A 54,835-nucleotide genomic window follows, 5' to 3' on the forward strand; every position below is an offset into this window, starting at 1 on the left:
CGAAAAGCCTTCGAGGCGCACCCATCAGCTTACGCAGTTGGAATCTATGACGATCCACCCTCACGCGGTGAAATCGAAAGGGTTCTGTCCGAGGCCGGAGTCCAGAACATCCCCCGCGATTCAATGTCTGCGATCACTGAGTTAGCCACCGGAATCAGCCCCGGAGATTTCGCGCAAACGATTGAAAAATTGTCTCTTTACAAGCGCGGAGACGATTCTGATCTGACAATTGAGGACATCGAAGCCTGCGCGCCGCGCTCAACCGAGGCTGCGCTGGACGACGTCTTGAATGTCGTCGCTGAAGGTCGCGCCGGAGAGATCGGTCCGCTGATCCGGCGATTACAATCACAAGGTACCAACGCAGTCACTCTGTGTATCGGCGCAACTCGGCATTTCCGGACGCTTTATGGCTGCGCCTCGGACCCCGGCGGAGCGGCGCAGGGAATCGGAAAACTGCGACCACCGATCTATGGCAAACGCCGCGACCGGGTATTGCGGCAGGCGCAAGGTTGGGGCGCACCCAAATTACAAACAGCATTGACCGTTCTAACTGACACCGACCTTTCACTGCGTTCGGCTGGACAAACGGCGCCTGCAATGGCGCTGGTTGAGCGTGCGATGATCCGTCTGGCGATGCTGGCGCGGTCTCGTTAATTCGCCTGCAACCATTTCACCGCAGAACGTCCAGCCCACCTGCCTGTCGCCAAGCAGGCCGTCAGAAGGTACCCCCCCGTAGGGGCTTCCCAATCCAGCATCTCTCCGGCGCAATAAACACTAGGCAACGCAGTCAGCATCAATCCGCCGTTCAGCGTAGCACGCTTGACACCACCAGCCGTAGAAATGGCTTCGTCCATTGGACGCAAGCCAGCGTGCCGGATCGGTAGGCGTTTAAGAGCGCCGGACCAGTGTTCATGTGACAACGCATTGCCTTTGACCATTTCATGAAACAGCGCCACTTTCTGCGGTGGCAGGCGCAGCGATTTCTTCAACCACTGCGACAGTGTAGTTTTGGATTTCTTTCCCTTTAACCGAGACTGAATTGCAGCGTTGTCCAGATCAGGCACCAGATCAACGTAAAGTGATGCGCCGTCTCTCAAGGCTGGCGTCAGAGTGTACAGCCCGCCGCCTTCCAGCCCGGTCGCCGAAATTGTGGCCTCGCCACGGCTTTGCAAAGCTCCAGCTGTCCAACACACCGATTTCAGTGCTGCGCCGAAATGCGGCTGCATGTGAGAACTCCACTCAACGGACAGCGCCGAATTCGCCGGGGCAAAGGGCGCAACTTCGACACCTTTGTCCCGCAGATATTCCACCCATTGCCCATCTGACCCTAACCGAGCCCAGCTAGCTCCGCCCATGGCCAATATGGTGACATCCGGCGTGACCCTTTGCGGGCCATCTGCTGTGTCGAAAAGCAACGCATCATCGTCCCACCCTAACCAACGCCAGCGTGTTTTGATCTCAACGCCCGCAGCGTCTAACCGCGCCAGCCAAGCGCGCAACAAGGGCGAGGCTTTCATCACCTTAGGAAAAACCCGCCCAGTCGAGCCGGTGAACATCTCTTGCCCTAACTCTTGCGCCCAAATCTGCACTGCGGCGGCATCAAATTCAGCGATCATAGGGTACAGCCAGTCGGTCGCCTCACCATAGGCCTGCATCACGGTCTCAAGCGGTTCGTCTTTGGTCAGGTTCAGGCCCGACTTTCCCGCCATCAGAAATTTACGCGCGACCGACGGTTTTGCTTCGGCCACCAGCACCTCATGACCGGCAACAGCCAACTCCTCAGCCGCTATCAGGCCAGCGGGGCCAGCCCCTATTACAACCGCCTGCGCCATTTCAGCCCTCTTGCCTTCTACGCCGTCGGGCGCGAATTTGTCCCTGTCATGTCAAACAACGATCCGATTTGCCCGCTGTGCGACCGCCCCATCCCTGATGGGGGTGGCAGCGTGCACCATCTGACCCCAAAACTCAAAGGGGGCAAGGGCGGACCGACGGTTTTGCTGCATGTGATTTGCCACAAAGAGGTCCACGCCACACTGACCGAAGGTGAATTGGCGCGTGAGTTCAACACAGTCGAAGCGCTGCGCACCCATCCCCGACTGGAGAAATTCCTGAACTGGGTTCGAAAGCGCCCGCCGGGATTCCGATCGAAAGTACCAGGAAAACGACGCGGGCGCTGATCAGCCGGGTCGCACAGGATCACCGAAAGCATCGTGCAGAGAATCCTTTAGGCCCTGAACCTCTAGCCCCCGGTAATCCGGTGCAGGTGCAAACTGCGCCCCGGCGAGGTGTTGGAACTCTAGCGTGGTATATGGACGTTTCCACAACCATTCACGGTTTTCGACTGACCAAAGGTCCGCATTCGGCGGCTCCTCATCTGTGAAGGCATAAAAATGCAGGTCGAACCCATATTGGGCGACATCCTGAATTGAAAGCAATCGCATACCCTGCGCGCGGCAGAAGGCATCTTCGGCGCCTATATCCCCTGTGCGCAAAGTGAATTGACCGACACAGGCATTGGCAAAAGGGTTGGCAGGATCAGCGGCATTTTCAGGGCGGTTGCCTTCGAAATCGTGTTGCAACAGTTCTATGACAAAGCCTTCGGGGTCTTTCAGATGGCACATATAGCCTATGTCGAGGAATTGCTTCGGGTTCGAAACCTGCACCCCTTTGCGCCGCAGATACGCGGCCGCAAGATCAACATCCGGCACGGTGATACCGATCTTCCAGTATCGTTGCCCGCCATCTTGAATGTACCCGCCTCCGCCCGGCATGAGCAGCAGGTCTGCATCTTGACCGGCATATCCGAGACGCTGGTTCGGTCCCTGAGTGCGCGCCACCATGTCAAACGTATCCGTATAAAACCCGGCCAAGCGGTCTGGATCAGCGACGCGTAGCAGCACAGCGGACAATCTCATCGGCACATCCTTGCAATTCCCTCAGCTATTTGGGGATCGGCTGACAGACTGTCTGATACCAGTTCGTGTGCCACGGCCATCAGTTGGTCGGGCTCAACCACGCGGTCGATCAGTCCAAATTCATAAGCCTCGCTTGCGGTAATCTTCTGCCCAGCCATCAATATCATCTTGGTGCGCGCTGGCCCGATTAAGGCGGCCATGCGCACAGGATCAGAAGGTTGCGGCAGAAAACCCAGTTTCATTACCGGGTAAAAGACCTTGGACTGCGGCACCGCAATGCGCAAATCGCAAGCCAAGACCATGCCGTTAGCACCACCTGCCAGCGTTCCGTTCAATGCCGCAATTGTCAGGCAACGCAAGGCGGCGATGGCACCTGACAACCTCTCCCACAGGTCGGAAGTTGCAAGACCGGCACGCGCTTCTTCAAGGTCGGCCCCGGCGCTGAACACCTTGCCCACACCGGTCAGGATAAGCGCACGCGCTTCTGTCGCGGCTTCGGCAATTCCGACCAATTCCGCCAACATCGCGCCTGTCAAAGCGTTAGCTTTTTCTGGATTGTTCAGCGTGACTGTCCAAAGCCCATTCTCTTTGGTCAGTTCGATCACGTCAGGCCAACCCTTTGACGGATATCTTCACGGCGCAGTGAAATCTCAGAACCAAGGAATTCGTCCGCATCCGCCGAGCACATCCAAAGCAGCGCCCTTGCGGGCCAGTCGGCGGGAATGTGATCGCTCCAGTCCAGCTGGCTGACAGGATTGATGCCACTGGCCTTGATAACGCGCTGCATTTCCGTAGCCACTGTTCCAGGCGAAAGGCCCATGGCACGAATACCATGAGATGATTCCTCAAGATGCAAACATTCGGTCAGCATCTTGGCCCCGGCCTTGGAGGCGCAATAATGACTCCACGCCTCAATAGCATTCGAAGCCGCACCTGAAGAGACCGTGATCACCGTGCCCCCACCTGCGGCACGCATGATAGGCAGAGCAGCCCGCATCCCGTAGAAGACACCTTTGAGATTGATGTCGATTGCGCTGCTCCACGCTGCAACATCTGCGTTGGATAGATGAAAGATTGGATCAATGACGCCCGCGTTCCCGATCAGAACGTCCAACCCGCCGAACCGGTCGACGCAATCCGCAACGGCTTGTTCGACCTGCGAAAAATCGCTGACATCACATTGAAGTGCGATAGCATTGTCGCCCAGCGCGTCGGCCAGCGCCCCGATTTGATCGCGGTTTCGCGCCACCAGTGCTACATTCGCCCCTGCTGCGGCAAATACGCGCCCCGCCTCGGCCCCGATGCCGCGGCTAGCCCCTGTTATCAGTACGGTTTTCCCCTGCATTTGACCCCAGTACCTCCATTGTTTTGAAATTGTGTGAATCTCTACCGCGCCAAGGGGGAAAGCGTCCAGCCCTTGCCCCTTGACGCCCGCCGCCGCAAGCACGACGATGCCCACAAAATTGATCACGAAGGGTTCTCAGATGTCCGTTTTTCTTCGCCGCACCAGTGGCGCAGTGCTGGCCTATGCCATTGTCACCCAAGGCGCGTTCGCCGATATCACCGCACAGCAGGTCTGGGACGACTGGCAGTCTTATCTGACCCAGATGGGCTATACGGTAACGGCCGAGCAAGCCACTTCGGGTGATGTGACCACGATCACCGATATGACCATCGTCGCAGCCATGGAGGACACGAACGGGTCATTCAAAACGACCCTGCCGCAGATGACCCTGACTGAAAACGGCGATGGTACAGTCAGTATAGACGTACCCGAAAGCTTCCCCATGACCGTGTCCGGCGAGGAAGAAGGAGAGGTTTTCTCAGTCGATATCGAGTATTACCACACTGGGCTGGAAATGGTTGTTTCGGGTGCTCCCTACGACATGACCTATGCGTATTCCGCACCCACCCTTGGCTTTAAGCTGGACGGGCTGCAGGTCGATGACGAAACCGTGCCCGATGATATCGTGGCCATGGATGTCAAGATGACCGATCTATCCGGCAGTTCGCAGATGAAGGTCGGCGAGACCCGCTCGGTCGATCAGAGCATGACGGCCGCCGGTCTGACCTATGATCTGGCGTTCAACGATCCCGAAGGCTCGGATGATGGCAAAATTAGCGGAAGCCTGAACCAGGTGAACTTTGAAGGCACAAGTGTAATCCCCGAAGACTTCGACGGTTCTGATCCGCAGACCTTCTTCATGGGTGGATTCTCGTTTTCGGGCTTGTTCAACTATGCCTCGGGCCAGACCTCAATCGCGGGCACAAGCGAAGGTCAGGCATTTTCGATGGGGAGCGAATCCGAAGGTGGACGATTCGGCATCAGCCTCGACGAACAGCGTCTGGCCTATGATGTCGAGCAAAACAGCGCGAAGCTAGCGGTGACGACGGCCGATCTGCCCTTCCCGATCGAAATTGCCATGGCCAATGCCGGGCTGAAATTCGAGTTTCCCGTGCAGCAATCGGAAGAAATCCAACCCTTTGGCTTTGCAGTCAATCTGACGGATTTCACCATGTCGGATGTGCTTTGGAGCATCTTCGACCCGGCTGGCGCCCTACCTCGTGATCCCGCGACGATCGCATTGGATGCCACCGGTACAGCCAAAGTCCTGACGAATTTCTTCGACCCTGCCTCCATTGATGCACTCGAGACATCGGGTGAAGCACCCGGAGAGCTGCATTCATTGAAAATCAATGAACTTTTGGTGTCGCTGGTGGGTGCCAAGCTGACCGGTGACGGCAATTTCACATTCGACAATTCGGGCGCGACCGAGATTGGCAACCTGCCGTCTCCGTCAGGCGTGGCGAATCTACAACTTGTGGGTGCCAACGCGCTGATCGACAAACTGATTGGCATGGGTCTGGTGCAAGAGAACCAAGCCGTCGGCGCGCGTATGATGATGGGCATGATGGCCGTTCCCGGCGAAGAGCCCGACACGTTGAATTCGAAAATCGAATTCACAGAAGACGGGCAAATACTGGCGAACGGCCAACGCATAAAATGATGCGAGGCGGGCGAAGCTCAGCCAGAATTGAGCTTCGCCCCGTCTACCCTAAGTTTACAGGATTAGCCTCTGGGTTAGCAGCTAGGGCGGTACGCAAAGCGGCATTTTGGGCCCTGAGCGATTAAGAACCGAACTACAACAAGCCCGACGATAGTGCTTCAATTGCGAATGCAAGGCGCGGTCTGTTTTGATCTCAAACGTGCAGATTTCCAAAGGACTTCACCCAATCGAAGTTCAAACTGAAATGTAAATCCTTTCCCGATCCAGTCTGCGTTTGGCCAATTTTAGAGGGTCTGGCATGGATTCTGTCCGCCCTGAGGTCTTGCGGGACAGGCGGTCCAAGGCTAGGTCCAAAGCAATGAAACCGGAGGCCGCATGACCCGTACACCTGAAGATATCAGCCAATCCCTGCTGGACGCAGCACGCATAGCCGGGGCCGATGCGGCGGATGCCATTGTGATAGACGGCTCTTCGGTTTCTGTTGAAGTACGCAGTGCGGCATTGGAACATGCTGAGCGATCCGAGGGTACTGATCTTGGCCTTAGAGTTTTCATAGGCAAACGACAAGCCATCGTATCCAGTTCGGACAGTCGACCGGAAACCCTGACTGCGATGGCCGAACGTGCCGTTGCCATGGCCCGCGAAGCGCCCGAAGATCCGTTCACCGGTCTGGCCGATGCGGATCAATTGGCCAAGAGCTGGAATCTGGATGCACTGGAACTGTTCGATTCGTCGCCGGAACCTGCCGCAGAAGATCTGTTGCGCGACGCGTTAGCTGCCGAAGCCGCAGCGCTGGCCGTTGAAGGGGTCTCGCAAGTGTCGGACGCAGCCGCGGCTTATGGCACTCACCGAGTGCACCTGGCAGCAACCAACGGCTTTACCGGCGGTTATGCCCGCAGCAGTCGCTCGACCTCTTGTGTTGCCATCTCGGGCGAAGGCACGGGTATGGAGCGTGATTATGACGGCGACAGCCGCACTTTCCAAAGCGATCTGCGTAACCCGGAAGACATCGGCCGTACTGCTGGCGAACGCGCTGTCGCTTTGCGTGGTGCGCAAAAGCCCGCGACAGGCACCTTTCCGGTACTATTTGACGAACGCATCTCATCCTCGCTGATCGGTCACCTGCTTGGAGCAAGCAATGGTGCAGCGATTGCGAGAGGGGCGTCTTGGTTAAAGGATTGTCTCGGTGAGCAGGTCCTACCGGAACACCTGTCTCTGATCGAAGATCCACACCGCCCACGCATCGCGGGATCTCGTCCCTTCGATGCCGAGGGGTTGGCGACGCAGCGCCGAGCCATTATCGATAACGGCGTTCTGACCGGATGGACACTGGACCTGTCCAGTGCGCGCAAACTGGACATGACTTCGACGGGCAATGCCGCCCGCGGTGTTTCAGGTCCACCATCGCCAAGCAATTGGAACCTGAGCTTGACACAGGGCACACACAGTCGCCAAGATTTGCTGCGCGACATGGGCACCGGGCTGTTGGTGACATCCATGATCGGGTCAACCATCAATCCAAACACGGGCGACTATTCGCGCGGCGCTTCGGGTTTCTGGGTTGAAAACGGCGAAATAACCCACCCGGTCAACGAATGCACCATAGCAGGCAACCTGCGCGATATGCTGAAGCGGATCGTCCCGGCCAATGATGCACGGCCCTACCTGTCGCGGGTGGTCCCGTCGGTGCTGATCGAAGGAATGACACTTGCCGGCAGCTGACCTGCACCTTCTGATTGACGCCGCACTTGAGGCTGGAAAGATCGCAACCCGTTACTCGGGCGGAACTGCGCAACGTTGGGATAAACCTGATGGCGCGGGGCCAGTTACCGAAGCCGACCTGGCCGTCAACGAGATGCTGGAACAACGCCTGCCAGCCCTCCGTCCTGGCTATGGCTGGCTGAGTGAAGAGACTGAAGATACTGGTGATCGCCTGGAAAAAGAGCAGGTGTTCATTATTGACCCGATCGACGGCACTCGGAGCTTTGCCGAGGGGTCACGCACGTGGGCACATTCGCTGGCCGTCGCCGAGCGGGGCGAGATCACAGCGGCGGTGATTTACCTGCCACTTCGCGATCTGCTGTATGCTGCTGCCAAAGGACAAGGTGCAACACTGAACGGAGAACCAATCCAAGTATCCGGAATCTCGGAATTGCAATCGGCGGAAGTGTTGGCTGCCAAACCCAATCTGGACCCACGCCATTGGCAGAGTGGTCTGGCACCCGATTTCAAACGGGTTTATCGCCCCTCACTGGCCTATCGCATGGCTCTTGTTGGTCAAGGGCGTTTTGACGGGATGCTGACGCTGCGCCCCAGTTGGGAGTGGGATATCGCAGCCGGAGACCTGATCATTCGCGAGGCAGGCGGCATCTGCTCAAACCGGTTGGGCCAGCCCTTGCGCTTCAACAACGTGCATCCACGCCTTAACGGTGTGATTGCAGCAGGCGCACCTGTTTACCAGGCCTTGCACGCGCAACTCGATCCGAACAGCGCCGGTATTAGCCCATGAGCAAACCGCGTTCCCTTAGCTTGGCCGCTTATCGGGTTTTATCCTGGGGCGTGTCCAGCTCGGCCAATCAATCTGATCTTCCACGTCTCGAGGGTGAGTTGATATGGGTGCACATCAGTTCACAAAACCGCCAGCGTGCAGTTGTCGATTTCTGCCGCAGACTGCAGCAGGCCAGACCCACGTTGAATGTACTGTTGACGGCACCTCCGGAAACCGATCTGCGGCGCTGGGATCAGGTAGACTATCCTCTTATCAATCTACCCCAGGACCAAAGCGGCACGGCGCGTGTATTTCTGGATTACTGGCATCCTGATGTTGGCCTGTGGGTTGGTGGTGGGCTGATGCCCAACTTGATCACTCGCGCTGAGGAACGCGGTATCCCCTTGATTCTGATCGAAGCCCAAATCGACATTAAGGTTGCACGCGGAGCCAAGTGGCTGCCGGATATCACACGCTTTACGCTTGACTGTTTTCAGTCGGTTCTCGCCACAACAACCGTAACAGCCAGGACAATCCGGCGCTTTGGCATCTCCTCGGAAAAGGTCAAAGAAGCCCCACCCTTGCAGGTTAGCGCGAATCCAAAGCCCTGGCCCGAAGATGAACTGATTGAAACAAATCACGCTCTTGCCGGTCGTCCTGTATGGCTGGCAGCGTATGTTCTAGACAAAGAATTCATCTCAGTTCTGACCGCACACCGTCAGGCTATGCGGATGATGCCGCGGCTTACGCTTGTGCTACACGTTGCGGACATGGCTGAGGCGGAACCGTTGCGCAGGCGACTAGAGGCCATGGATTTGCGGTGCACCAACTGGGATGACGTTGGGCAAATCGAAGATACAACGCAGGTCGTCTTAACATCTGAACCGGAAGACCTTGGATTATGGCTTAGGGTGTCACCTGCGACCTTCATGGGCAGCTCTTTAGAGCGTGGCTCAGGCGGGGAAGACCCGCTTGCTGCCGTCGCTTTAGGCTCTGCATTGATTCATGGTCCGTTTGTACATCGGCACCAGCAAATATACGATCAGTTGGACTTGGCTGGGGCTGCGCGCACTGTACGAACGGCGACTGAACTGGGTGACACTGTGGTCGAGCTGCTTTCGCCTGACCGAGCCGCTGATATGGCGCTGGCCGGGTGGCAAATCGTATCCGATGGCGCACCGCAGGCAGACCGGCTGATTGACATGGTACAAGACTGTCTGGACCAACGGAGTGCAGATTGATGCGAGCACCTGAGTTCTGGAACACGGCACCTGACCAGTTGGATTTACGCGCGCGCTTGCTGGCACCGCTGGGTCGAGTATACGCGGCTGCAACAGCGCGACGTGTCGCATCCGACACAGGTATCAAGCCGGGTGTCCCGGTCATCTGCATCGGAAACCTGAACGCCGGTGGAACAGGTAAGACCCCGACCGTTACCTGGGTGATCGAACGGCTACGTGACGCCTATCACAAAACGCACGTTGTCACGCGCGGCCACGGAGGTTCCTTAGACGGGCCAGTGCGGGTTGATCCCAGCAAACATTCTGCCGCGCAAGTTGGGGACGAACCGCTTTTGTTGGCCGCCTTTGCAGAAGTTTGGGTTGCCAAGGATCGCGCCGCAGGTGCACGTGCTGCGGCCGAAGCCGGAGCGACAGCGATTGTCTTGGATGACGGGTTTCAAAACCCCTCGGTCGACAAGGATTTCTCTGTTGTTGTTGTCGATGCAGCCCACGGTTTTGGCAACGGTCTGTGCCTGCCAGCCGGGCCACTGCGAGAACCCGTGGACGTTGGATTGAAACGCGCCGATCTGGTACTGTCCTTAGGCGATGACGCGGCACAAAACGAATTTCGTGACCGCTGGGGGCACGCCCTGAGCGTGCCTCACGCCACCGGCGCAGTCGAGCCTCTTCAGACCGGCATGGACTGGAACGAAACACCTGTTCTAGCCTTTGCAGGCATCGGCCACCCCGAGAAATTCTTTAACACTCTTCGCCAGCAAGGGGCGACGTTGCTACGGGCCGAAGCGTTGGACGATCACCAACCTCTGACCCCGGCCCTGATGACCAGACTGGAAAACGACGCCCGCCTGCTGGGCGCGCAGATGGTCACCACGGAAAAAGACGCCGTGCGCCTTCCTGCCGCGTTCCGCAGCAAGGTCATCACTCTGCCTGTACGTCTAAAAGTGGATGAGGCCGACAAGGTCCGGCAGATGTTGCTGCAGATTGCCCCCTCGCCCTAAATGGCGACCGGCCCAAAAGCCGGTCGCAGAAGGCAATTAGCTGCCCAGTTCGTCTTCGATCAGCTTCTTGAAATCGGCATAAGACTGGTTGTCGACTTTCTTGCCGTTCACAAGGAAAGATGGGGTCGCCTGAATGCCGTCACGCTCAGCGTTTTCTTGATACCAGGCAACCAGCGTCTGAGCGCGCGTGCCGTCCTGCAGGCAAGCCTCAAGTTGGTCATTGTCGATCCCGGCCAGTCGTCCGATCTTGCGCAGTTCGTCCACGATCTCGGCCGGACCACCGGCTTTTGTCCATTCGGACTGACCTTCATAGATCAGGTCGGAAATGCCAAAGAACTTTTCGGGGCCACCGCAGCGTGCAACCATTGAAGCCCACAGACCATAGCGGTCAAAGTACACTTCACGGTAGATGAACTTGACCTTGTCGGTATCGATGAAGTCTTTCTTAAGCTCTTTAAACGCGCCGTTGTGGAAATTCGCACAATGCGGGCAGGTATAAGAAGCATATTCGATGATCTCGACCGGCGCGTCTTCGGCGCCCAGCGTCATCTCGACAATGGTCGAGGTATCCAGATCTGCTTCTTGCGCCTCGGCGCTGCCGACCAGCGGATAGGTGGGAGCGGAATTCGACTGCGACAGCCAGTAGCCGCCTGCGACGATAGCGACCGCCGCACAAATTCCGGTTGCAATACGGCTCATTTCTCAGCCCTTTCTCAGCGTTTTTGTTTGGATAAAACGTTACGACCCAGACGTTCAAGGGCCGCGCGCAGATCACCGTCGTGAACGTCGCGTGCGGTCCGGTCAGCCTCGGCTGCGATTTCTTGGTCTATCTTGGGTTTTGTCACTTTCGGTTTGTGGCCGAAACTGACCTGCCCCTCGGCAAAACCGGTCGGTGCGGTCTGGGTAATGCGCACCCGGCTGATGGCATTATAGCCATACACCGCGTTCACTTTTTCCCGCATGTGTTCCTTTTGCATTTCCAGCATCGGAGCTTGCGGCCCTGTGGTCAAAACGGTCAACGTCGCGCCCATCCCACCCTTGCCATACCCCACATTCACCGGCTGCGCGATGGCAGCAAGGTCTTGACCCACAATCTCGGCCCAATGAGTAAGCAGTCGCGAAACGGCAAAGCCCCGGCTTTCGCCGGCGCGCCTGATCTGGCCGTTCAGCAATGTCGCGGTGCGTTTGAACCCGCGGGTCGAAGAACGTCTGCGCTGCATCTGGTTTCCAACTCCTGCGCCGCTATTGTAAAGGGCATAACACCGGGCGCCAGCGAAACCCGACATGGAGATAGATAAAACTTGCGTGACAGCGTTCAACAAGCCCTGAGTGGTACATTACTCGACTGGTATGACCGTCACGCCCGCGAGATGCCCTGGCGCGTTGGTCCTTCGGACCGGGCGGCTGGCGTCACGCCCGACCCTTATCGCGTCTGGCTGTCCGAAGTGATGCTGCAACAGACCACGGTTGCCGCAGTACGCGACTATTTCACTCGGTTTACGCTGCGCTGGCCGACGATTCAGGCGCTGGCCGCTGCGCCTGACGAACAGGTCATGGGCGAATGGGCCGGACTAGGCTATTACGCCCGCGCCCGAAACCTGCTGAAATGTGCTCGCGCGGTGGCAGAAGATCACCGAGGAGACTTTCCCGATACCTATGACGCTTTGTTGAAGTTGCCCGGCATCGGCCCCTATACCGCGGCCGCCATTGCAGCCATCGCTTTCGACAGACCAGAGACGGTGCTGGATGGAAACGTAGAAAGGGTCATGGCACGACTTCATGATATTCACGAACCTCTGCCCGGCTCGAAACCTCTGCTCAAAGAAAAAGCAGCAGCGTTGACGCCCAAAAAACGGCCTGGCGACTATGCACAGGCTGTGATGGATTTGGGTGCCACTATATGCACCCCGAAATCTCCTGCCTGCGGCATTTGCCCCTTGCGCGATCCCTGTCAGGCCCGTGCAGCCAGAACACAGTCCGAGCTACCGCGCAAAACACCCAAAAAACCCAAACCCACGCGGTACGGTCATATCTATATTGCTCAGCGCGAGGACGAAGCGCTGCTGCTAGAGCGCCGCCCGGATAAAGGGCTGCTGGGTGGAATGTTGGGCTGGCCAGGGTCTGACTGGTCGGAAGCACCGGCTGAAACTCCACCATTTGAAGCGGATTGGCAGGAATTGGCGGGCGAGGTGCGCCACACTTTTACCCATTTCCATCTGATCCTGCGGATTTGGTCCGCGCGCACCCCAGACGACCCACCCCCCGAAGGGCTAATCGCAATTGAAAAACACGTCTTTCGCCCAAGCGATCTGCCAACCGTGATGCGCAAGGCGCACGACCTCTGGCGCAATCGTTGACCCGTTGTGCCACCCGCTGGACTAACGATAGTGTGTACGCAGTATCCGGAGCCACCTCATGACCGCATCTGCAACTCTGTCCAATTGGCAATCGGCATTGCCCTTCTGGATCTCGTTCCTGCTTATCCCATTGATTTGGTTCACCGCTTTTGCCGGTGGCTGGTGGGTGCTTTTAGTGCCGCTCTCGACTTGGTGGGCTTTTGCGGTCCTAGACCGGCTAACCGGGTTGGACTTGAAAAATGCTGATCCAGACACACCCGACCCTGCACTACGCTGGCATATCTTGCTGACGAAAGCTTGGGTCCCGGTGCAATTCCTAACCCTCTACGGTCTGATCTGGTTCGCTACGCATACCGACCAGCTATCGACGCTGGCCAAGGTCGGACTCTTCTTCGGCATGGGCGTGATCTCGGGCACGATCGGGATCAACTACAGCCACGAGTTGATGCATCAGAAAGGGCGATTGGAACGCTGGCTAGGCGATATACTTCTGGCAATGGTGCTTTATTCGCATTTCCGCTCAGAACATCTGCTGGTCCATCACCGCTATGTCGGCACCCCCCGAGACCCGGTCACAGCGCGTTATAACGAGGGGTTCCACCGCTTTTACCCACGAGTGTTGAAGCAATGCCTCGTCTCTTCGTTCCAGGCCGAGCGTGACAAACTAGCCCGTAAAGACCGCCCATGGACCGACTTGGCCAACCCCTTTTGGCGCTACTTGGCTCTGCAAGGTGCAATGTTGGCCTTGGCTTTTCTAATCGGAGGGCTGTCGGGTCTGGCCCTGTTTTTGATCCAAGCGGGCGTTGCCATCTGGCAGCTGGAATTGGTCAATTATGTCGAGCACTACGGCCTGACCCGAAAACACCTGGGCGAAGGTAAATACGAGCATGTCCAGCCACGTCATTCGTGGAATGCATCGCAAAAGGCTTCGAACTGGTTACTGATCAATCTGCAGCGACATTCGGATCATCACTACAAGCCGAACCGCCGTTTTCCTCTGCTGCAGCACCACTCTGAAGACGAGGCTCCACAACTGCCATACGGCTACCCGGTAATGACAATTGCGGCTATGATCCCACCGCTTTGGCGCCGGGTCATGAACCCGCGTGTCCGCGCCTGGCGTCGCCAATACTACCCCGAAGTCACAGACTGGCAGCCCTACAATAATTCGCTGAATCCCCAACCACGTACTTGACCGCTGCGCGCGCTAGCGTGCAGCCTGACCCAACGATCCGCTTTGCATCTACGATGTATGGTGGATCGGCGGGAGCTTTCTCAGAACCCACACATCCATCGGCGCCTCTACTCCGCGAACCGCGCAGTTTTCGAATTTCTCAAACCTCTCCATCAACGCGGGCGTTTGGTGGCTCTCCATTTCCAATCGGCTACGAACCGCATCGCTTAGGATCGTTTTTGCCTTAAATTCGCGGGTCAGTGCTTCCAATTTGGCTGCCACGTTCACTGCATCGCCAATCACCGCGAACTCCAACCGATTGGCCCCGATATCGCCCAGAACGACCGAACCATAGTGCACCCCAATCCCGACTTGAATTTCGGGCTCTGCGGACCGGCGGCGTTCAGCATTCCAACGATCCATCACTGCAACCATATCGCGGGCGCAGGCAACAGCATTACTGGCATCCTGCGGCGTAGGAACCGGAGTTCCAAACGTAGCCATCAACCCATCGCCCAAGTATTTGTCCAGCGTTCCGTGGTGACGAAATACCTCAGCTTCCATTCGGGCATGGAAGCCCCGCAAAACCTCGATCACTTCGTATGGGTCCCGCCCGGCGGCAAATTTCGTGAACCCGACGATATCAATGAACAGAACGGCGATATCTTCTTTGCGCACTTGTTTAAGTGGCTCGTCATTATGGCTCAGTTGCTCCACCACGTTCGGTGAAAAATACCGCGACAGGTTCGCCCTCTCTCGCTCCAATCCCGCATTGGTCATCAGCAACCGATTAAGCCGCCGCATCGACACACCCAAAGTCACCGCCACCATCATGAAAACGACCACCTGCTGAATGCGTAACTCGTACCGGAAACTGTTGGGATCCAGAATCTCGGCCAAATCCGGATACGCCGCCAAAGCCTCGGTTACACGCTCGCTGAGACCGGGCATAGGAGTCGCAACCCACCATGCGATGATCCAACCAGCGGTCCATATTCCCGCTGTCCATGACCCTATTGCAATCACCGTCCGCCAAGAATAGGCCAGCGTGCCGGCCGCCAGAATGATGAAAAAATACTGAAAGTTTTCGAACCGGTACTGCATGGCCAAAGGTCGAACATCGTCGCTAAACGGGTTGGGCACAACCATCGCCAAAGTCAAAATCAGCAAATCCACGAAAATCAACAGCAATTCCTTTCGGGACTGTCCCACTCGACCTGCTCGCTGGATCAACCAACCGTTTGCGCAAATCAACAGCAACACGAAGTGATACCAAAGCACCTCCCACTGCGGATTGAGAAAAACCAGCAGAACTCCGGTCAGCGCCATCGTGATCCAGCGGGCGCGGACGGCAAGTTCCAAACCTTCACGCTTGTGCCGCTCCAGCGCAGCTTCGGTGTATTTGTTCTCAGTGTCGTAAGAGTCCGGTCGGGTCACAATGAACCGGCTGAAAGGGGATTCACTGGCTGCGGTATCCGACATGGCGCATGCTCCTTTACTGTAACGCAGGATACAGAAGGCACAGATTGAAGCCAGTTATTGAGAAAACAAAAGACCCCGCCGAATTCGGCGGGGCAAGGCGTAGTGCCTAGTGTCAGGCCACAGGCACCGGCGGTGTTGGTGAAATCAGTTCATCTCGGCCCGGATCTGCTGGCGCAGAACGTCGATCGGCACTGTCTTGCCGTCACGCTTAAAGCACCAGTACGTCCAACCATTACAGGATGGCGCATTTTCCAAATGTGCGCCTACTTGATGGATTGAACCTTTAACATTGTCGCCGACCAGCGTGCCATCGGCACGGACCTTGGCCTTGTGGCGCTGGTTCATGGAATAGAGTTCCTCACCCGGGCGCAACATGCCACGCTCAACCAGCTGGCCAAAAGGTACACGCGGCTCGGCGCGTTTGCTGGCGCTGACCTCCAAGGCCTCGCGGTCGAACTTGCGGACTTTGGCAATGCGTTTTTCGGCCACTTTGCGATAGCTTTCCTCGCGCTCGATGCCGATGAACTCTCGGCCCAGCATTTTGGCGACCGCACCGGTGGTTCCAGTGCCGAAGAAGGGATCAAGGATCACATCACCAGGATTGGTCGAGCCGATAAGAACTCGATGCAGCAGCGATTCGGGCTTTTGGGTCGGGTGAGCCTTGTCACCGTTTTCGTCCTTCAGGCGCTCATGCCCGGTGCAGATCGGCAGCACCCAATCACTGCGCATCTGTACGCCTTCGTTCAGTGCCTTCAGGGCTTCGTAGTTGAATGTGTACTTCGCCCCTTCGCGTTTAGACGCCCAGATCATGGTCTCATGCGCATTGGTGAAACGTTTGCCGCGGAAATTTGGCATCGGGTTCGACTTGCGCCAGATGACGTCGTTCAGAATCCAGTACCCCGCGTCCTGCAGGGCCGAGCCTACGCGGAAAATATTGTGATAGGACCCAATCACCCAGATCGCGCCATTGGGTTTCAGCAGACGGTGCGCCGCCTTCAACCACTCACGGGTGAACTGGTCATAAGCACCGAAGCTGGAAAACTGATCCCAGTGATCGTCAACCGCGTCTACTTGGCTGTTATCGGGGCGGTGCAGTTGGCCTTTCAACTGCAAATTATATGGCGGATCCGCGAAAATCAGATCGACCGACGCCTCCGGCAGACTGTTCATCACATCGATGCAGTCCCCAGATAAAATCGTGTTTAAAGGGAGCGCTTTTGCGCCCTTTTTGGTCGTTGTTGTCATTTTACTGCCTCAAGTATCCACGGCGCTTTTGCGCTCATTTGGTTGAGACAAGGATGAGTCAAAGTCGATTCGCCGTCAATTTCTTTTTTGAATCAGCAACTTACGATTTACTCTTGATACAAGATATTGTGCACAGGCTTGAACGAACGTCTATGGTGTGGGGTCACACCAAGATTTCGCAGTGCCTCTCTGTGTTGTTTCGATGGATATCCGGCGTTTGTCTCCCAGCCATAGCCCGGATGCTGTTGCGCCAAATCCACCATCAATTGATCGCGCCAGTTTTTGGCTATGATCGAAGCAGCCGCGATCGAGACCGAATGCGCGTCGCCTTTCACCACCGCCTGCGATGGGATCGTCAGTCCGCGTGGAATCATGTTTCCGTCGATCAGCAGGTAGTCTGGCGGCGGATCCAGCGCGGCCACCGCGCGCTCCATCGCCAAATGCGACGCCCTCAAGATATTGTATTCATCAATCTCGGCCACTGAGGCCTGAGAAATAGCGACCTCGGCCCTTTCGCGCAAAGCTTCCTCCAGCGAGGCCCTACGTTTCGCGCTGAGCTTTTTCGAGTCGTTGAGCCCCTCAGGAAAATCCTCGGGGTTCAAAACAACGGCGGCTGCGACAACGGGCCCGGCCAGCGGTCCGCGACCCACCTCATCCACACCGGCGATCCGAAGGTAACCTTGCTTCGCGGCGTCTTTCTCAATTTCATAGTTCGGAGTCGTCATATCCTTTGGCAAATCGCGTTTTGCCGGCCACCGCAAGAAAAAAGAGAGGGCAGCTTGCGCCACCCTCTCCCGCGTGGCGCTTCTGTGGCACCACTCCTGCTCGAAACCTGATACTAGTAACTTACGCGGTATCCTTTCTGGCGCAGACATGCGGGTTCGTATGCCCGCTTAACCTCTTTGCCATTCCAGAACCCAACCTTGCATTGGTGCGGCAGGCTATTGCTGTGTTTGTAGTGCTTGCTCAGGCACTGCGTCCCCAGCAACGGCCGCTTAGAGGAATACCCTTTGAAGGAACGCATGCATCGTTGCGGCAGGTCATAGCGCGCCACGCGTTTCGGTAGCGGACGCACGTGGGGCGGCCTATACTTTGGCTTCTTTTGCACGTGTTTCTTGGGCGCCTTATATATGTGATTGTAGTTATGCGTCACGGTGTTCTTTTTTCTTTCGTCGTCGAAATGCTTTACTGCGGCGCCAATAAGGGCAATTGCTGCCAACCCACCGAGAATTTTCCCTGCATCGGCAGCCCGTGCCTGCGAAACCGAAATGCCTGTAATGGCAACAGCCGACGCGACGATCAGGGCGATAAATTTCTTATGCATGGTGCTTGTCCTTCAATAGTCTTTGTTTGACCCTGATGCGGGTCGTGTGCTCGATAAGCCGACACTGACCGCCCCCACTTCAGACAAGCAATAACGGGCCGATGTTATCTGATATCAGCATCCCGAAACCCCTTATGTTATTGAATATCTCGCCGAGCCATGCGCAGGATGCGGCCTATGAAACACATCCTATCTTCTCTGGCCGTTCTGGCCCTGATATCGCTTGGCACCACCGCATCGGCTGCTGACTGCTATGCCGATTACAAGGCCAAGCAGGACAATCCGCTGCGCCTGCACTATGGCGTCATGCAAGTGTCTTCCTGCGGCAAGGGTAAGGCCAAGAAAGAGGTCGCGCAGCGCCTGAAAGGTTCTGGCTGGACTTTGCTGAACGTCATGTCCGTTTTCGGACCGGAAGGGTTGGATAAAAGGAAGGCTAATGCCGGAAAATTCTATCTCCGTTACTGAGGCCCGCCGATCCGGTGTCAGACTGGTCGGCGCAGGCATCGCGGCGATCGTGGTGATTCTGGTGACGGCGGCGATCTTCCTGTTCTGGACCCTGCCCGATGCCAACGCGTTCAACGCGCGGGTCGAGCGGCTGTTCATCGAAAGCGATCTGACTTCACAAACCGAAATCCGGCTGCTCGAGATTCTGGCCCAATCCGGCACCGCCTTTGCGGACACATTGTCCAGTTACCGGATGGTGATATTCGTGCTGCTGGTTTTCGCCACAGCCATGCTTGTGACGGCTTTGGTGTTTCTAGTAATGCTGGTGACCTTGAACCGGCGCATGGCACAAATCGAACGCACCGGTATCCAGGTAACTTCACTGTTGATCAGCCGCGAAGAAAATACGGTTTACCTGAACAACATGGACTTCAAACTAACCCCTGCCGCCATGGAAACCCTGTCGGTACTAGCCGAGTCTAGGCTAGATGACGAAGTTTTGTCTGGTGTTCAGATTGAGGCGATGATCTCTGGCAAAGATGCTGCGGACTGCGACGAAGCTGCTGGGGCCACCCGTATAAAGCGGCTTCGTGATGCATTAGGCAATCAGATGGTTAGCGAGTTACTGGTCAAGAATATCGCCAAAAAGGGCTACATGCTGTCGATCGAAAAAGACGTCATTCAGATGGTCTGACCCTGCTGCTTTGCACATGGGCTGTGTAATAAATTGACAGTGAAGCCCCTTGGAATGGTCGAATTGAACGCCCATCCTATATAGAGTCGCGTCAGGGAGTCTGATGATGAACGTCTATTCCACACCCAAAACCAAAGGCTATGGAATCTCGGTCGAGCCACTGGACGGCCGGATCGCGATATACCGCGATGACATCCTTCTGGCCGAAAGTTCGAATGCCAAGGTCATGTACGAGACACGGCTGCCCGCCACGATCTACATCCCGCGCGCGGATGTTCGCGTAGACCTCGGCGAAGAAACCGACTTACAGACCTTTTGCCCTTTCAAAGGAACGGCGACCTATCACGACGTTGTCTTAGACGGTCAGCGACTAACCAATTCCGTCTGGGCCTACGAAGAAGCCCTGCCAGAAGGCGCTGCCATTCAAGGGCATGTCAGCTTCATGCCCGATACCTACACAAGGTTGGATCTGGGTGAGAACCGCTTGCGAGACCCTGATGACGGTAATATCAGCGGCCCTTTGATTGATTGGTTGATGCGCGGTGCGTCCCAGAGCGAAACGCCCGAAGCATTCACCAAAGCTCTGGCCGAGAAGATGCTGGAACATGGGATCGCCATTCAACGGCTAAGTATCCTGGCATGGTCACTGCACCCGCTGATTGCGGGCAAGCATTACATCTGGGAAAAGGGCGAGGCGGAAATTTCGACCAATGTACCGACCTACGAAATTCACGATCATCCCGCCTATATCAACAGCCCCCTCCGCCACGTCTCGAACGGGTTAGGCGGCGTGCGACAGCGTTTAAACGATGAAAATCCCCATAATAGCTTTCCGATTATGGAAGACTTGCGCGCCAAGGGCGCGACCGACTACGTCGCGATGCCACTTCCGTTCTCGGATGGCAGGACCAATGTGCTAACATTGACGTGTGACCACCCAGATGGATTTACCACGGAAAACCTTGGGCTAGTGTTTGAATGTTCATCGGTCATCGCCCGGTTTTATGAGGTCTTCATGCAGCGCGAAAACGCGCAGGTTTTGCTGGAAACCTATGTCGGCAAGCGTTCTGGGGCGCGCGTTTTGGGTGGTGAGATCCGACGCGGCGACGGGGATGAGATCGACGCAGCCATCATGTTCTGCGATCTGCGTAATTCCACCAGTTTGGAAGAGCAGCTTGGCCGCACAGCCTATATCAGCCTGTTGAACGACTTTTTCGAAACCGTATCGGGAATTGTGCATGACAACGGTGGCGAAGTCCTGAAGTTTATCGGTGATGCTGTGTTGGCAGTCTTTCCCGAAGGTGAAGACTCAATTGTGGCACGAGGGAACGCCCAACGCTCTGCCGTTGAAATTGTCGAAAAGCTGGGTGAGCTGCGTCTTAACGGCTCTGATACTCAATGCGATTGCTCGATCGGTGTTGCTTACGGACGGGTTACATACGGCAACGTGGGGTCGCGCGAACGGTTGGATTTCACTGTCATTGGACAAGCCGCAAATGTTGCCGCTCGACTAGGGGAATACGGTAAAACCGTGGGACATCGGATTGTCGTCTCAGCCGACATTCAGCCTGCATGCGCAGATGCTGTACCATTGGGCGAAGTCACGTTACACAACGTTTCCCAACCCGTTAGGTCTTATGCGCTCAGAACATCGGCAGACGCCGTTTTGAATGCCTAGATTTCCAACGCCACGGCTCGGCCAAACCGCGTGCGCAGCTATGCCCCCAGCAAAATCAATGCGGTTTGAGCAGGGGAAATCAAGGTTTGCAACTGAGCGATTTGGCTGCGTGCGAGATATTGATCGGTAAATTTACCCACTGCTTCCTCGTCGGTAAATTGCGCCAAATCATCGGATCCCGTCAGACCCGAAAGCCTCTCTTTAAAAACTTCTAACTGCTTATCAATGTCCAATTGCGCAAAGTTCGACGGTAGACCAAGTGCTGTTTCTATCATACTGCGCAAAGGCGGTTGGCCCATCAGATCGAACCACTTGGTGTCTACACTACTGTCCTGGGCCGCCAAATCGGCCAAAGTATGCTGTGCATAAAGCGCGATGCGCATCGTTTCATCAGATTCTCCGACGGCGATTTCAAATTGGGACACCACATTGTCCTTCGCTATCGCCTCCATATTCGTGACGAGGCCCGTTTTGCGAAACTCACCCGGACCCAATCCGAAAGCTTGAGAAAATTCTCGATAACGCTTGTCGGCCAGCCGGTTAGACAAAGCATCGTCGGCGCTGGTGCCATCGGACAATATTTTTTGGATGAAATAGCGATTGTCGATGTCGCTCTCCAAGCCGAAGGCTCCTAATGCCACCTCCAGCAGTCGTCGATCAGAAACAAGATCCTCTGCCGTCCGCACCTTGCTGATATTGTCCAGAAAGTAGTTGGCCTCCCTCTCGTTGACTGAGGAGGACGAAAAACTTTCCAATTGCGCGTCATAGGTCCGCTGCAAAAAACGCCAACCTACGATACCGTCGGTGGGGACAACAGGCTGAAAGGTCATTGTTTATACGCCATCAACCGTTCTTCGCGGGGCAGTAAAGCCCGCAGAGCTTTTAAACATTTGTAATACTGTTCCGCCAACAAAGCTTCGGTTGCCTCAGAAAGCACGCGGCGACTGTCCGTATCAGTGAAGACCTGACTTAGCTCTTCAACCCGTCGCAAAAGCTGTTGTCGCGCGCGCTCGGGCTCCGTATCGCCGGACAGTACAAGCTGAGCAGCATAACACACCCGTCGAACCGGAGTGTTCACTTCATCGGGATGTATTGCGTCACGCAGGCGCAGCACATTCGCATCCGGCGTCATAATCGAGAACCGGCTACGGCGGTCGCCATTCTCCACAACGACGCCGTTGATCAACACACGCTCTTTCGGAGCGAGTTTCAGTACAAGCCCTCCCATCAAGCCGCACCCATTTGCCGCAATCCGCGCAGGACGGCCATGTTGATCTCAAGCAGAGGCTCCACGCTTGCCTTGTTGCCCAACACCTGGCTGCTGTGTTGTTCCGTAAACTCTGCCAGATAAAATATCCGCGCGCGCAGATCGTTGGGTAATGCGTTGTCAGAGTCAGATACACCGGTTGCAAGAACGGACCATAATCGCCGGTTTTCATGCAGCGCTTGAACGAACCCGCCATAGTCTACTTTCCGTCGGAAGGCCGCGGCTTTGAGCCGATGCGTGATCTTTGAAATCGCGTCGTATTCGGTATCACGCGGGGTACGCGTCGGCGCGGCGGTCTTCGCGTAGGCACGTTGTGCAAGAGTTTGCGGTGTCACTTGGAATCCTTCCGATAGGCCATCTTTAGGCGATCAAGGTCGGGGCGCGGTTCCACGCCCCGACCATTTTCCGAAGCTTAGCGGAACAGAGACAGAATCGACTGCGGAGCCTGGTTGGCGATCGACAGCGACTGAGTCGCCAGCTGTTGCTGCACCTGCAGCGCCTGCAGACGGGCCGATGTTTCTTCCATATCTGCGTCAACCATCGAACCGATACCGGATTTGAAGGCGTCGGTCAGTTTGGACACAAATTCCTGCTGGGTTTCGATCCGCCCTTGCGCCGAACCAAAGGCCGCAGCGGCATCAATAGACGTGTCGATCAGCGTTTCGATGGTACCCAACGCGGCTGACGCGCCAACGGCAGTTGAGACGTCAATCGAACTCAAAGCGCCAAACCCACCAGAACCTGCATTGGTAAATTGCGCCGAAACTGATATGTCACGATCTGCAGCAGCGGCACCTGAGCCAGTTACAAAAGATAAAGTACCTTCTGCACTTGGATCATAGTCGATCGAAAGGCCCTAAATACCCAAGGCGTCGATCTGGTTCTTCAAGCCGATTGCGACGTTAGCGTCAGTGTTAGCTGCGTCATACGTACCGGATGGATCAAGGTCGGAATCCTGCACCGTATATGACACACTCTGATCACCCACGGTGATCGAAATTTTGTCACCCACTGCGAAATTGTCAGTCGAACTGTCGATGACAATCGTTCCCGTGCCACTGTCCTTGTCCATTGTGAAACCGGCCGCATCATTGTCGGCTGCCGTATTGTCAGAACCAGCTAAGACAGCTTTCGCGGCATAGCCACCAACAGACAGGTCTTGGCTTGCAACCGAGATTGAAGCCGAAGTCACGGCACCCGTATTGTCACGGTCAAGCGAGGACAGGATCGAAGCCGTACCTGCCGAACCGTCCACAAGGTTCAGACCATTGAACTGGGCCGCCCCAACCACCGAAGCGATCTGATCGCGCAAAGCGGAAACATCCGTGTTGATCTTGTCGCGGTCAACATTGTCTTCCTGAGCAGCGACGATCTTTTCTTTCATCTGAGACAGCAGATCGGTCACGGTTTCCGCGGCGTTTCGCGCAACAGCAACGGTCGACTCACCTAACGCCAGACTGTCTTTGATCGCGTTGAAGCCCTGAACGTCCGATTCCATGACTTTGGAAATCGCCCAGACGGCAGAGTTGTCCTTGGCGGTCGCGACATCCTTACCGGTCGAGATCGCGTTCTGGGTCGACTCAAGGTTCTTGTTGACCGATTTCAGGGTTTGCAGCGCGACCATTGCGCCATTGTTTGTCAGAATGCTGGACATAGCTTTCTTCCTTTTCCGTTCGGGCCCTTTGCGCCCATACTTACCCCGCAGCGCCTGCGGGCTTTGACGTCTTTCTGATCAATGCGATTCACCGTCGGCTGTTCGCGCCACCTGCTGTTTCAGATGCCCGACCACCATTGCCCCCGATCTCCTAACGGAGTGCTAAAGTCTTCACGTCAGAAAACTCGGATTTGATTCAAAACCGTCGCTATGCCCGTTTTTCCAGCTTTGCGGTGCGGCGCACCGTAAACCCGCTGCGCTGCCCATCAGCACCATAGGTGCTGAATTCCTGACGAACACGGCGCATTTCGGCTACACGGCTCGCCACGGAACGAATTCCTTCGGCGGCACTGTTGAGAAGAGTTTGATTTCGCTCGACTTTTTTCTGCAACCGAACCAACTCGGCGCTTTCAAAAACCTGAAGGTCATTGATTGCTCCGATCAGTTTTTCTTTTTCTGGCGCCACATGCGTCAGATGTTCCAGATCGCCATCGACTAACGCGGACCGCTCAAGGTCCAAAACTTTTTCAAGCGACTTAATCAGATCGGGTTCAGATTTGTTCGGCATTTGCTTTCTCCATCATCGACCGGAACAGAATTTCAGACAGGCCGATGCCACCGGATTCGGCCAGCACGCGTGCCTGTTGCTGCACAAGGAATGATGAAAACTGGTCTTCACCCACACCGCCGGCGAAAGACTGACGCGCCTCACTCAAACCCGAAGATTTCAGCATTTCGGCCAAAAACACGGCCTCCAATTCAACAGCTGCGACTTGCAATTTCTCGGTGGTTGTAGGGGGAGGCGCGGCTGGCGCGGGCGCGGATACTTTCATCGCTTTCTCCGAAATTTGCTTCGAACTTTTTCGATCAAAGGCCAATGCGGTTAAAATAAACGTAACTTCCTGCGGGCAGGCTTCCGCTCAGACAAACGGAGTCGCAGCAAAATGCCCAATCCTCTTTCACAAATGCTGTCCACACCAAGCACAGCCGCGAAGCCGAAAGCTGTTCAGCAGGAGGTGAACGAGGCCAAAGAATCCGTGCCCTTTCACACATTCGTGGATTCGGAAGCTAGCGTAAAATCCCACGCAACAGAGGAAGCTGATTTAGTGGCTCAAGACATTGATGCGGAGGCTGAGTTGGAAGCTGAACCAGAGGGTGGCGATACGACGATTAATTCCGCTACTTCAGATGACAAACCACAGCCTAAGGTTCGCAAATTTGCGCCGGAAATTGTTCAAGGAACAGCCGCTGCCCCTCAGTCCACGACACCGCCCGGTTTACCTATAGCTATAAAACCAGTCGATAAAATGGTTCGGGAAGATCATTCGGAAACTCGGCAAATCGAAACTTTGCAATCGCTGAACAAGCAGGTTCGGCGCGATGTTCTACCTGCTTTTGAAGCTTTAGTGATGGGCTCAGAACAACCGAGCACAACACCCGAAGCCACCACCAAATCTACGACTAGTCTGATGGTATCGGGAAATGTGATTTCGCTTCCAAAAGAACTCTCTGAACCGTCGACCTTCGCCCGGCGGGTTTCTGAAGAACCGCAAGCACCGCTTGTGCAAAACACTTCATCAAGGTCCCCAACAACGATTGATCACGCGCCAACCGTTGTTCAAATGCGGCTGTCGGTCTCTGAAAAACTCTCTCTTGAAACAGGTACACCGCTGGTTCCCGAGGTCGAAGATATCCAGGGAGTTAAAGAATCCTCTGTGTTGAACGCAACACGTGATTCAGGGTCGCCTGTTCAGACGACGACGGCAGTGGCCCGAGCGGAAACGACCCGCGCAATCGCGACTCAGATGGTCACCGCTATCTCAACACGCCCAGCCTCGGGTGCTGTCGAAGTGGCGCTGAACCCCGAAGAGTTAGGGCGAGTTTCGATTATTTTAAATGGCCGTGACGACGGTCTGCATTTGACGATTACGGCTGAACGCCCGGAAACGTTGGACATGATGCGCCGCAATCTCGCGATTCTAGAAGCAGAGTTCAAAAACTTGGGTCTAGGAGACCTGTCGGTTGATTTAGGCACCTCAACAGATGCGCAGCATGACGAAACCGCTGAGAATGACGACACTCAGCTTGCATCACCTAACCCAGAGCATACAATAGATGCTGATCCTGCCCCGCCGCGAATGCGACCTGATGGGCGGATCGATATGAGGCTTTGACTATGATGTCCGCAACTCAGTCGACGACCCAGACCAACACGCAGTCCCAGTCTTCGTCGCAGCAAACTGCAGCCTCGATCGCTTCGGACTTTGACACATTTTTGCTTTTGATGACCACTCAGGCGCAAAACCAAGACCCGTTAGAGCCGATGGATTCGAGCGAATACGCCTCACAATTAGCGCAGTTCTCAATGGTGGAGCAGCAGGTACAGGCCAATGACCTGCTGTCCCAACTTATCTTGTCCCTGAGTGGTATGGAATTGGCAGAACTTGCCAATTGGGTCGGCATGGATGTGCAAACGACCGCAGCGTTTCATTTCGACGGCGAACCCGTAACTCTGTCCACGCAAGCCGATCCTTCGTCCGACAAGGCCGTCGTGGTGATCCGAGACAGCGACGGCGAAGTGATCGAAAAGTTCAATGTCCTGCCATCTGAAACCGAGTTCGTCTGGGCCGGCACGGCAAGCGATGGCAGCCCGCTATCATCGGGCACTTATTCAGCCACTTTGGAAAGTTATGATGGCGAGAAGCTGCTGTCGGCTCAGCCAGTTGCGTCCTACAACCGGGTGGTTGAAGCGCAAGTCGACAACGCCTCTGTCCTACTGACATTGGAAAGTGGCGAAGTCGTTCCGGCTGAGATGGTTATGGCGGTCCGCACCGGAGCTTGATCTGGAAGTCGCGACAGGCCACACCTGTGCAACCTGCGATTCGCTTATTGTACCGGTGATCCCTCTGCTTGAACTGACCTGCCCTCCCTCAGACCTCGTTGATGACCTGCGCCGTCAAAACTTGATTGCCGGGGATGCGCGGTTTCAAAACCTGTATGGTGGGCGCACCAATCAGGTCTGGACAGTGCGGGAGGAAGGCGGCGGCAAGGTTTTGAAACTCTACCGCTCTGGACTGCGCAATCCAATGTTCCGCAATGACGCCACGTTAGAGGCGGAATGCTTAAAAGCATTGGAACATTCAGGTTTTGCACCACGCCTTCGCGCAACCGGTCGGCATGAGAATGGCCATTGGGTTTTCTATGACCATGCGCCAGGCTCGCCCTGGCGCGAGGGGGTGGCTCAGGTGGCGCAACTGCTGCATCAGCTTCATTCTCTTGATTTGCCCATCAATGCGCCCAAAGGATGCAATGGTAGCGTGGATCTGATCCGTCACGGGCAGAATATTCTTGTAGGGTGCACGTCGGCTGCCCGGCACCGTCTGGACCGAATGCGGCCAGTCGAACAGGTCGCACCCACGTCCCGAACCTGCTTGATTCACGGTGATCCTGTGGCCGGGAATATTCTGGTCGCAGGGTCTGGGCTGACCCTCATCGATTGGCAATGCCCGGCACAGGGTGACCCTTGTGAGGACCTCGCCCTGTTTTTGTCGCCCGCCATGCAGCACTTGTACCGAGGGACAGTTTTAACCCAAGCGGAAGAACAGCAGTTTCTGTCTGCCTATAGCGACCCGGAATTGGTGGCTCGATACCAATCCCTACGCCGTTTGTATGCGTGGCGGATGGCGGCCTATTGCCTATGGCGTGCCGAGAGCGGCGCGGCTGATTACACGGTGGGGTTCGAGTTAGAAACCGCGAGGCTGTAACATTCACATGTCCAAAAGCGCCATGACTGCATAAGCAGGTGGCATCAATGCGCGCCGCCATTGTCCAAGGGGAAATCGCCCAGGGGGACGCGCAATCGGAGCTGGAAGCTCGGTCTCTTGCCCCAATACAATACGGGCCAGGGCGCGCCCGCAATAAGTGCCCATCGCCACGCCGTTTCCGTGATAGGCAAACCCAGCGAACATACCAGGTTGATCTACGACCGGCCCGGCATACGGAGTCAGACTCCGTGCAAGACAGACCATGCCCGACCACATGTGGGTGATCTCAACCTCGGACCAGTGCGGAAACATCTGCCTGAAATCCCGCACGGCCTTCTGTCGAATGGCAGCTTCGGCCCGTGGCGACGACCGCAACCCTCCGCGCGTGCCGAACAGAAACCGCTTGTCAGGCATCAGTCGGAAATAGTGCAGCAGGTTGCGGGTATCATAGGCCATCTGATCGGTCGTCCAGCCTTGCGCCTGCATCTCGGAATCGGACAGAGGGCGAGTCACCAGAACCGTGGACTGGGCGGGCATGTACCGCCCCGACATCCAGGGCGGCAGGTCCTCGCTGGAATAGCCGTTGGTGCAGATCAGCACGTTCGCGGCAGTGATCCTGCCTGAACGCACCTTTAGGTCAAAGCCTGTCCGGGTTTTCCCAATGTGTTCGACGGTGCTTTTCTGAAACAATTTCGCGCCCTGAATTTGGGCTGCTTGAGCAATTCCGAACAGGTATTTCCTAGGGTTCAGGGCAAACCCAACCGGGTTAGTATACCCGCCATGAAAGCCGCCGCCGAAACCAAGCGACGGCAAGTCGTCGGGTTCGTGCAAGGTGCCAGGTGCTTCGGCCTCACGACGCAGTTTCTCCATCGCGCGGACCGTATGAGCCAGCTGGGTCTCACCTTGTGAATGCACGTCGGCATCAATGTTGTGAGAGCGTAGCAGATCAGAAACCAGCTGAACCGCTTCTCCCTCGGCGCGCACAAAATCGCGCGCAGCGGCCTCGCCAAACTGGCGTTCCATCGCGCCATGGCTCAGCTTTGAACCGCCCAAGCAGCAAAACCCACCATTGCGTCCCGAAGCGCCCCAACCAGGTGTCTCTGCTTCAAGCACGGCAACCGACGCGCCGGACTCAGCCAGATGCAGAGCCGCGGAAACCCCAGTAAACCCACCGCCAATTATCGCAACGTCAACGCTCAGGTCACCCTGCAGGACAGGCCAATCCGGGCTGGCGATTGTCTCATCCCACCAACAATTGGTTCGTGGGCCGGCCCCATAGGTGTAATCTGGGAACAGCCGTTTCATTCGGTACGCGCAGCGGCCATTTCATCTTGTCTTTGCCGAACCATCGCGCGCTTGGTAACCAACGAGGCGGTGATGACACCCACTGTCACAATCGCGATCATGATCGTGGACAGCGCGTTAATCTCAGGACTGACACCCAGTCGAACGGCGGAGAATATCCGCATCGGCAAAGTCGTCGCTGACGGGCCCGAGGTAAACGAGGCGATCACCAGATCATCCAGCGACAGGGTGAAGGCCAACAACCAACCCGAAATCACCGCAGGCGCAATAATCGGCAGAGTTACCAAACGAAACGCCTGCATCGGAGAGCATCCGAGATCCAGCGCGGCCTCTTCCAGCGACTGATCAAAGGTCACAAGGCGCGAGGAGACCACAACCGAAACGAAGCACATCGAAAAGGTCGTATGGGCCAGAACGATGGTCAGGATGCCTCTATCCAATCCGATACCGATAAATAGCAACAACAGCGACAGGCCTGTGATGACTTCGGGCATGACCAGCGGCGCATAGATCATGCCAGAGAAAAGGGTACGACCAAAGAAACGCCCACCCCGCACCAGCACATAGGCCGCAGCCGTGCCCAGAACAGTTGCGATTGTTGACGAGAAAACGGCAACGCGCACAGTTACCCAAGCCGCATCCAGAAGCTGCTGATTCTGGAAAAGCTCACCATACCATTTGGTCGAGAACCCTGCCCAAACAGTGACTAGCTTACTTTCGTTGAAGCTGAAGATGATCAGGATGATCATCGGGATATAAAGGAACGCGAACCCCAGTGTTAGCGACACAGCGTTGAACCAGCTTAGCCTGCTCATTGCTCAGCCTCCGCCTGTTTCTGTTGGTTGCGCTGGAACAGAACGATGGGCACAACAAGGATCAACAGCAAGACCACGGCCACGGCACTGGCCACCGGCCAATCGCGGTTCGAGAAGAACTCTTCCCAAAGCACTTTACCAATCATCAGCGTTCCCGAGCCGCCCAGCAGTGAGGGGATCACAAACTCACCGATTACCGGGATCATGACCAAGAAACAGCCTGCGATGATGCCCGGGCGCGACAGCGGGACCGTTACCAGCCAGAAGGCATGCATGCGTGAACAGCCCAGGTCCTCTGCGGCCTCGATCAGGGATTCGTCCATCCGCTCCAGTGACGAGTAAATCGGCAGGATCATGAAAGGCAGATAGGTATAGACGATACCGATATAGACCGCTGTATTGGTATTCAGAATAGTCAGCGGCGTCGAGATTATACCCGTCCACAGCAAAATCTGGTTCAAATACCCTTCGTTGGACAGTATCCCCATCCATGCATAGACCCGGATCAGAAACGAGGTCCAGAAGGGCAGGATCACCAGCATCATCAACGTCGGTCGCCATTCGACGGGCGCGCGTGCCATGCCATAGGCGATCGGATACCCCACCAGCAACGTCAGAAAAGTCGAGATCACTGCAATCTTGACGCTGGACAGGTAAGCCTTCCAATAAAGGTCATCCTCGGTCAACCAGACGAAGTTCTCAAAATCCAACTGGCTAAAGAACTCTTTGATCCCCACCCAGCCCTGCGACACGTCAAGCGTGGGGGTATAGGGCGGAATCGCAAGATCAGTGTCCGACAGCGAAATCTTCAATACGATGAAGAACGGCACCAGAAACAGTGCCAACAGCCAGACATATGGGACTGCAATAAGGAACGCGCGGCGCATCAGTTCGCCAACAAAACCGCAGCTGTGGCCGTCCAAGACAGCCAAACCGGGTCTTCCCAAGTATATGAACGGCGCGAGATTCGGCGCGTGTTGGCCGTCTGCGCCTTGATGATCGTGCCGTTCGGCAGTTCGACGTAATAGGTAGACAGATTACCCAGATACGCGATGTCGTGCACTTTGCCTTGAACCGCGTTGATCGCATCCGCCGGACGCTCCGCAGAGATCGTCACTTTCTCGGGCCGAATTGCAAGATGACACGCCTGTCCCTGCGAAAACCCGTTTGCAGATGTCGCGGTCAAAGGTGCCTGCCCCTCGGCCCAGTCTACTTGATAGGTTTCTTCCCCGTTCGCCGAGGCCCGGCCTTCGATGATGTTCACATCACCGATAAAGTCCGCCACGTAGACCGAATTTGGGTTCTCATAAATCTTGTCCGGTGTGGCGACCTGCATCAGCTTGCCCTGATCCATTACTGCCACGCGGCTGGCAACGGTCATAGCTTCTTCCTGATCGTGGGTAACGATGACAAAAGTGGTACCGGTCTTTTCTTGAATATCCATCAATTCAAACTGGGTATCCTGCCGCAATTTCTTGTCGAGCGCTCCCAACGGTTCGTCCAACAGCAACAGCTTGGGCGCCTTGGCCAAAGACCGTGCCAGCGCCACCCGCTGACGTTGACCGCCCGATATTTGATGAGGTTTGCGACGAGCAAACTGCTCCAGCCGCGTCAGGCGCAGCATCTCTTCGACGCGATTTTCAAGGTCGCTCTTGGGCATGTTGTCCCGACGCAGACCGAAGGCGATGTTGTCCCAGATACTAAGGTGAGGAAACAGCGCGTAGGACTGAAACATCATATTGACCGCCCGCTTGTTCGGCGGGATCGGATCGATATCCTGACCGCCCAACATGATGTGACCCTCAGTAGGCGTCTCAAACCCTGCCAGCATCCGCATCATTGTGGTTTTGCCGCAACCCGAAGGCCCCAGCAAAGCAAAGAACTCGCGCTCAAAAATGTCCAAAGACAGGTTGTCGATAGCCGTGAACTCACCAAAGCGTTTGGTGACATTCCGGAACTGGATCAAAGGTTTCGCCTGCGGGTCATCCCACGGCGCAAAAACGTCAGAGTTCAAAACGGCCCCCGTACATCTATCTGCGAAATGGAACAGGGCGGTCAAGGCCGCCCTGTACAAGTTAATCAGATCAGGTACCCGATTTGATTTTGGTCCACATACGAGTGACAACCCGCTGTGTTTTCGCCGGATAGGGCGTGGTGATGTAGAGGTTTTGCATGGTTGCATCATCCGGATAGATTGCCGGATCACCGATCACGTCTTCCGCAAGGAACTCCTGTGACGACTTGTTGCCGTTGGCATAATAGACATAGTTCGATGCAGCGGCCATGTTGTTGGCGTCCAGAATGAAGTCCAAGAACTTATGCGCACCTTCCGGGTTCGGAGCGTCTACTGGAATTGCCATTTGATCGAACCACATCAGTGATCCTTCGGCGAAGGGGTGGTATTCGATGTTCACGCCATTGTCGGCTTCCGCCGCACGATCCCTCGCTTGCAAAATGTCACCCGACCAGCCGACTGCGACGCAAATGTCGCCGTTTGCCAAAGCATTGATATACTCTGAACTGTGAAACTTCTGGATATGCGGGCGAACGCCAACCAGAACTTCTTCGGCTTTTTTGATGACATCCGGATCATGACTGTCAGGGTCCTCTCCGATGTACTGCAAAGTCATGGGTATCATTTCGGCCGGCGCATCCAGGAAATGCACACCGCACGCAGCCAATTTCTCCATGTTCTCTGGTTTCAAAACCAAGTCCATGCTGTTCAGGGCTACGTCATCGCCCAAGGCTTCTTTGACCTTGTCAACGTTTACGCCGATACCCGTGGTGCCCCACATGTAGTTAATCGAATAGGCGTTGTTCGGATCATACCCAGCGGTACGTTCTTGAATGACGTCCCAGAGGTTGCCTGCATTGGACAGCTTGGACGTGTCCAGCTCCTGAAACGCACCAGCCTGAATCTGGCGCTGAAGGAAAGTACCGGACGGCACCACCACATCATAGCCCGAGCCACCGGCAAGCATCTTGGTTTCCAGAACCTCGTTGCTGTCGAACACATCGTAGATCAGCGTCAGGCCAGTTTCTTCTTCGAATTTCTTCAGAAGGTCCTCATCGATATAATCGGACCAGTTGTATACACGCACCTCTTCGGCAAATGCCGCCGAAGTCCCCAGCGCGACGATCGCTGTCATTGTCAGCGTTTTGAGTGTCATTTTATTCTCCCTGCATGTGTACGGGTATTTTCCCGTTTTTTTAGATTTGATCAAGTTTTGCGTTTTCCCTCGATCCCACGTATGGTTTCACGAGGTTAATAACCTGACAAGTCATCATCATCGGAAATAGGGCAAACCAATTGGATTTGATCAAAAATAAGGCATCCGAAACGAATTCCGAGGTCGAAAAACGGCCTGCACACGAACAGGTATATCAAACCCTCAAGTCACAGATCATGTTCGGTGAACTGGTGCCCGGACAACCTGTTACCATCCAGGGTCTGACTGATTCGCTTGGCGTTGGCATGACCCCTGTCCGCGAGGCAATCCGCCGCTTGATCTCGGATGGTGCCTTGGTTTTTCAGGGCAACCGCAGGGTCAGTGTGCCTTTGCTGTCAGCAGATGATGTCGAACAGATGATTTTTGCCAGAATATCAATAGAATCAGAGCTTTCTAAACGCGCAGCCACCAATCTCAGCAGCGCTGAAATCGACCATCTAGAGCGTATTGATCAGCGACTGGACCGCACTATCGCCGATGGCGATGTCAGTGGTTATCTGCATTTGAACCATACCTTTCACGAGACACTCTATTCCCATGCGGACGCTCCGATTCTGCATGATTTGGCCGAACGTCTTTGGCTTAGATTCGGACCATCGCTTCGTGTTGTATGTGGGCGATTCGGCACGCAAAGCCTGCCTGATCGACACAAAGATATTATTGCGGCCCTGCGTGCGCGCGATGCAAAAGCAACGGCAAAGGCAACCGCGCAAGACATCGAGCAAGGCATGGAATTGATGGCAGACGCGTTGATCACGAGCTAGATTCCGTCGATTCGATTGACAGGAATAAATTTGATCATATTGTGTAGGCCAAACGCTCTTGCAGGAGATTTCCGGATGTCCACCATCACCAATCACATGCCCACCGCCGAATTGCAGGCGCTGGATGCCGCCCACCACATCCACCCTTTCTCAGCCAATGGTTCGCTGGGCAAGGAAGGCGCGCGCGTCATCACTCGTGCCAAAGGTGTCTATCTTACCGACAGCGAAGGTGAAGAGATCCTGGACGCAATGGCCGGCCTGTGGTGCGTGAATATCGGCTATGGCCGCGACGAACTGGCCGAAGTTGCCGCCCGTCAGATGCGCGAACTGCCCTATTACAATACGTTCTTCAAGACCACTCACGTACCCGCCATTGCACTGGCGGCGAAGATTGCAGAACTGGCCCCGGGCGACTTGAACCACGTCTTCTTCGCTGCCGGCGGGTCCGAGGCCAACGACACCAACATTCGTTTGGTGCGCACCTATTGGGCCGAGAAGGGCCACCCTGACAAGAACATCATAATCAGCCGGAAGAACGCCTATCATGGATCGTCCGTAGGGTCGGCTTCGCTAGGCGGTATGGCCGGAATGCACGCGCAAGGCGGCATACCGATTCCAAACATCCACCATATCAATCAGCCAAACTGGTGGGCTGAGGGCGGCGACATGTCACCTGAAGAGTTCGGCCTGGCCCGCGCGCGTGAGCTGGAAGAAGCCATTCTGGAGCTGGGCGAAGACCGCGTCGCTGCCTTCATCGCCGAACCTGTACAGGGCGCAGGCGGCGTCATCGTTGCACCAGACACCTATTGGCCCGAGGTTCAGCGTATCTGTGATAAATACGACATCCTTCTGATTGCCGATGAAGTGATCTGCGGCTTCGGCCGTACCGGCAACTGGTTCGGCTCGGAAACTGTTGGCATCAAGCCGCACATCATGACCATTGCCAAGGGTCTCAGCTCAGGCTACGCGCCCATCGGCGGCTCGATCGTAAACGATGAGATTGCCGAGGTTATTGGCGGCACCGAGTTCAACCACGGTTACACCTATTCCGGCCACCCTGTCGCTGCTGCCGTAGCGCTTGAAAACCTGCGCATCCTTGAAGAAGAAGGCATCGTCGATCACGTCCGCGACGTGGCCGCACCTTATCTAAAACAGAAATGGGAAGCACTGGCCGATCACCCGCTGGTAGGCGAAGCAAAAATCGTCGGCATGATGGCCTCAATCGCGCTGACCCCAGACAAAGCCAGCCGTGCCAAGTTCGCGTCCGAACCTGGCACCGTCGGCTACATCTGCCGCGACCGCTGCTTTGCCAACAATCTGATCATGCGTCACGTGGGCGACCGGATGATCATCTCACCCCCTCTGATCCTGACACCGGCGGAGATCGACGAGATGTTTGTGCGGATTCACAAGTCGCTGGACGAGGCACAGGCTGAGATCATTGCGCAGGGTCTGATGAAGTCGGCATCGTAAATAACCAGCAAAAACAAAAAACGGGCGGCTTGCACTAGCCGCCCTTGTCGTTGGAGTCGCCGCCATGCCCGATCTACATCGGCATAACTGAATGGGGTTATTTTCAACCTGGATTTAAATAACCCCGGCTCCAGTTATCTTCGTATTCTCCCAACACTCTGGACAACTCTAACAGTGAAGCAAAAAGCCGCGCGTAAACGTCCCGAGACATTAGCGGTTCGTTTTCGTCCAGCAAATGCACAAGTTTGGCGACGGCCGAGGCAAAGACTTCGCAAATTTCTTTGTCAGTGGATGTTGGGTCCAACGTCCAGATGTTACGTGTGTCGTAAAATTGCACTGGCTGTGGTTCGTCGTCGATCATGGGGCGGCCTCTTCGATTTGAAGCACACTTGTGATCGATGAGTTCGTGAACAATAGCAGTGGCAGGAAGTCACATTAGTTTGGCTGCAACGGCCATACGATTCCGATTAAGCCATCTGAATGAACTCAATTCCTCTTGGTCGCTGTGGGTTTCACCTCAACCTCTCCAGAAGCTTCAAACTGGCATAGCCGTCCGGCAGCAATCCTTGCGCCAGTTGATAAGCCCTTACTGCGTTGGTCGTGTTCGGCCCGGTCCGACCGTCGATGCCCTGGGTATCGAACCCAGCCTCTGTCAGTCGGGTTTGCAGTTCCTTTTTCTCGGTGAAGCTCAGAACGCGATCCGTGCGCGGCCACTCGGACTGAAACGGAGCGCGTCCTGCCAATCGGTCGGACAAGTGGCCGATACCAATCACATAGGCGTCTGCGCCGTTGTATTTCTCGATCACGCCGAAGTTGTCAAAGACCATCAGCGCGACACCTTGCCCGCCGGCTGGCAACAAAATAGCAGCCTGTCCGTGATCCGGAACTGGTCGACCATCGCGCCCAATTACCCCGCGTGCCGCCCAGTCCGAGGGCAACAGGGTGTAGTCGCGCTTGGCGTTGGCAAAATCGAACCCCTCGGGCAAGCGGACTTCGACACCCCAAGGTTGCCCCTTTGTCCAACCGTGCCGCGCCAAATAGGCTGCGGCTGAGGCCAGCGCGTCCGTCGGGTCTTCGGCCCAAATGTCGCGGCGCCCGTCCCCGTCGAAATCCACCGCATGATCCAGATACGAGGTCGGCATGAACTGCGTATGCCCCATCGCTCCGGCCCAGCTGCCTACCATGTGATCGGGGCTGACGTCTCCGGCCTGAATGATCTGTAGCGCCGCAATCAATTGTGTTTCAAAAAACTGCGCACGTCGCGCGTCAAAAGCCAGTGTTGCCAGAGACCGGATGGTGTGATCGCTGCCACGGAATGTTCCGAACGAGGTCTCAAGCCCCCAGATTGCCGTCACGACCTCTTTTTCTACGCCATATTGCGCCTCGATCCGTGCCAGGGTCGCGTGATGCCGTTCAAGCCCGGCCCGCCCGTTCGAAATGCGCGTGTCCGATACGGCGGAATCCAGATACTCCCAAATCGGCTTGGCAAATTCGGCCTGATTGCGATCTCGTTCAATGATCTTCTTATTGTAAGTTAAGCCCGTCAGCGCCCTGTCCAGCGTCGTGTTGGATATGCCCTGCTCCATAGCGCGCTCACGGAACGCTCCCAGCCACGCCTGAAACCGCGCATTTCCTTCAGTCGACACCCGATACTCCTTGGCTGAAGGCCGCACGACCGGTCGGAGGGATACCGCGATATCGGCCGAGGCCAGCTGAAAGGTCCCGGACCCATCCGCCGTGTTGAGGGATTCCGCCTGCACAATGGATGCCCATAATGCAGCGGCTATGATGCCACTTGTGCATTTACGCATTCCGAAATTCCTGATTACTGCTCGTCTTTAGGATAGCGCAAAATACCTTGTTCACAAAGCATTCAAATTAATGCGCCTGACACGTCCGGGCAATCGGGATAAGCTGCTGAAATGAGGCCCTTTGACGATCGCAAAATCGAAATCACCTTTGACGCACTCCCAAAGGCTGCCCGCGACGGTACGCTGATTCTGCGCGACCTGATTTTTGAAACAGCTGAATCCATACCGAGCGCTCAACCTCTGCAAGAAGCACTACGCTGGGGTCAGCCTGCGTATCTGGCCCCCAAGGGCTCAACCATTCGGCTTGGCACGCATAAGTCAGCGTCTTTTGCATTGTTCGTGCATTGCCAAAGCCGGTTGATGCGTGATTTCACGTCGACCTTTCCGGGCGAAGATCGCCTGGATGGAAACAGGGCAATTCTTTTTGACCGCCCTGAGCAAATCGACCCCGAACGCCACGGCTGGCTTATAGCGAGGGCGCTGACGTATCACCTTTGACGGCGTTTACGCTCGACCTTGCGTTTTATCTTGTCCTTCTTGCGCTTGGTGCTGACCGCTTTGCGACGAGTTGGCCGTCCTTTCGGTCCACGTCCGCGTGGTAGAGCCTGATCGTCGATGGACAGCAGTTCCAACTCTAGCCCGCCAGTAACAGGTGTCGCTTCGGTAAGCCGCACGGTAACGCGCTGGCCGATTGCAATGATGAGCCCGGTATCCGAACCCATCAATGTCCCAGCCTCGCGGTCGAAATGGAAAAACTCTCGCCCCAGCGATCGCACGGGCACCAGACCATCGGCACCTGTCTCGTCCATTTTCACGAACGCTCCAAACCGAGCAATTCCGCTTATACGTCCAGTGAACTCGTTGCCCACGCGTTCACTAAGGTAAGCGGCCAGATATCTGTCCGTCGTATCGCGCTCGGCCATCATCGAACGCCTCTCGGTGTCCGAGATATGGGTCGCAGTTTCCTCTAACCGAGCGATTTCATCCTCGGTCAATCCGTCCTTGCCCCATCCATGGGCCGAGATCAGCGCGCGATGCACGATCAGGTCGGCGTAGCGGCGGATGGGAGAGGTGAAATGCGCATAGTTCCGCAGTGCCAGCCCGAAATGGCCGAAATTCTCGGGATTGTAGTACGCCTGAGCCATCGACCGCAAAGTCGTCAGGTTAATCAATTCGGCATCCTCGGTTCCGGCGGCAGCGTTCAGCAACGCGTTCAAGTGCCGGGTTTGCAGCACCTGCCCTTTAGCCAAGTTCAAACCCGCTGCTTGCGCTGTTTCCCGCAGGCTTTCCAGTTTTTCGGGCGCGGGTTCTTCGTGCACGCGGAACAGCAGGGGGCGGCGTTTTGCGATCAGAGTTTCGGCGGCGGCGACGTTGGCGAGGATCATGAATTCCTCGATCAGTTTGTGCGCATCCAAACGCTCGCGAAAGGCCACGCTTTCAACTTCACCCTTATCGCTGAGGACAATCTTGCGTTCCGGCAGGTCCAGTTCCAAAGGTTGCCGCGTGGCCCGTGCCTTTTTCAAAGCCGTGTAGGCGGCGTAGAGCGGTTTCAGAACCGGCTCCAACAATGGACCGGTGCGGTCGTTGGGATCACCGTCGATGGCCTCTTGCACTTCGGCGTAATGCAAAGACGCAGCCGAGCGCATCAAGCCGCGCACAAAGCGGTGACCGATCTTGTTGCCATCGGCGTCGATCTGCATCCGTACGGCAATACAGGCGCGCGGAACGCCCTCGTGCAACGAACACAAATCACCCGACAAACGATCCGGCAGCATCGGCACCACGCGGTCGGGGAAATAGCTGGAATTGCCCCGCTTGCGCGCCTCGCGATCCAAAGCGGTGCCGGGCTGCACATAAGCCGCGACATCAGCGATGGCGACCCAAATCACGTGCCCGCCGGGGTTTTTGGGATCATCGTCAGCGTGAGCGTAGCAGGCGTCGTCATGATCCCGCGCATCCGAAGGATCAATGGTCAGCAAAGGCATGTCGCGCAGGTCTTCACGGCCTTTCAGGCCGACCGGCTTGGCTTTGTCGGCCTCGGCGATCACCTTGTCGGGGAAATCATCCGGAATGCCGTGCTGATGGATAGCGATCAGAGAGACCGCTTTAGGCGCAGACGGATCGCCCAGCCGCTCCACGATCCGCGCACGTGGAAGGCCCATGCGATTTTTGGGTCCGGCCTGTTCAGCCTCGACCAACTCACCGTCCTTGGCACCCAGAACGGCCCCGTCATGGACCAGCCATTCCGTCTGACCCGTCTTGTCGATGGGCACAATCCGCCCACCCTCGGCACCCTTGCGGAAAATGCCGACGATCTTGCGCGGGTTCGTCCCAATACGGCGGATGAGACGGGCTTCGTAATTATGGTCCTCTTCGTGCACCACCGTCAGGCGCGCCAGAATGCGGTCACCTTCGCCCAGTGCCGGATCGCTAGCGCGTGCCACGATCAGGACAATGGGTTCAACCCCCTCGCCATGCCACTCCAGCGGTCGCGCAAACAGGTCGCCATCCTCGTTTGGGGCTTTTACCTGCAGCACGCTGACCGGCGGCAGGCGATCTGGGTCGCGATAGCTGCGCTTGCGCTTTTCCAGATGCCCTTCGGCCTCAAGTTCCTTGAGGATACGCTTCAGATCAATCCGGTCCGCGCCCTTGATGCCAAATGCCTTGGCGATGTCGCGTTTCGAGGTCAGGGTGGGGTTCGCCGAGATCCAGTCCAGGACCTCCTGCTTGGTGGGGATGCGAGTCATGGTTTTGGCCTAGCACGGGGATGCGACCGCGTCATGACTAAAAAAGATCAAGCCTTCAGATCAGCCACCGTGTCGACATCGCGCAACTTATCCAGAAAGGCGATACGCGTGCCCGGAACCGAAGCGAGCGTATCGGCCAGCGCGTGTTCGGTAGACCAGCGCACGTCGTGGAACAGGTTGGGTGCCAACGCGCCATAGCGTTGCGCGCCGACCAGCCAGTAGCCACCATCCGGGGCAGGTCCGAAAACCATCTGGGACTGGCCCAGCGCCTTGAAGGCGTGTGCGATGTGCTTGCGCGTTATTCCCGGGATATCCGCACCAATCAGACAGACCGGCCCGTCTGGCATACCCCGCAGCATCCGCCCCATTCGGTCGCCAAGATCTCCTCGCCCCTGCGCTATGCGAGGCAAGTCAGCGGGCCAGATGCGGCTTGTCAAACCTTCCCTATCAGGGGCTACCGCCAGTACGATTTGCCAACGCGGATCACGCAAACGCCGGATCAGAGAACGGGTTTGATGTCGAAACCACCATGCCGCTCCGACCAAGCCAATATCCCGCCCCAGCCGCGTTTTCACCCGACCTGGGCGCGGTTCCTTGACCATGATGACCAAAGTGCGCTGCATCGATCAGGCGAAATAGTCCCGCAACACGCGTGTATAGATCGCCTTTAGCTGGTGAATCTGCGCGACCTCAACACATTCATCGACCTGATGCATGGTACGACCAACAAGTCCGAACTCTACAACGGGGCAATGGTTTTTGACAAAGCGGGCGTCCGATGTACCGCCTGTTGTCGACATCTCAGGGCGAATGCCGGTTTCAGCCTCGACCGCTTGCGCCACCAGATCGGACAGAGGGCCGGGAGGGGTGAGGAAGCTTTCGCCCGAGATTTTGATCTTCACATCCACTTCGACATCATAATCCTCGGCCACCGCTGCAGCTTCGGTCCGCAGCCACTCACTAAGACTTGCACCAGAATGCAAATCGTTGAACCGGATATTCACTGCACCGCGGCATTGCGCCGGGATCACATTGGTTGCCGTGTTGCCAGTATCGATATTCACCACCGCCAAAGTTGAGGCATCGAAATGGTCCGAACCCTGATCCAGCTCGTGGCTGGCCAGATCGTGCATCAGCCGCGCAATCGCGGGCAGCGGGTTTTGAGCCCGATGGGGATAGGCCGAATGCCCCTGTACGCCTGTCACCGTGAACCACGCGGTCATCGAGCCGCGCCGCCCGATCTTCATCATCTCGCCCATCGTATTGGGGCACGTCGGTTCCCCCACCAGACAGACTGTCATCTTTTCATCTGCCTCAGCCATGTAGTCCAGCAGCGCCGTGGTTCCGTCCAGGGCATCGCCCTCTTCATCGCCCGTGATCGCCAGAATGACTGCCCCATCGGGGGGCGTGTCTTGTACGAAATCTACTGCTGCCGCGGCAAAGGCTGCCACGCCGGATTTCATATCGGTTGTTCCACGCCCGTACATAACACCGTCACGGATTTCCGCACCGAAGGGCGGCATCGTCCATGCGGCTTCATCTCCGACCGGCACCACGTCCGTGTGGCCGTTGAACCCAAACGTGCGTGCGTGACTTTTCTTACCCCAACGCGCGAACAGATTGCTGATGCCTTGGCGGTCGACTCGGGTACACTCGAACCCCGCATCAGTCATGCGTTGTTCGAGCAACACAAGCGCGCCGCCTTCCTCAGGTGTGACCGATGGGCAACGGATTAGGTCTGCCGTCAACTCTACCGGATCCGTCATCATAGGGCCTCTTTGGTTCATTCGCGTGCTGGTTAACGCACAGATTCAACGAATTGGACTGATTGCCAACCCCTGTGCACCCAAATGCATGCCCTTTTTTTGTTCGTATCGACCTGACACCCCAATAAAATGCACGCCTTTACCCCGCGACCATCTTGCCGCGCCGCGCAAATTCGCGTTAGAGCCGCGCGAAACAGGTAAATTGACGATGACACGCGCCCTTTTCGCATTGTTCTGCCTGACGTTCACGGTTTTCGTTCAGCAAAGCCAAGCGCAGACACTGAATGTCACTACGGTGACCCGCCCTCCGTTTTCCTATGTCGAAGACGGGGAACAGGCCGGGTTTTCCATGGACCTTCTGGCCGCGCTCGCCCAATCGCTGGACTGGGAATATTCAGTCAACCGTGTCGAAGGCTTCGGTGACATGCTGGGCGCTGTGCAAGACGGCTCTGCCGATCTCGCCATCGCCAATATTTCCATCACTGCCGCGCGCGAGACGCAGATGGATTTCAGCCAACCGATCTTTGAGGCTGGCTTGCAGATCATGATCCCCTCTGACGCCGCGCGCCGCCCTTCTTTACTGCAAGCGCTGCTATCACGAGAACTGTTTATCGCTATTGGCCTGGCTTTTGCTATTCTGCTGGGTGGCGGCATGCTGATGTGGGGATTTGAGCGCCGCTCGCAGCCCTATTTCGATCGCAAATTGAACGACGCGTGGTTCCCATCGTTCTGGTGGGCGCTGAATCTGGTGGTAAATGGCGGGTTCGAAGAACGGATGCCCCGCACACCGTTTGGTCGCCTGCTGGGCGTGGTTTTGGTGGTCTCGTCGCTGTTCATTGTCTCGGTCTTTACGGCTCGGATCACCTCGGTCATGACGGTGGATGCGATCAGTGGTAACGTGAATTCAGTCAATGACCTGTATGGCAAGCACGTTGGAACAATCTCGGATTCTACGGCTGCAAGCTTTTTGAATCGGCGAGAGATTGAATTCACCGGCTACCCGGGGCTAGAGGAAATGCTGACCGCATTCGAAAACAAAGACCTGGACGCCGTGGTCTTTGACGCACCGATCCTGTCCTACTATGCCTCGCACGAAGGGCGCCGTATTGCCACGGTTACCGGCGGCATTTTCCTGCGCGAGAATTACGGGATTGCCTTCCCTACCGGGTCACCTTTGGTTGAGGACGTCAATCAAGCACTGCTTTCGCTGCGCGAAGACGGCACGTATGACGAGATTTACCGCAAATGGTTTGGAGTGCGGAACTAGGCCTGTTCCTCATCGCCGAAAAACGGCGTCATCTGCGCAACGATAACCGCATTCTCTTCTAACGCCCGCTGCATCAGTGCGCGTTCATCCGGGTCGATATCATGGCCTTGCGCTTCACGCTCGGCCACAGTGCCATAGCCAGTCACGTCCAATGGCGCGGTGTCGGCCTGTTTTAGTATCGCCACCGTTTCGCGCACGGCCTCAGCCTCGTCCACACCGCTGGCGAAACACATCAGCGCCGCTCCGGTTGCACCTTCGGGCAGACCGTCGCCTTCCTTACGACCGATCTGCACAAGCAGGGTATAAACTTGCTGACGAGAGGGTTTCTTTTGCTTTTCCATGCAGGTGGCCATAACGGTGCGCCAGTCAACGGTCAAGCAGCCGGGAATTGCGGGACACACCTTGTGCGTCCATAGTGTCGGAAAATCCTGTTTCAAACCGCAAAGGACATTTCCATGGCGTACCCAGATTTCATTACGGACTTCCCAAGCCTTGACCTTCCGTTCCCTGAGGACGTTGTGCAGACTGCGGTGATCCGGTCAGATGCAGGTCTGGTTGCGTTCTTTACGTTTCTAAAAGATTTCGAACTGCCCCTGCATTCGCACAAGGCGCAATGGGGCACGGTGATCGCGGGCGAGGTTGAACTGACCATCGGTGATGAGACCAAAACCTATAGCCCTGGCGACAGCTATTCGATCCCGTCCGGCGTCGAACATGGCGGGACGATCAAGGCCGGGACCAGGGTCATTGATGTTTTTGAAGAACCCGACCGCTATCCGATTAAAGGGTGAGCGCGCGAAAAAAATGGGCTGCAGCGCCGTGCGCTACAACCCATTTGTGTGGTTTTAACTGGCTTAGTCGCGCAGAAGTTCGTTGATCCCGGTTTTCGAACGAGTCTTTTCGTCGACCCGCTTCACGATAACCGCGCAATAGAGGCTGACATTGTTCTTGGACGGCATCGAACCGGCAACGACCACCGAGTAGGGCGGCACTTCGCCATACATGACCTCACCGGTTTCACGGTCGACGATCTTGGTCGATTTGCCGATAAACACGCCCATACCCAGAACTGAGCCTTCGCGAACGATGCAGCCTTCGACAACCTCAGAACGCGCACCTATAAAGCAATTGTCTTCAATGATGGTCGGGCCTGCCTGCATTGGCTCTAGTACGCCGCCAATACCAACGCCGCCAGATAGGTGCACGTTCTTACCGATCTGCGCGCAGGAACCGACGGTTGCCCACGTATCGACCATGGTGCCTTCGTCGACATAAGCGCCGAGGTTTACAAAGGACGGCATCAGCACCACACCCGGCGCGACATAGGCCGACTTGCGAACAACACAGTTGGGAACCGCGCGGAAACCGGCGGCGCGCCACTGGTTCTCACCCCATCCGGCGAACTTGCTGTCCACCTTGTCCCACCAGCCGCCTTCCTGCGGGCCACCGGTCTGGATTTCCATATCCTTGATGCGGAAACCCAGCAGAACAGCTTTCTTGGCCCACTGGTTCACATGCCAGTCGCCGCTGTCCAGCTTTTCAGCAACACGCAGCGAACCGCTGTCCAGCGCGTTTAGAGTGTCTTCAATCGCTTCACGAGTTTCACCAGTGGTGGCGGGGGTGATGGTGTCGCGCGCCTCCCAGGCGGCTTCGATGGCGGCTTCCAGTTGCGCGTTGGACATTTGCGGCTCCCTGCAGAATCTGTTCACGTTGGTGTTGCCTATACGCAAGCTAAGGAATGGCCGCAATGCGACGCGAGACACGCAGTTTGCGTCTGATTGTGCCGGAATCAGATGTTCAACGGGTCAGGCGAGATATTCCCACCGCAAACCAGTACCGCCACGCGCTCTCCCGGCGCTGGCCGGTAAACCCCTGAAGTCAGCGCGGCCAAGGCTGTCGCACCTGCCGGTTCAACCAGAATTCGATGCGCCCGCCACAAGACCTGCTGCGCCTCAGCAATGGCGACATCCGTCACCAGAACTGAGGTCATATCCTGCGCCAAACCAAAACAAATCGAACCGATGCGCCGTGCACCCAGCGCATTTGCAGCGATACCCGAAACGGACACGTCAACCGGCTCGCCGGCTTGAAGGGCCGCATGCAAAGCGCAAGAAGTCTCGGGCTCGACCGCCACTACCTTGCGCGCGCCCTGCAACCAAGCCAACGCGCCCGAGATCAGGCCGCCTCCACCCACCGCGACAAGAACGGTATCGGCCTGTAGGCCCTGTGCTTCCCACTCGGCAAAGCAGGTGCCCTGCCCAGCCACAGTGGCGGGCGCATCATAGGCGTGAATCTGCATCGCTCCGGTCGTTTCTTCATGAGCCTTGGCAGCGGTCAGAGCGTTGGCATATTCACCCGAAACAACACTCAGATCTGCACCAGTCTGTTCGATCAGAGCAATCTTGGACGGCCCCGCAATTTCAGGCACAAAGATTTTCGCGGGGTGGCCCAATGACCGCGCTGCATACGCTGCCGCAGCACCATGATTGCCCCCCGATGCTGCCACAACGCCCGCTTCTGGTACATCCAAACTCAGCAACGTATTAAACGCTCCACGCGCTTTGAAACTGCCTGTGTGTTGAAGGTGCTCAAGTTTCATTTCGACTGGATAGCCCAGCCCCAGGGCCTGACTCTCCATAATCGGCGTAACCTGTGCATATCCGGCGATCCGGTCGGCGGCTGCCGAAATTTCACTCTTCCAATTCATTCTTGATCTTCCGTGACTGGCGCTCTGCCCGCGAACCCTATAGCTGTTTTACGAACACGCAAGCAGGGATAGATCACCCATGAGAGAAGACCGCCTCAGCCCCTTTCGCGACGCACAGACCGACCGCTCGACTGCAAGCGAGGTGCCGGATACGCCGCAGACACGCTCACCCGCGTATCGCCTTGCCTTTGCCGATGACGATTTCCTGTGCCGGGATGAGCTGCGCCCTGTGCGCCTGCAGCTAGAGTTGCTGAAACCCGAGATGATCATGACCGAGCGAGAGATCACCTCGACCATCGTCATGTTCGGTGGTGCGCGCATTCCCGCACCGTCGCAGAAACACACCGCACGGACACAGACACTGGCCAACCTGTCCGAATATTACGACGAGGCGCGCGAATTTGCCCGGCTGATGACTGAGAAATCCAATGAAACCGGCTGCCGCGAAAACGTCATCGTCACCGGCGGCGGCCCCGGCGTGATGGAGGCAGGCAACCGCGGCGCTCAGGACGCGGGCGGTTGCTCGATCGGGTTGAACATCGTGCTGCCGCATGAACAGGCGCCGAACGAGTATGTGACGCCGGACCTCAGCTTCAACTTCCACTATTTCGCCATCCGCAAGATGCATTTCCTTATGCGCGCCCGCGCCATCACTATCTTCCCCGGCGGCTTTGGCACGATGGATGAGCTGTTCGAATCCCTAACGCTGATCCAGACCGGTCGGATGGAGCGTGTGCCTTTCCTGCTGTTCGGTCGCGAATTCTGGGAAAAGGTCATCAATTGGGAGGCTCTGGCCGACGCAGGCACGATATCCGATGAAGACCTCGACCTGTTTCGCTTTGTCGACACCGCGCAAGAAGCGGTCGACATTATCGAGAACTGGGAACCTGCCGCTGCCCGCGACGAAATTCCGGGACGCTGAGCCATGCCCCCCAAGATCGGAGAGATGCTGCACTTGCGTGGAAATGCGCTGAAAGCGGGTGACCCGGTGGCGCTGCCGCTAACGCAAAGCAGCATGTATCACCTACCCGGCGCGCCGGATGGCTTTCCCACCTACGGTCGCGTCGACAACCCGACCTGGCAGCATCTGGAACATGTTCTGACCCATTTGGAAGACGCGCCTTGCCTGGCCTTTCCGTCCGGCATGGCGGCAATTTCGGCGGCTCTGTTTGCAACCTTGAAGACCGGGTCGCGCCTGCTGATCCCATCGGATGGATATTACGTCACGCGGTTGCTGGCTGACCGATTTCTGTCCGGACTAGGAGTATTGGTCACCCAACGCCCCACAACCACCTTTGCCGAAGGTGGATTTGACGAATTCAACGTCGTTTTTTTGGAAAGCCCATCGAACCCCGGGCTGGACATGATGGACCTTCCCGCCATCGCCGCTGCCGTGCGTACGGCGGGCGGCATAACGATTGCTGACAACACGACCATGACACCTCTGGGTCAGCGCCCGTTGGATATGGGGATTGATGTCGTGGTTGCCTCGGACACCAAGGCCATGGGTGGGCATTCCGACCTATTGATGGGCCATGTCGCCAGTCGCAACTCGCAAATCATGGAGCGGGTAGAAGAATGGCGAAGAGTATCGGGCGCGATCCCTGGGCCACATGAGGCATGGCTGCTGCATCGCGGGCTTGAAACTCTGGACGTGCGCTTTGATCGCATGTGCGCCTCGGCGCAGGTTCTAGCCGAACGGTTGACTGAACACTCTGCGGTGAAACGCATCCGCTACCCTGGGCTGCCCGGTGATCCCTCTTACCAGTTGGCCAAGGCACAGACCACACGGTTCGGGTTCCTGCTTTCGATTACGCTGGAAAGCGAAGACAAAGCTGAAACCTTCATCAACGCCTGCCCAATGCTGCGCCCTGCCACATCCTTTGGTGGTGTCCATAGTTCAGCCGAACGCCGCGCCCGTTGGGGGGATGATGTCGACCCCGCCTTTATCCGACTTTCGGTTGGATGCGAGCCGACAGAAGAGCTGTGGCAGGCAATGGAAAACAGCCTGAACGCGCTGTAACTATTTCTTTGGTTCGCGCAGCTCTGGAAAGACGTAGATTGGCAAGACGATGCTGCCAATCAACGCGCCTAGCCAGACCAGCAACGTTGCGGCAAGCAGGTTTGCGATACCGCCCACAGTCAGGCCATTGGTTACTAAGTCGGTCACCAATAGGCCCACGAACGTCACGATCAAAGCGATACCACCTTTTATTGCAGGTGCTCTCTTCTCGCCCAGTTTCAGGATCAATGGTTCGGCGACCCACTGCACCAGCGTAAAGACGATCACCACAACGATGAACGATATCGGCCGGATCGCGAATTCCGGCAGCAATATCGCGGCCAGCAGCAATCCGATGGCATTCCCGGCTAGCAGTGCCAGAATGGACTTGAGTCTGCGCGTCATAGGGGTCTCCGTCCGCAATCGCTTGAAAACATGCAGATGTTAACAGATTTGCCGGGTTTTGCGAGCCATTTCAAAAGCCTCTTCCTTTTGGCCCATTGAAAACGCATGATAAAACCCATCATGTTCAGCCCGATCCGCGAGAGGTGAGATGAGCGACGACCCCTATTCCGCCCTTGACCTAACCAAAGATGCCAGCGATGCCGAAATCAAAAAGGCCTATCGGCGCATAGCCAAGGAATGCCATCCCGACCTGAAACCCGGCGACGAAGACGCCGAGGCAAAGTTCAAAGCCGCAGCCGCCGCTTATGACCTGCTGAAAGACCCGGAAAAGCGGGGGCAGTACGATCGGGGAGAGATTGACGCCTCGGGTCAGGAACGCCCACAACAGCAATATTACCGCGAATATTCCGAAGCTGCCGGAAACCCCTATCGCGGGCGGGCGGCGGACCCGGACGATATGTCAGATATCTTTGCCGAATTCATGCGGGGCCGTGGCGGGTACGGTCAGCGCACGCATGAGTTTCACGCACCGGGGCACAATCGCGCGTACAATCTTCAGATCAGTTTTCTGGACGCGGTATTCGGCGCCAGCCAGAAACTAACCCTGCCCGATGGTGACCGGATCGAAGTCAAAATTCCGGCGGGTATCACCGACGGCCAGACCATTCGTCTGCGTGGCAAGGGCGATCCTGGTTTTGGCGAAGGTCCTCCGGGCGATGCATTGGTCACAATCTCAGTTGTTAAGCACCCCGTTTTCGGTCGCCAAGGCGACGACATTCACATCACCCTGCCGATCACGATTGATGAGGCCATTTTAGGCGGCAAGGTACCCGCCCCCACCATCGACGGCCGCGTAAATGTCAGCGTTCCGGCGGGGACCAGCAGCGGTAAAACCCTGCGCCTGCGGGGCAAAGGTGTAAAGAAACGCGGCTCATCCGAACGTGGTGATCAACTAATCGAATTGACCGTGACGATGCCAGACCAGATTGACGACGAGTTGAAGCAATTCATGGAGACATGGCGCGAGAGCCATAGCTATGATCCGCGCAAAGGAATGCCGTCATGACCACCCGAACCTTGACCGAAGAACAACTGATCGCAACCGTCACTCGCCTGACCTCGACCCGGTTGACGGAATATCTGGCCGCCGAAATCGTAATACCGGAACAGACTGAAATGGGCCTTGTTTACCACAGCCTCGATGTTGCGCGTCTCGAATTGGCATGCGAGTTGCATGACCAGTACGAGATGGAGCCAGACGCTCTTTCGATGATGATCTCTCTGATCGATCAGATGCACGGGTTGCGCGCTGAGCTGCGCGAGGTGTTGAATGCGGTCGACACGCAACCGGAACCGGTACGCCAATCCTTGATCGAGGTGATCGGAGCCGCGCGTTTCCAGCGCAAGTGATCAGTTTCCGGCGATAAACTCTTCGGGCACGAAAAAGGTGTAATCCCGGTCCGCGACCGCCTCATGGCAATCATGGCAATAGGCAACTGCCGACGCACGAAACCCCGTCGTGTCGCCAAAAAGCGAGCCGTCCGGCAGCACCATGATATAACGCCAGTCCGCCGTCTCCGGGCTGCTGCCCTCGGGCAATTTCTCCATCACGAACAAGGCACCGGGATGAATGTTGCCCTCATCCGTAACGGTCACGCTGTCCTTGGCCAGAACCGAGCCAACGGGTAGTTTTTCGCCCTCTTGCATCGTGCCATAGTTATGCGCCATGCGATTGGCGTAGCTGTTCACAAAACGCTGTCCATGCGTGGCTGAGATATATGGCGCGTGATTGAACAGCGGCCAGTTTTGGTAGTTCGTCAAAAGGTCCAACTGCGCCGCACCATAACCCCGCGCCATGCGTCGCTGAAGTGACTTGTAAATTTGCAGTGCCTCTTCGTTGGACAAATCAGCCGGATTTTCGATGGCGATATGCGCGTCTTCACCGGCGGATTGCGCTACTGCGCCGAAGCCGATCATCCCCATAAGCAACAAAACTGACAGAGAAATCAGCAATCGTCTTATTAAACATAAACACATCAATATGGCCCACCTGAATCAACAAAGGTTCGCCTGAACGCCGCACATGCTGTCTGAAAAAGGTAGCGGCACTGAACAAACACGCCACAGCCAGATCGCGGTTTTCGCCGCATTGTGCGCAAGAGTGAGGCGCAGGTCAGGCCCTGACCATGCAAATATAACAAACTTTGCATTCGAAGAACAGCGGCGGCAGTGCTAAATTATTGTCGCCAACAGCAACACAATCGACTGGGGTTAGCTTTGCAGGCCAGCCTCGGCTTCAATCTGTTTACGGGATTTACGGGCACGTTCGGTGGCCGATTTCAACTGACCGCAAGCCGCCATGATGTCCTCGCCTCGTGTCTTCCGAATGGGTGAGGCATACCCTGCCTGATAGATGATATTGGCGAAGGCTCGGATACGGTTGTTCGAGCTGCGCTTGTAAGGGGCACCCGGCCACTCGTTGAACGGAATAAGGTTGATTTTCGCCGGAATGTTATGGCGCTTGATATGGTCGATCAGGCGGTGGGCATCTTCGTCGCTGTCATTGACGCCATCCAGCATCACGTATTCAAAGGTGATCCGCTCGGAATTCGACGCGTTGGGATAGCTTGCCAGCGCCTGCAGCAGTTCATCGATGTTCCAACGCTTGTTGATCGGAACAAGAACATCGCGGGTCTCATCCGTGGTCGCATGGAAAGAAATCGCCAGCAAACAGCCAATCTCTTCAGCGGTACGCGCAATCTCGGGCACAACCCCCGACGTCGACAGGGTGATGCGGCGGCGAGAAAGGGAAATCCCTTCGGGGTCCATTGCGATCTTCATCGCGTCTCGAACGTTTTCGAAATTGTAAAGCGGCTCGCCCATACCCATCAGAACGATGTTCGATAACAGGCGGGTCTCATCCTTGGGCGCACCGGGGACTGGCCATTCCTCAAGATCGTCGCGGGCCATCATCACCTGGCCAACGATTTCCGCCGCAGTCAGGTTACGCACCAGTTTCTGCGTGCCGGTATGACAGAAGGAACAAGTCAGTGTGCACCCCACTTGGGATGAAATACACAGAGTGCCGCGATCCTCTTCGGGGATGTAAACCACCTCGACCTCATGCCCGCCCGCGATGCGGCACAGATATTTACGAGTGCCATCTTCGGACACTTGGCGCGTCACAACTTCGGGGGTTTCGATAACGAAACTCTCAGCCAATTGCGCGCGATAAGCTTTCGCGAGATTCGTCATCTCAGCAAAGTCGCGCACGCCCCATTGATAGATCCACTGCCAAATCTGCCCGGTCCGCATCTTGGCCTGCTTTTCCGGCGTGCCGTTTTCGATCAGCACCTCGCGCAACTGGTCCCGCGTCAGGCCGACAAGGTTAATCTTCCCCTCGGGCATCTTGCGGGGGATGGTCATGACGTCTTGCGTGATCGGCGCTGTTGGCGACATTGGCTTATCTCAGAGATTCTGGCTTGGGATGCGCCTCTATATAGGATCGCGCGCAAAGATCAAAAGAATTCGTAACGCTTAATTTGCGTAGCGCAGCAGTTCGTCCACACGCGCGCGACCCAAATCGACTCGACAGGCCGTGATCGCAATGCCAGTTCCTGATCCACCACCGTATGATGCGCCCACAGCATCGCACTGTGCATCCCGATATCCGGCCCACGCGTTTTGCGACGCCTCCAATGCGGGTTGGGCTGCAACGCGTCCGGTTACGTCGTCCAACTCTTTGGCGGCCTGCAAGGCAAAGCCATAACTTTCTTCCAAGGCCATGTTGACCCTGTCTTCCATCTCTCCAACACATGATCCGATTTCGACCTGTGAACTTGCGTCTGAACATTCCAAAGTCGGATCAGCGAACGCAGGGGGTGAAACCAATAGAACGAATAAGACGTGACGCATTGTCTGTTCCTAAAAATACGTTTCCTAGGCGACCAAGATAGCACGCACTTAACCAACGTCTCAATTTAGGGTCGGCAGCAGGGTCTGCCGCTGCAACCGAACCCTTCTAAACTCTTTCAGAAAACCCGAAGTTTCAGACACCCGCAGGCAGGATGTTACAATCTGCAGCGTCCAAGGTTTTTACAGGGTCCTCGGGACCACACTGTTCGCCAGAGACAGGATATGTATCGTTACTCTTTTCACATGCAGTCAGCGAAACTGCGACCATCATCATCAATACGGCAAGAGATTTGTTCAGCATTTGCAGGCTCCTTATCAGTTCTGAACCAATTAGTTCAGAAAGGGCGGCAGATTGCCTTGATGCGGATCAATTTTGATGGCGAACGTCGCGTAATGGATAAGCGCATTCAGACGTTCAGACGAAAAGACCCCGCCAAATGACGGGGCCACGGTTCGAAATCAGTTTAAATCAGTTGGTGCAGCGCGTCTCGGCATCTTCGATTGCCGCGGTAAAGCCCAGAAGCGAGAAGGTGTCCTTGGTCTGCGTTCCACGTTCCGAGCGGGCAGTCAGTACTGCCTCGGTCCCGCGTTTCATGGCGGCGACCACCTTCAAATCTTCGCCTTCAGTCGCTGGCCACGCCCATTCGCCTTCGGTGATCAGTTCGAACTCTGTTCCGTCAATTTCAAGATTGACGGTTGATCCAGCGGCAAATGGATAACCGCCAGTAAAGGTCACCTGACCTTTAACTTCGGCATTGGGTCTGTAGAAAACAAAAAGCAGGATATCGCTGCGGCGCACCGAAACCACCCGACCGCCGCGCGTGTTGACGGTCTCCTTCGGGGCGGACACGCTCCAGCATTCGGTGGGATCATCCTCGACGAAAACGCTCCAGTCGGTCTTGGCCGCCACGCGGTTAGTGCTTGTCGCCTGCTGAGCGGTTGCAGTTGTGGCCATCCCCGCCATGCACAAGCCCGCGATCATACGGACGAGTTTCGATCCCATGTGTCCAGCCTCCTAGCTCGACTTAAAACCTCATACCCATCGGAAATGCCTGCGGACCTTGCCGGTTCGTCTGTAAGTTGCGTATTCCGATGATTGTCGACATACACACACTAACGCAGGTTTCGCCACAGGCGAAAGGGCGATTGGCAGAATTTTGCGCATATTACGGAGGGGCCAGATGACGCAGCCTATACCAATGACAGAACTGTGGCGCGGTCCCCTGCTGGAAAGCCTGCATCTGGGCCATGCAGTTATCTGCGACGACAGTGGACAGATCGTGCAAAGCTGGGGTGATCCGAACGCGGTGATCTACCCCCGATCCTCGGCCAAAATGATCCAAGGTCTGCCGCTGATCACATCCGGTGCGGCTGCGAAATACGGATTGAACACCGAGCATCTGGCGCTTGCCTGTGCCTCGCACAACGGTGCGCATATTCATACCGATCGCGTGACTGCATGGTTGGACCATCTAGGCTTGAACGAACATGATTTGCGCTGCGGACCGCAGGAACCGCAGGACATGGCGGCACGCGATGGTTTGATTCTGGCAGATGATACGCCCTGCCAGATTCACAACAACTGTTCCGGCAAGCATTGCGGGTTTCTGACCGTGACGCAGCACATGGGTGCTGGGCCGGAGTACCTGGAAATTGATCACCCCGTGCAGAAGGCGTGTTTGTCTGCCCTGGAAGAAACCACGGGCGAAACCAGCCCAGCCTTTGGGATCGACGGGTGTTCCGCTCCGAATTTTGCCACGACCTTGGCGGGATTGGCGCGATCTATGGCTTGGTTTGCCTCCGCCGCAGACCGGTCCGACCAAGCCAGCGATGCTGCTTCACAACTGACAGCGGCAATGATCAAACATCCTGAGCTGGTCGCTGGTGAGAACAAGGCCTGCACCGAATTGATGCGTGCGATGGATGGTCGTGCCGCAATCAAGACTGGGGCCGAGGCGGTCTATGTCGCAATCCTTCCGGAAAAACGCATGGGCATTGCTTTGAAGATAACTGACGGCACGACCCGTGCCAGTGAATGCGCGATTGCCGCCCTTCTGGTGCATCTGGGTGTGCTGGAAGCCGAACACCCGGCCACCCGCACATTCATGAACGCCATTCAGTACAGCCGCCGCGGTTTGGAGTGCGGCGTTATCAAGCCTGCTTCGGGGTTTCCCGTCTAAGGTCGTTACATTTCGATCGGATGCACTTCGGCCACTTCAACGGAACCAGAACCGTTGACAACCATCGGACATCCCTTGGCCATCTCGGTTGCAGCGTCAATGCTATCGGCCTTGATGACAGTAAAGCCCGAGGCCGGATTGGCACCGCCATTATCGACGACGCCGCTGTGGCTCACCGTGTAGGACTGGCCGACGGGATTGCCGGGGATGTCCAGCGCGGCGCCCATGTTCTGAAACCACGCGCCCCAGGCTGCCATGGTCGCTTCGATTTCAGCGGGGTCTGTCGGAGTGTGTCCGCCGTGATAAACAAATAGAAATTGGGGCATTTGTCTTCCTCCCTTATAAAAGCCTTAAAACTGCGCTTCGAGCTTGCGCAAAGACGAAGTCCAACCTGAATTGTGGTTCGCTGCGATCTCATCATCGCCCAACTCGCGGTGGTACAATATCAGCCGCGCGCCATCGCCAGCCGGTTCAACTGTCAGTGTCACATGGCTTTCCGCGCCGCGCTGGTCCTGATCATCATGCCAGCCCCATGTGAATCCCACCGAGTTGGGCGGGTCGACATGAGTGACGTGGCCCGACACCTTGTACCGTTGCCCATCAGCATTCACCATGACCGAATACCACGGGCCAAGCCGCGAGAAATCCAGATCATGCTCGGGCACATGCATCCCTTCCGGTCCCCACCACTGCAACAGTTTCGCGCCATCGCTGA

61 protein-coding genes and 1 pseudogene (2 of these 62 running past the window's edge) are annotated in these 54,835 nt (G+C 56.4%); 25 read left to right on the forward strand and 37 right to left on the reverse strand.

The features are described 5' to 3' along the window. Window positions 1-654, forward strand: partial view of a DNA polymerase III subunit delta gene (gene holA / locus ACR0L3_RS17555; protein WP_480747053.1) — the 3' portion only. 375 nt of this gene lie to the left of the window's left edge; the window shows 654 of its 1,029 coding nt (coding positions 376-1,029); its start codon lies beyond the left edge, outside the window; the stop codon is at window positions 652-654. Here holA and ACR0L3_RS17560 read toward each other — a convergent pair. After that, window positions 651-1,832, reverse strand: coding sequence for a TIGR03862 family flavoprotein (locus ACR0L3_RS17560; RefSeq protein WP_480747054.1), 1,182 nt, complete (start codon window positions 1,830-1,832; stop codon window positions 651-653). The two genes, holA and ACR0L3_RS17560, sit on opposite strands and share 4 nt — an antisense overlap. Before the next feature lie 48 nt (window positions 1,833-1,880). Between ACR0L3_RS17560 and ACR0L3_RS17565 the strand changes: the two genes are divergently transcribed. Beyond that, on the forward strand, window positions 1,881-2,177 hold the full coding sequence (locus ACR0L3_RS17565) for an HNH endonuclease (protein ID WP_480747055.1): 297 nt from the start codon (window positions 1,881-1,883) through the stop codon (window positions 2,175-2,177). Here ACR0L3_RS17565 and ACR0L3_RS17570 read toward each other — a convergent pair whose 3' ends face one another. Genes ACR0L3_RS17570 through ACR0L3_RS17580 form a run of 3 tightly spaced genes read right to left on the reverse strand, consistent with a single transcriptional unit; the run spans window position 2,178 to window position 4,260 of the window. After that, window positions 2,178-2,915, reverse strand: a complete 738-nt coding sequence (locus ACR0L3_RS17570) for a VOC family protein (protein ID WP_480747056.1) — start codon at window positions 2,913-2,915, stop codon at window positions 2,178-2,180. Continuing rightward, window positions 2,912-3,520 (reverse strand): enoyl-CoA hydratase/isomerase family protein, encoded by a 609-nt coding sequence (locus ACR0L3_RS17575; RefSeq protein ID WP_480747058.1) that lies wholly within the window; start codon window positions 3,518-3,520, stop codon window positions 2,912-2,914. Before ACR0L3_RS17575 ends, ACR0L3_RS17570 begins: the two co-directional genes overlap by 4 nt. Further along, on the reverse strand, window positions 3,517-4,260 hold the full coding sequence (locus tag ACR0L3_RS17580) for an SDR family oxidoreductase (RefSeq protein WP_480747141.1): 744 nt from the start codon (window positions 4,258-4,260) through the stop codon (window positions 3,517-3,519). The genes ACR0L3_RS17575 and ACR0L3_RS17580 overlap by 4 nt, the downstream gene beginning before the upstream one ends. 139 nt (window positions 4,261-4,399) lie before the next feature. Here ACR0L3_RS17580 and ACR0L3_RS17585 point away from each other — a divergent pair, with 139 nt between their 5' ends. The 5 genes from ACR0L3_RS17585 (at window position 4,400) to lpxK (ending at window position 10,650) form a co-directional block, all read left to right on the forward strand. Next, the gene (locus ACR0L3_RS17585) at window positions 4,400-5,923 is read left to right on the forward strand and encodes a DUF2125 domain-containing protein (RefSeq protein WP_480747059.1); all 1,524 of its coding nucleotides are present in this window, start codon (window positions 4,400-4,402) and stop codon (window positions 5,921-5,923) included. 375 nt (window positions 5,924-6,298) lie between these two features. After that, a complete protein-coding gene (locus ACR0L3_RS17590; RefSeq protein ID WP_480747060.1) occupies window positions 6,299-7,645 on the forward strand; it encodes a TldD/PmbA family protein in 1,347 nt (448 codons plus the stop codon). Then, a complete protein-coding gene (locus ACR0L3_RS17595) occupies window positions 7,632-8,432 on the forward strand; it encodes an inositol monophosphatase family protein (protein ID WP_480747061.1) in 801 nt (266 codons plus the stop codon). The genes ACR0L3_RS17590 and ACR0L3_RS17595 overlap by 14 nt, the downstream gene beginning before the upstream one ends. Continuing rightward, window positions 8,429-9,652, forward strand: a complete 1,224-nt coding sequence (locus tag ACR0L3_RS17600; RefSeq protein ID WP_480747062.1) for a 3-deoxy-D-manno-octulosonic acid transferase — start codon at window positions 8,429-8,431, stop codon at window positions 9,650-9,652. The genes ACR0L3_RS17595 and ACR0L3_RS17600 overlap by 4 nt, the downstream gene beginning before the upstream one ends. Continuing rightward, window positions 9,652-10,650, forward strand: coding sequence for a tetraacyldisaccharide 4'-kinase (gene lpxK / locus ACR0L3_RS17605; protein WP_480747063.1), 999 nt, complete (start codon window positions 9,652-9,654; stop codon window positions 10,648-10,650). The genes ACR0L3_RS17600 and lpxK overlap by 1 nt, the downstream gene beginning before the upstream one ends. A gap of 36 nt (window positions 10,651-10,686) precedes the next feature. On the opposite strand, the gene ACR0L3_RS17610 is transcribed toward lpxK, so the two are convergent. Further along, entirely contained in the window at window positions 10,687-11,349 is a 663-nt protein-coding gene (locus ACR0L3_RS17610) for a DsbA family protein (RefSeq protein WP_480747065.1), read from the reverse strand. A gap of 14 nt (window positions 11,350-11,363) precedes the next feature. Beyond that, entirely contained in the window at window positions 11,364-11,870 is a 507-nt protein-coding gene (locus ACR0L3_RS17615) for a DUF721 domain-containing protein (RefSeq protein WP_480747066.1), read from the reverse strand. Between the two features lie 81 nt (window positions 11,871-11,951). On the opposite strand from ACR0L3_RS17615, the gene mutY reads away from it, so the two are divergent. Both mutY and ACR0L3_RS17625 read left to right on the forward strand, forming a co-directional pair. Continuing rightward, complete coding sequence (gene mutY, locus ACR0L3_RS17620; RefSeq protein WP_480747067.1) at window positions 11,952-13,007, forward strand: A/G-specific adenine glycosylase; 1,056 nt, start codon at window positions 11,952-11,954, stop codon at window positions 13,005-13,007. 58 nt (window positions 13,008-13,065) lie between these two features. Next, a complete protein-coding gene (locus ACR0L3_RS17625) occupies window positions 13,066-14,202 on the forward strand; it encodes an alkane 1-monooxygenase (protein WP_480747068.1) in 1,137 nt (378 codons plus the stop codon). Window positions 14,203-14,250: 48 nt separating this feature from the next. Here ACR0L3_RS17625 and ACR0L3_RS17630 read toward each other — a convergent pair whose 3' ends face one another. The 4 genes from ACR0L3_RS17630 to ACR0L3_RS17645 form a co-directional block, all read right to left on the reverse strand. Further along, on the reverse strand, window positions 14,251-15,663 hold the full coding sequence (locus ACR0L3_RS17630; RefSeq protein ID WP_480747069.1) for an adenylate/guanylate cyclase domain-containing protein: 1,413 nt from the start codon (window positions 15,661-15,663) through the stop codon (window positions 14,251-14,253). A 144-nt stretch (window positions 15,664-15,807) separates the two neighbouring features. After that, on the reverse strand, window positions 15,808-16,908 hold the full coding sequence (locus tag ACR0L3_RS17635) for a DNA methyltransferase (RefSeq protein ID WP_480747070.1): 1,101 nt from the start codon (window positions 16,906-16,908) through the stop codon (window positions 15,808-15,810). Between the two features lie 107 nt (window positions 16,909-17,015). Then, window positions 17,016-17,633, reverse strand: a complete 618-nt coding sequence (locus tag ACR0L3_RS17640) for a ribonuclease HII (protein ID WP_480747071.1) — start codon at window positions 17,631-17,633, stop codon at window positions 17,016-17,018. A 113-nt stretch (window positions 17,634-17,746) separates the two neighbouring features. Further along, window positions 17,747-18,232, reverse strand: coding sequence for a hypothetical protein (locus tag ACR0L3_RS17645; protein WP_480747072.1), 486 nt, complete (start codon window positions 18,230-18,232; stop codon window positions 17,747-17,749). A 177-nt stretch (window positions 18,233-18,409) separates the two neighbouring features. Here ACR0L3_RS17645 and ACR0L3_RS17650 point away from each other — a divergent pair, with 177 nt between their 5' ends. The 3 genes from ACR0L3_RS17650 (at window position 18,410) to ACR0L3_RS17660 (ending at window position 21,048) form a co-directional block, all read left to right on the forward strand. After that, window positions 18,410-18,697: a hypothetical protein gene (locus ACR0L3_RS17650; protein ID WP_480747073.1), complete on the forward strand. Its 288-nt coding sequence runs from the start codon at window positions 18,410-18,412 to the stop codon at window positions 18,695-18,697. Then, entirely contained in the window at window positions 18,669-19,370 is a 702-nt protein-coding gene (locus ACR0L3_RS17655) for a winged helix-turn-helix domain-containing protein (protein ID WP_480430266.1), read from the forward strand. Before ACR0L3_RS17650 ends, ACR0L3_RS17655 begins: the two co-directional genes overlap by 29 nt. Before the next feature lie 106 nt (window positions 19,371-19,476). Then, a complete protein-coding gene (locus ACR0L3_RS17660; protein ID WP_480747074.1) occupies window positions 19,477-21,048 on the forward strand; it encodes a DUF427 domain-containing protein in 1,572 nt (523 codons plus the stop codon). Between the two features lie 38 nt (window positions 21,049-21,086). On the opposite strand, the gene ACR0L3_RS17665 is transcribed toward ACR0L3_RS17660, so the two are convergent. From ACR0L3_RS17665 to ACR0L3_RS17690, 6 genes and pseudogenes are all read right to left on the reverse strand, one after another. Beyond that, entirely contained in the window at window positions 21,087-21,878 is a 792-nt protein-coding gene (locus ACR0L3_RS17665) for a DUF1217 domain-containing protein (protein WP_480747075.1), read from the reverse strand. After that, window positions 21,875-22,276, reverse strand: a complete 402-nt coding sequence (flbT, locus tag ACR0L3_RS17670) for a flagellar biosynthesis repressor FlbT (RefSeq protein WP_480747076.1) — start codon at window positions 22,274-22,276, stop codon at window positions 21,875-21,877. Before flbT ends, ACR0L3_RS17665 begins: the two co-directional genes overlap by 4 nt. Next, window positions 22,276-22,650, reverse strand: coding sequence for a flagellar biosynthesis regulator FlaF (gene flaF, locus ACR0L3_RS17675; RefSeq protein WP_480747077.1), 375 nt, complete (start codon window positions 22,648-22,650; stop codon window positions 22,276-22,278). The genes flbT and flaF overlap by 1 nt, the downstream gene beginning before the upstream one ends. Before the next feature lie 77 nt (window positions 22,651-22,727). Beyond that, window positions 22,728-23,969: pseudogene (locus tag ACR0L3_RS17680) on the reverse strand (flagellin N-terminal helical domain-containing protein). A gap of 208 nt (window positions 23,970-24,177) precedes the next feature. Then, complete coding sequence (locus tag ACR0L3_RS17685) at window positions 24,178-24,537, reverse strand: flagellar biosynthesis protein FlgN (protein ID WP_480747078.1); 360 nt, start codon at window positions 24,535-24,537, stop codon at window positions 24,178-24,180. Next, entirely contained in the window at window positions 24,521-24,802 is a 282-nt protein-coding gene (locus ACR0L3_RS17690) for a rod-binding protein (protein ID WP_480747079.1), read from the reverse strand. The genes ACR0L3_RS17685 and ACR0L3_RS17690 overlap by 17 nt, the downstream gene beginning before the upstream one ends. 111 nt (window positions 24,803-24,913) lie before the next feature. Here ACR0L3_RS17690 and ACR0L3_RS17695 point away from each other — a divergent pair, with 111 nt between their 5' ends. From ACR0L3_RS17695 to ACR0L3_RS17705, 3 genes are read left to right on the forward strand one after another with little or no spacing between them, the layout of a single operon-like run. Further along, window positions 24,914-26,143 (forward strand): flagellar hook-length control protein FliK, encoded by a 1,230-nt coding sequence (locus ACR0L3_RS17695; protein ID WP_480747081.1) that lies wholly within the window; start codon window positions 24,914-24,916, stop codon window positions 26,141-26,143. A gap of 2 nt (window positions 26,144-26,145) precedes the next feature. Next, complete coding sequence (locus ACR0L3_RS17700) at window positions 26,146-26,811, forward strand: flagellar hook capping FlgD N-terminal domain-containing protein (protein ID WP_480747082.1); 666 nt, start codon at window positions 26,146-26,148, stop codon at window positions 26,809-26,811. Further along, the gene (locus tag ACR0L3_RS17705) at window positions 26,759-27,733 is read left to right on the forward strand and encodes a phosphotransferase (RefSeq protein ID WP_480747083.1); all 975 of its coding nucleotides are present in this window, start codon (window positions 26,759-26,761) and stop codon (window positions 27,731-27,733) included. Before ACR0L3_RS17700 ends, ACR0L3_RS17705 begins: the two co-directional genes overlap by 53 nt. A 3-nt stretch (window positions 27,734-27,736) precedes the next feature. Here ACR0L3_RS17705 and ACR0L3_RS17710 read toward each other — a convergent pair whose 3' ends face one another. The 5 genes from ACR0L3_RS17710 to ACR0L3_RS17730 form a co-directional block, all read right to left on the reverse strand. Then, the gene (locus ACR0L3_RS17710) at window positions 27,737-29,038 is read right to left on the reverse strand and encodes an NAD(P)/FAD-dependent oxidoreductase (RefSeq protein WP_480747084.1); all 1,302 of its coding nucleotides are present in this window, start codon (window positions 29,036-29,038) and stop codon (window positions 27,737-27,739) included. Beyond that, entirely contained in the window at window positions 29,035-29,853 is an 819-nt protein-coding gene (locus ACR0L3_RS17715; protein WP_480747086.1) for an ABC transporter permease, read from the reverse strand. The genes ACR0L3_RS17710 and ACR0L3_RS17715 overlap by 4 nt, the downstream gene beginning before the upstream one ends. Continuing rightward, a complete protein-coding gene (locus ACR0L3_RS17720; RefSeq protein WP_480747087.1) occupies window positions 29,850-30,740 on the reverse strand; it encodes an ABC transporter permease subunit in 891 nt (296 codons plus the stop codon). Before ACR0L3_RS17720 ends, ACR0L3_RS17715 begins: the two co-directional genes overlap by 4 nt. Next, window positions 30,740-31,867, reverse strand: a complete 1,128-nt coding sequence (locus tag ACR0L3_RS17725) for an ABC transporter ATP-binding protein (RefSeq protein WP_480747088.1) — start codon at window positions 31,865-31,867, stop codon at window positions 30,740-30,742. The genes ACR0L3_RS17720 and ACR0L3_RS17725 overlap by 1 nt, the downstream gene beginning before the upstream one ends. Before the next feature lie 70 nt (window positions 31,868-31,937). Then, window positions 31,938-33,023, reverse strand: a complete 1,086-nt coding sequence (locus ACR0L3_RS17730; RefSeq protein ID WP_480747089.1) for a polyamine ABC transporter substrate-binding protein — start codon at window positions 33,021-33,023, stop codon at window positions 31,938-31,940. Window positions 33,024-33,163: 140 nt separating this feature from the next. On the opposite strand from ACR0L3_RS17730, the gene ACR0L3_RS17735 reads away from it, so the two are divergent. Beyond that, window positions 33,164-33,847, forward strand: coding sequence for a GntR family transcriptional regulator (locus ACR0L3_RS17735; protein ID WP_480747090.1), 684 nt, complete (start codon window positions 33,164-33,166; stop codon window positions 33,845-33,847). Window positions 33,848-33,922: 75 nt separating this feature from the next. Beyond that, entirely contained in the window at window positions 33,923-35,320 is a 1,398-nt protein-coding gene (locus ACR0L3_RS17740) for an aspartate aminotransferase family protein (RefSeq protein ID WP_480747091.1), read from the forward strand. A gap of 103 nt (window positions 35,321-35,423) precedes the next feature. Here the strand turns inward: ACR0L3_RS17740 and ACR0L3_RS17745 are convergent, their stop codons facing one another. Continuing rightward, window positions 35,424-35,681 carry a hypothetical protein gene (locus ACR0L3_RS17745; RefSeq protein WP_480747092.1) on the reverse strand — a complete coding sequence of 86 codons (258 nt, stop codon included), beginning with the start codon at window positions 35,679-35,681 and terminating at the stop codon, window positions 35,424-35,426. Between the two features lie 151 nt (window positions 35,682-35,832). Further along, a complete protein-coding gene (locus ACR0L3_RS17750) occupies window positions 35,833-37,131 on the reverse strand; it encodes a lytic murein transglycosylase (RefSeq protein ID WP_480747093.1) in 1,299 nt (432 codons plus the stop codon). A gap of 111 nt (window positions 37,132-37,242) precedes the next feature. Here ACR0L3_RS17750 and ACR0L3_RS17755 point away from each other — a divergent pair, with 111 nt between their 5' ends. Beyond that, entirely contained in the window at window positions 37,243-37,629 is a 387-nt protein-coding gene (locus ACR0L3_RS17755) for a DUF1801 domain-containing protein (protein ID WP_480747094.1), read from the forward strand. Here ACR0L3_RS17755 and rnr read toward each other — a convergent pair. From rnr to dapE, 3 genes are read right to left on the reverse strand one after another with little or no spacing between them, the layout of a single operon-like run. Beyond that, the gene (rnr, locus tag ACR0L3_RS17760) at window positions 37,620-39,878 is read right to left on the reverse strand and encodes a ribonuclease R (protein WP_480747095.1); all 2,259 of its coding nucleotides are present in this window, start codon (window positions 39,876-39,878) and stop codon (window positions 37,620-37,622) included. The two genes, ACR0L3_RS17755 and rnr, sit on opposite strands and share 10 nt — an antisense overlap. A 47-nt stretch (window positions 39,879-39,925) precedes the next feature. Further along, a complete protein-coding gene (locus ACR0L3_RS17765) occupies window positions 39,926-40,501 on the reverse strand; it encodes a TIGR04282 family arsenosugar biosynthesis glycosyltransferase (RefSeq protein WP_480747097.1) in 576 nt (191 codons plus the stop codon). Between the two features lie 3 nt (window positions 40,502-40,504). Next, entirely contained in the window at window positions 40,505-41,644 is a 1,140-nt protein-coding gene (gene dapE / locus ACR0L3_RS17770; protein ID WP_480747098.1) for a succinyl-diaminopimelate desuccinylase, read from the reverse strand. Window positions 41,645-41,852: 208 nt separating this feature from the next. Here dapE and ACR0L3_RS17775 point away from each other — a divergent pair, with 208 nt between their 5' ends. Beyond that, the gene (locus ACR0L3_RS17775) at window positions 41,853-42,911 is read left to right on the forward strand and encodes a transporter substrate-binding domain-containing protein (RefSeq protein ID WP_480747099.1); all 1,059 of its coding nucleotides are present in this window, start codon (window positions 41,853-41,855) and stop codon (window positions 42,909-42,911) included. Here the strand turns inward: ACR0L3_RS17775 and ACR0L3_RS17780 are convergent. Then, a complete protein-coding gene (locus tag ACR0L3_RS17780) occupies window positions 42,908-43,252 on the reverse strand; it encodes a hypothetical protein (RefSeq protein WP_480747100.1) in 345 nt (114 codons plus the stop codon). The genes ACR0L3_RS17775 and ACR0L3_RS17780 overlap by 4 nt on opposite strands. A 114-nt stretch (window positions 43,253-43,366) precedes the next feature. On the opposite strand from ACR0L3_RS17780, the gene ACR0L3_RS17785 reads away from it, so the two are divergent. Beyond that, entirely contained in the window at window positions 43,367-43,702 is a 336-nt protein-coding gene (locus ACR0L3_RS17785) for a cupin domain-containing protein (protein ID WP_480747101.1), read from the forward strand. Window positions 43,703-43,765: 63 nt separating this feature from the next. On the opposite strand, the gene dapD is transcribed toward ACR0L3_RS17785, so the two are convergent. Beyond that, window positions 43,766-44,593 carry a 2,3,4,5-tetrahydropyridine-2,6-dicarboxylate N-succinyltransferase gene (gene dapD, locus ACR0L3_RS17790; RefSeq protein WP_480747102.1) on the reverse strand — a complete coding sequence of 276 codons (828 nt, stop codon included), beginning with the start codon at window positions 44,591-44,593 and terminating at the stop codon, window positions 43,766-43,768. 107 nt (window positions 44,594-44,700) lie between these two features. Further along, complete coding sequence (locus ACR0L3_RS17795) at window positions 44,701-45,618, reverse strand: threonine/serine dehydratase (RefSeq protein WP_480747103.1); 918 nt, start codon at window positions 45,616-45,618, stop codon at window positions 44,701-44,703. A gap of 79 nt (window positions 45,619-45,697) precedes the next feature. Between ACR0L3_RS17795 and ACR0L3_RS17800 the strand changes: the two genes are divergently transcribed. Further along, window positions 45,698-46,540, forward strand: coding sequence for an LOG family protein (locus ACR0L3_RS17800; RefSeq protein WP_480747104.1), 843 nt, complete (start codon window positions 45,698-45,700; stop codon window positions 46,538-46,540). A 3-nt stretch (window positions 46,541-46,543) separates the two neighbouring features. Beyond that, a complete protein-coding gene (locus ACR0L3_RS17805; protein ID WP_480747105.1) occupies window positions 46,544-47,641 on the forward strand; it encodes a cystathionine gamma-lyase in 1,098 nt (365 codons plus the stop codon). Here the strand turns inward: ACR0L3_RS17805 and ACR0L3_RS17810 are convergent, their stop codons facing one another. Then, complete coding sequence (locus ACR0L3_RS17810; RefSeq protein ID WP_480747107.1) at window positions 47,642-48,025, reverse strand: hypothetical protein; 384 nt, start codon at window positions 48,023-48,025, stop codon at window positions 47,642-47,644. A gap of 148 nt (window positions 48,026-48,173) precedes the next feature. Here ACR0L3_RS17810 and ACR0L3_RS17815 point away from each other — a divergent pair, with 148 nt between their 5' ends. After that, entirely contained in the window at window positions 48,174-49,091 is a 918-nt protein-coding gene (locus ACR0L3_RS17815; protein WP_480747108.1) for a DnaJ C-terminal domain-containing protein, read from the forward strand. Next, window positions 49,088-49,435, forward strand: a complete 348-nt coding sequence (locus ACR0L3_RS17820; protein WP_480747109.1) for a hypothetical protein — start codon at window positions 49,088-49,090, stop codon at window positions 49,433-49,435. The genes ACR0L3_RS17815 and ACR0L3_RS17820 overlap by 4 nt, the downstream gene beginning before the upstream one ends. On the opposite strand, the gene ACR0L3_RS17825 is transcribed toward ACR0L3_RS17820, so the two are convergent. The 5 genes from ACR0L3_RS17825 to ACR0L3_RS17845 all read right to left on the reverse strand — a co-directional run bounded on the left by ACR0L3_RS17825 (window position 49,436) and on the right by ACR0L3_RS17845 (window position 52,943). Then, entirely contained in the window at window positions 49,436-50,038 is a 603-nt protein-coding gene (locus ACR0L3_RS17825; RefSeq protein ID WP_480747110.1) for a cytochrome P460 family protein, read from the reverse strand. It lies immediately after the preceding gene. A 258-nt stretch (window positions 50,039-50,296) separates the two neighbouring features. After that, on the reverse strand, window positions 50,297-51,484 hold the full coding sequence (gene rlmN, locus ACR0L3_RS17830; RefSeq protein ID WP_480747111.1) for a dual-specificity RNA methyltransferase RlmN: 1,188 nt from the start codon (window positions 51,482-51,484) through the stop codon (window positions 50,297-50,299). Window positions 51,485-51,562: 78 nt separating this feature from the next. Continuing rightward, complete coding sequence (locus ACR0L3_RS17835) at window positions 51,563-51,940, reverse strand: lysozyme inhibitor LprI family protein (RefSeq protein ID WP_480747112.1); 378 nt, start codon at window positions 51,938-51,940, stop codon at window positions 51,563-51,565. A 133-nt stretch (window positions 51,941-52,073) separates the two neighbouring features. Then, the gene (locus ACR0L3_RS17840) at window positions 52,074-52,241 is read right to left on the reverse strand and encodes a hypothetical protein (RefSeq protein WP_480747113.1); all 168 of its coding nucleotides are present in this window, start codon (window positions 52,239-52,241) and stop codon (window positions 52,074-52,076) included. 168 nt (window positions 52,242-52,409) lie between these two features. Continuing rightward, entirely contained in the window at window positions 52,410-52,943 is a 534-nt protein-coding gene (locus tag ACR0L3_RS17845; RefSeq protein ID WP_480747114.1) for an invasion associated locus B family protein, read from the reverse strand. 178 nt (window positions 52,944-53,121) lie between these two features. On the opposite strand from ACR0L3_RS17845, the gene ACR0L3_RS17850 reads away from it, so the two are divergent. Continuing rightward, the gene (locus tag ACR0L3_RS17850) at window positions 53,122-54,120 is read left to right on the forward strand and encodes an asparaginase (protein ID WP_480747115.1); all 999 of its coding nucleotides are present in this window, start codon (window positions 53,122-53,124) and stop codon (window positions 54,118-54,120) included. Between the two features lie 5 nt (window positions 54,121-54,125). Here ACR0L3_RS17850 and ACR0L3_RS17855 read toward each other — a convergent pair whose 3' ends face one another. Together ACR0L3_RS17855 and ACR0L3_RS17860 are read right to left on the reverse strand one after the other, a co-directional pair. After that, the gene (locus tag ACR0L3_RS17855; protein ID WP_480747116.1) at window positions 54,126-54,446 is read right to left on the reverse strand and encodes a YciI family protein; all 321 of its coding nucleotides are present in this window, start codon (window positions 54,444-54,446) and stop codon (window positions 54,126-54,128) included. A gap of 24 nt (window positions 54,447-54,470) precedes the next feature. Beyond that, window positions 54,471-54,835: the 3' portion of an SRPBCC family protein gene (locus ACR0L3_RS17860; protein WP_480747117.1), read on the reverse strand. The gene runs 61 nt beyond the window's last position; 365 of the gene's 426 nt are visible here — the last part of the coding sequence; its start codon lies off the right edge, out of view; it ends in the stop codon at window positions 54,471-54,473.

The sequence above is a fragment of the Ruegeria sp. CK1 genome (genome assembly GCF_056536545.1).

What these genes read in the sequence shown, in the direction of transcription:
- ACR0L3_RS17560 (WP_480747054.1), bottom strand. Translation starts at nt 1,832, where the DNA reads ATGGCGCAGGCGGTTGTAATAGGGGCTGGCCCCGCTGGCCTGATAGCG.
- ACR0L3_RS17565 (WP_480747055.1), top strand. Translation starts at nt 1,881, where the DNA reads ATGTCAAACAACGATCCGATTTGCCCGCTGTGCGACCGCCCCATCCCT.
- ACR0L3_RS17570 (WP_480747056.1), bottom strand. Translation starts at nt 2,915, where the DNA reads ATGAGATTGTCCGCTGTGCTGCTACGCGTCGCTGATCCAGACCGCTTG.
- ACR0L3_RS17580 (WP_480747141.1), bottom strand. Translation starts at nt 4,260, where the DNA reads ATGCAGGGGAAAACCGTACTGATAACAGGGGCTAGCCGCGGCATCGGG.
- ACR0L3_RS17585 (WP_480747059.1), top strand. Translation starts at nt 4,400, where the DNA reads ATGTCCGTTTTTCTTCGCCGCACCAGTGGCGCAGTGCTGGCCTATGCC.
- ACR0L3_RS17590 (WP_480747060.1), top strand. Translation starts at nt 6,299, where the DNA reads ATGACCCGTACACCTGAAGATATCAGCCAATCCCTGCTGGACGCAGCA.
- ACR0L3_RS17600 (WP_480747062.1), top strand. Translation starts at nt 8,429, where the DNA reads ATGAGCAAACCGCGTTCCCTTAGCTTGGCCGCTTATCGGGTTTTATCC.
- lpxK (WP_480747063.1), top strand. Translation starts at nt 9,652, where the DNA reads ATGCGAGCACCTGAGTTCTGGAACACGGCACCTGACCAGTTGGATTTA.
- ACR0L3_RS17610 (WP_480747065.1), bottom strand. Translation starts at nt 11,349, where the DNA reads ATGAGCCGTATTGCAACCGGAATTTGTGCGGCGGTCGCTATCGTCGCA.
- ACR0L3_RS17615 (WP_480747066.1), bottom strand. Translation starts at nt 11,870, where the DNA reads ATGCAGCGCAGACGTTCTTCGACCCGCGGGTTCAAACGCACCGCGACA.
- ACR0L3_RS17625 (WP_480747068.1), top strand. Translation starts at nt 13,066, where the DNA reads ATGACCGCATCTGCAACTCTGTCCAATTGGCAATCGGCATTGCCCTTC.
- ACR0L3_RS17630 (WP_480747069.1), bottom strand. Translation starts at nt 15,663, where the DNA reads ATGTCGGATACCGCAGCCAGTGAATCCCCTTTCAGCCGGTTCATTGTG.
- ACR0L3_RS17635 (WP_480747070.1), bottom strand. Translation starts at nt 16,908, where the DNA reads ATGACAACAACGACCAAAAAGGGCGCAAAAGCGCTCCCTTTAAACACG.
- ACR0L3_RS17640 (WP_480747071.1), bottom strand. Translation starts at nt 17,633, where the DNA reads ATGACGACTCCGAACTATGAAATTGAGAAAGACGCCGCGAAGCAAGGT.
- ACR0L3_RS17645 (WP_480747072.1), bottom strand. Translation starts at nt 18,232, where the DNA reads ATGCATAAGAAATTTATCGCCCTGATCGTCGCGTCGGCTGTTGCCATT.
- ACR0L3_RS17650 (WP_480747073.1), top strand. Translation starts at nt 18,410, where the DNA reads ATGAAACACATCCTATCTTCTCTGGCCGTTCTGGCCCTGATATCGCTT.
- ACR0L3_RS17655 (WP_480430266.1), top strand. Translation starts at nt 18,669, where the DNA reads ATGCCGGAAAATTCTATCTCCGTTACTGAGGCCCGCCGATCCGGTGTC.
- ACR0L3_RS17660 (WP_480747074.1), top strand. Translation starts at nt 19,477, where the DNA reads ATGAACGTCTATTCCACACCCAAAACCAAAGGCTATGGAATCTCGGTC.
- ACR0L3_RS17665 (WP_480747075.1), bottom strand. Translation starts at nt 21,878, where the DNA reads ATGACCTTTCAGCCTGTTGTCCCCACCGACGGTATCGTAGGTTGGCGT.
- flbT (WP_480747076.1), bottom strand. Translation starts at nt 22,276, where the DNA reads ATGGGAGGGCTTGTACTGAAACTCGCTCCGAAAGAGCGTGTGTTGATC.
- ACR0L3_RS17685 (WP_480747078.1), bottom strand. Translation starts at nt 24,537, where the DNA reads ATGCCGAACAAATCTGAACCCGATCTGATTAAGTCGCTTGAAAAAGTT.
- ACR0L3_RS17690 (WP_480747079.1), bottom strand. Translation starts at nt 24,802, where the DNA reads ATGAAAGTATCCGCGCCCGCGCCAGCCGCGCCTCCCCCTACAACCACC.
- ACR0L3_RS17695 (WP_480747081.1), top strand. Translation starts at nt 24,914, where the DNA reads ATGCCCAATCCTCTTTCACAAATGCTGTCCACACCAAGCACAGCCGCG.
- ACR0L3_RS17700 (WP_480747082.1), top strand. Translation starts at nt 26,146, where the DNA reads ATGATGTCCGCAACTCAGTCGACGACCCAGACCAACACGCAGTCCCAG.
- ACR0L3_RS17710 (WP_480747084.1), bottom strand. Translation starts at nt 29,038, where the DNA reads ATGAAACGGCTGTTCCCAGATTACACCTATGGGGCCGGCCCACGAACC.
- ACR0L3_RS17715 (WP_480747086.1), bottom strand. Translation starts at nt 29,853, where the DNA reads ATGAGCAGGCTAAGCTGGTTCAACGCTGTGTCGCTAACACTGGGGTTC.
- ACR0L3_RS17720 (WP_480747087.1), bottom strand. Translation starts at nt 30,740, where the DNA reads ATGCGCCGCGCGTTCCTTATTGCAGTCCCATATGTCTGGCTGTTGGCA.
- ACR0L3_RS17730 (WP_480747089.1), bottom strand. Translation starts at nt 33,023, where the DNA reads ATGACACTCAAAACGCTGACAATGACAGCGATCGTCGCGCTGGGGACT.
- ACR0L3_RS17740 (WP_480747091.1), top strand. Translation starts at nt 33,923, where the DNA reads ATGTCCACCATCACCAATCACATGCCCACCGCCGAATTGCAGGCGCTG.
- ACR0L3_RS17745 (WP_480747092.1), bottom strand. Translation starts at nt 35,681, where the DNA reads ATGATCGACGACGAACCACAGCCAGTGCAATTTTACGACACACGTAAC.
- ACR0L3_RS17750 (WP_480747093.1), bottom strand. Translation starts at nt 37,131, where the DNA reads ATGCGTAAATGCACAAGTGGCATCATAGCCGCTGCATTATGGGCATCC.
- ACR0L3_RS17755 (WP_480747094.1), top strand. Translation starts at nt 37,243, where the DNA reads ATGAGGCCCTTTGACGATCGCAAAATCGAAATCACCTTTGACGCACTC.
- rnr (WP_480747095.1), bottom strand. Translation starts at nt 39,878, where the DNA reads ATGACTCGCATCCCCACCAAGCAGGAGGTCCTGGACTGGATCTCGGCG.
- ACR0L3_RS17765 (WP_480747097.1), bottom strand. Translation starts at nt 40,501, where the DNA reads ATGCAGCGCACTTTGGTCATCATGGTCAAGGAACCGCGCCCAGGTCGG.
- dapE (WP_480747098.1), bottom strand. Translation starts at nt 41,644, where the DNA reads ATGACGGATCCGGTAGAGTTGACGGCAGACCTAATCCGTTGCCCATCG.
- ACR0L3_RS17775 (WP_480747099.1), top strand. Translation starts at nt 41,853, where the DNA reads ATGACACGCGCCCTTTTCGCATTGTTCTGCCTGACGTTCACGGTTTTC.
- ACR0L3_RS17780 (WP_480747100.1), bottom strand. Translation starts at nt 43,252, where the DNA reads ATGGAAAAGCAAAAGAAACCCTCTCGTCAGCAAGTTTATACCCTGCTT.
- ACR0L3_RS17785 (WP_480747101.1), top strand. Translation starts at nt 43,367, where the DNA reads ATGGCGTACCCAGATTTCATTACGGACTTCCCAAGCCTTGACCTTCCG.
- dapD (WP_480747102.1), bottom strand. Translation starts at nt 44,593, where the DNA reads ATGTCCAACGCGCAACTGGAAGCCGCCATCGAAGCCGCCTGGGAGGCG.
- ACR0L3_RS17795 (WP_480747103.1), bottom strand. Translation starts at nt 45,618, where the DNA reads ATGAATTGGAAGAGTGAAATTTCGGCAGCCGCCGACCGGATCGCCGGA.
- ACR0L3_RS17800 (WP_480747104.1), top strand. Translation starts at nt 45,698, where the DNA reads ATGAGAGAAGACCGCCTCAGCCCCTTTCGCGACGCACAGACCGACCGC.
- ACR0L3_RS17805 (WP_480747105.1), top strand. Translation starts at nt 46,544, where the DNA reads ATGCCCCCCAAGATCGGAGAGATGCTGCACTTGCGTGGAAATGCGCTG.
- ACR0L3_RS17810 (WP_480747107.1), bottom strand. Translation starts at nt 48,025, where the DNA reads ATGACGCGCAGACTCAAGTCCATTCTGGCACTGCTAGCCGGGAATGCC.
- ACR0L3_RS17815 (WP_480747108.1), top strand. Translation starts at nt 48,174, where the DNA reads ATGAGCGACGACCCCTATTCCGCCCTTGACCTAACCAAAGATGCCAGC.
- ACR0L3_RS17820 (WP_480747109.1), top strand. Translation starts at nt 49,088, where the DNA reads ATGACCACCCGAACCTTGACCGAAGAACAACTGATCGCAACCGTCACT.
- rlmN (WP_480747111.1), bottom strand. Translation starts at nt 51,484, where the DNA reads ATGTCGCCAACAGCGCCGATCACGCAAGACGTCATGACCATCCCCCGC.
- ACR0L3_RS17835 (WP_480747112.1), bottom strand. Translation starts at nt 51,940, where the DNA reads ATGCGTCACGTCTTATTCGTTCTATTGGTTTCACCCCCTGCGTTCGCT.
- ACR0L3_RS17840 (WP_480747113.1), bottom strand. Translation starts at nt 52,241, where the DNA reads ATGCTGAACAAATCTCTTGCCGTATTGATGATGATGGTCGCAGTTTCG.
- ACR0L3_RS17845 (WP_480747114.1), bottom strand. Translation starts at nt 52,943, where the DNA reads ATGGGATCGAAACTCGTCCGTATGATCGCGGGCTTGTGCATGGCGGGG.
- ACR0L3_RS17850 (WP_480747115.1), top strand. Translation starts at nt 53,122, where the DNA reads ATGACGCAGCCTATACCAATGACAGAACTGTGGCGCGGTCCCCTGCTG.
- ACR0L3_RS17855 (WP_480747116.1), bottom strand. Translation starts at nt 54,446, where the DNA reads ATGCCCCAATTTCTATTTGTTTATCACGGCGGACACACTCCGACAGAC.